Origin of the sequence: Duganella sp. OV510, from assembly GCF_900100205.1 — a bacterium.
Classification (GTDB): Bacteria; Pseudomonadota; Gammaproteobacteria; order Burkholderiales; family Burkholderiaceae_D; genus Rugamonas.
Window position 1 is genome coordinate 172,024 of record NZ_FNEQ01000004.1, and the last position, 56,717, is coordinate 228,740.

Annotated in this window: 52 protein-coding genes, 1 pseudogene and 1 riboswitch (2 of these 54 only partly in view); of the genes and pseudogenes, 22 read left to right on the plus strand and 31 right to left on the minus strand. The window is 63.3% G+C overall.

Going from position 1 to position 56,717, the window contains the following annotated elements; genetic code table 11:
• A protein-coding gene (locus BLS51_RS13020; protein ID WP_090189259.1) for a class I SAM-dependent methyltransferase crosses the window boundary here: on the minus strand, positions 1 to 13 show its 5' end (the start). Its footprint begins 1,139 nt before the window's first position; the window shows 13 of its 1,152 coding nt (coding positions 1-13); it begins with the start codon at positions 11 to 13; its stop codon lies off the left edge, out of view.
• A 24-nt stretch (positions 14 to 37) separates the two neighbouring features.
• On the opposite strand from BLS51_RS13020, the gene BLS51_RS13025 reads away from it, so the two are divergent.
• The 6 genes and pseudogenes from BLS51_RS13025 (at position 38) to BLS51_RS13050 (ending at position 3,081) form a co-directional block, all read left to right on the plus strand.
• Entirely contained in the window at positions 38 to 817 is a 780-nt protein-coding gene (locus tag BLS51_RS13025; protein WP_090189257.1) for an SDR family oxidoreductase, read from the plus strand.
• A 22-nt stretch (positions 818 to 839) separates the two neighbouring features.
• Entirely contained in the window at positions 840 to 1,238 is a 399-nt protein-coding gene (locus BLS51_RS13030; RefSeq protein ID WP_090189254.1) for a dihydroneopterin aldolase, read from the plus strand.
• Positions 1,235 to 2,152, plus strand: a complete 918-nt coding sequence (ttcA, locus tag BLS51_RS13035) for a tRNA 2-thiocytidine(32) synthetase TtcA (RefSeq protein WP_090189252.1) — start codon at positions 1,235 to 1,237, stop codon at positions 2,150 to 2,152. The genes BLS51_RS13030 and ttcA overlap by 4 nt, the downstream gene beginning before the upstream one ends.
• Positions 2,153 to 2,174: 22 nt before the next feature.
• On the plus strand, positions 2,175 to 2,414 hold the full coding sequence (locus BLS51_RS13040; RefSeq protein ID WP_090189250.1) for a CopG family ribbon-helix-helix protein: 240 nt from the start codon (positions 2,175 to 2,177) through the stop codon (positions 2,412 to 2,414).
• A 123-nt stretch (positions 2,415 to 2,537) separates the two neighbouring features.
• Positions 2,538 to 2,681 (plus strand): annotated as a pseudogene (locus BLS51_RS30625) (type II toxin-antitoxin system RelE/ParE family toxin); the annotation flags it as partial.
• A gap of 61 nt (positions 2,682 to 2,742) precedes the next feature.
• Complete coding sequence (locus tag BLS51_RS13050; RefSeq protein WP_090189245.1) at positions 2,743 to 3,081, plus strand: hypothetical protein; 339 nt, start codon at positions 2,743 to 2,745, stop codon at positions 3,079 to 3,081.
• Here the strand turns inward: BLS51_RS13050 and BLS51_RS13055 are convergent.
• The 3 genes from BLS51_RS13055 to BLS51_RS13070 all read right to left on the minus strand — a co-directional run bounded on the left by BLS51_RS13055 (position 3,078) and on the right by BLS51_RS13070 (position 7,462).
• Positions 3,078 to 4,847 (minus strand): M14 family metallopeptidase, encoded by a 1,770-nt coding sequence (locus BLS51_RS13055; protein ID WP_090189243.1) that lies wholly within the window; start codon positions 4,845 to 4,847, stop codon positions 3,078 to 3,080. The two genes, BLS51_RS13050 and BLS51_RS13055, sit on opposite strands and share 4 nt — an antisense overlap.
• Before the next feature lie 50 nt (positions 4,848 to 4,897).
• Positions 4,898 to 6,253 carry a S41 family peptidase gene (locus tag BLS51_RS13060; protein WP_090189241.1) on the minus strand — a complete coding sequence of 452 codons (1,356 nt, stop codon included), beginning with the start codon at positions 6,251 to 6,253 and terminating at the stop codon, positions 4,898 to 4,900.
• 291 nt (positions 6,254 to 6,544) lie between these two features.
• Complete coding sequence (locus tag BLS51_RS13070; protein ID WP_090189236.1) at positions 6,545 to 7,462, minus strand: LysR family transcriptional regulator; 918 nt, start codon at positions 7,460 to 7,462, stop codon at positions 6,545 to 6,547.
• A 103-nt stretch (positions 7,463 to 7,565) separates the two neighbouring features.
• Between BLS51_RS13070 and BLS51_RS13075 the strand changes: the two genes are divergently transcribed.
• Positions 7,566 to 8,765 carry an MFS transporter gene (locus tag BLS51_RS13075; protein WP_090189234.1) on the plus strand — a complete coding sequence of 400 codons (1,200 nt, stop codon included), beginning with the start codon at positions 7,566 to 7,568 and terminating at the stop codon, positions 8,763 to 8,765.
• On the opposite strand, the gene BLS51_RS13080 is transcribed toward BLS51_RS13075, so the two are convergent.
• The 3 genes from BLS51_RS13080 to hppD all read right to left on the minus strand — a co-directional run bounded on the left by BLS51_RS13080 (position 8,762) and on the right by hppD (position 16,419).
• Complete coding sequence (locus BLS51_RS13080; protein WP_090189232.1) at positions 8,762 to 11,461, minus strand: TonB-dependent receptor plug domain-containing protein; 2,700 nt, start codon at positions 11,459 to 11,461, stop codon at positions 8,762 to 8,764. The two genes, BLS51_RS13075 and BLS51_RS13080, sit on opposite strands and share 4 nt — an antisense overlap.
• 154 nt (positions 11,462 to 11,615) lie before the next feature.
• A complete protein-coding gene (locus BLS51_RS13085; protein WP_090189230.1) occupies positions 11,616 to 15,182 on the minus strand; it encodes an indolepyruvate ferredoxin oxidoreductase family protein in 3,567 nt (1,188 codons plus the stop codon).
• Positions 15,183 to 15,297: 115 nt separating this feature from the next.
• A complete protein-coding gene (gene hppD, locus BLS51_RS13090; protein ID WP_090189228.1) occupies positions 15,298 to 16,419 on the minus strand; it encodes a 4-hydroxyphenylpyruvate dioxygenase in 1,122 nt (373 codons plus the stop codon).
• Positions 16,420 to 16,545: 126 nt separating this feature from the next.
• Between hppD and BLS51_RS13095 the strand changes: the two genes are divergently transcribed.
• Positions 16,546 to 17,070: an Lrp/AsnC family transcriptional regulator gene (locus BLS51_RS13095; protein ID WP_090189226.1), complete on the plus strand. Its 525-nt coding sequence runs from the start codon at positions 16,546 to 16,548 to the stop codon at positions 17,068 to 17,070.
• A 3-nt stretch (positions 17,071 to 17,073) separates the two neighbouring features.
• Here BLS51_RS13095 and BLS51_RS13100 read toward each other — a convergent pair whose 3' ends face one another.
• From BLS51_RS13100 to BLS51_RS13120, 5 genes are all read right to left on the minus strand, one after another.
• Complete coding sequence (locus BLS51_RS13100) at positions 17,074 to 18,264, minus strand: S1C family serine protease (RefSeq protein WP_139168700.1); 1,191 nt, start codon at positions 18,262 to 18,264, stop codon at positions 17,074 to 17,076.
• Positions 18,265 to 18,380: 116 nt separating this feature from the next.
• Positions 18,381 to 19,046, minus strand: coding sequence for a GNAT family N-acetyltransferase (locus BLS51_RS13105; protein ID WP_090189222.1), 666 nt, complete (start codon positions 19,044 to 19,046; stop codon positions 18,381 to 18,383).
• Positions 19,043 to 20,284 carry a multifunctional CCA addition/repair protein gene (locus tag BLS51_RS13110; RefSeq protein WP_090189313.1) on the minus strand — a complete coding sequence of 414 codons (1,242 nt, stop codon included), beginning with the start codon at positions 20,282 to 20,284 and terminating at the stop codon, positions 19,043 to 19,045. The genes BLS51_RS13105 and BLS51_RS13110 overlap by 4 nt, the downstream gene beginning before the upstream one ends.
• Positions 20,284 to 21,006, minus strand: a complete 723-nt coding sequence (locus BLS51_RS13115) for a glutathione S-transferase family protein (RefSeq protein ID WP_090189220.1) — start codon at positions 21,004 to 21,006, stop codon at positions 20,284 to 20,286. The genes BLS51_RS13110 and BLS51_RS13115 overlap by 1 nt, the downstream gene beginning before the upstream one ends.
• Before the next feature lie 23 nt (positions 21,007 to 21,029).
• The gene (locus BLS51_RS13120) at positions 21,030 to 23,003 is read right to left on the minus strand and encodes a lytic transglycosylase domain-containing protein (protein WP_090189218.1); all 1,974 of its coding nucleotides are present in this window, start codon (positions 23,001 to 23,003) and stop codon (positions 21,030 to 21,032) included.
• Positions 23,004 to 23,033: 30 nt separating this feature from the next.
• Between BLS51_RS13120 and BLS51_RS13125 the strand changes: the two genes are divergently transcribed.
• Positions 23,034 to 23,615 (plus strand): 5-formyltetrahydrofolate cyclo-ligase, encoded by a 582-nt coding sequence (locus tag BLS51_RS13125; RefSeq protein WP_090189216.1) that lies wholly within the window; start codon positions 23,034 to 23,036, stop codon positions 23,613 to 23,615.
• Here BLS51_RS13125 and metF read toward each other — a convergent pair whose 3' ends face one another.
• The 3 genes from metF to ahcY are packed head-to-tail and all read right to left on the minus strand — an operon-like array spanning position 23,616 to position 26,265.
• Positions 23,616 to 24,443: a methylenetetrahydrofolate reductase [NAD(P)H] gene (metF, locus tag BLS51_RS13130; protein WP_090189213.1), complete on the minus strand. Its 828-nt coding sequence runs from the start codon at positions 24,441 to 24,443 to the stop codon at positions 23,616 to 23,618.
• Entirely contained in the window at positions 24,436 to 24,786 is a 351-nt protein-coding gene (locus BLS51_RS13135; RefSeq protein WP_090189211.1) for a phage holin family protein, read from the minus strand. The genes metF and BLS51_RS13135 overlap by 8 nt, the downstream gene beginning before the upstream one ends.
• 51 nt (positions 24,787 to 24,837) lie before the next feature.
• Positions 24,838 to 26,265 (minus strand): adenosylhomocysteinase, encoded by a 1,428-nt coding sequence (ahcY, locus tag BLS51_RS13140; RefSeq protein ID WP_090189209.1) that lies wholly within the window; start codon positions 26,263 to 26,265, stop codon positions 24,838 to 24,840.
• A 29-nt stretch (positions 26,266 to 26,294) separates the two neighbouring features.
• Positions 26,295 to 26,363: riboswitch (S-adenosyl-L-homocysteine riboswitch) on the minus strand.
• A gap of 114 nt (positions 26,364 to 26,477) precedes the next feature.
• Here ahcY and BLS51_RS13145 point away from each other — a divergent pair.
• Complete coding sequence (locus tag BLS51_RS13145; RefSeq protein WP_090189206.1) at positions 26,478 to 26,921, plus strand: hypothetical protein; 444 nt, start codon at positions 26,478 to 26,480, stop codon at positions 26,919 to 26,921.
• 222 nt (positions 26,922 to 27,143) lie between these two features.
• On the opposite strand, the gene metK is transcribed toward BLS51_RS13145, so the two are convergent.
• Positions 27,144 to 28,310 carry a methionine adenosyltransferase gene (gene metK, locus BLS51_RS13150; RefSeq protein ID WP_090189204.1) on the minus strand — a complete coding sequence of 389 codons (1,167 nt, stop codon included), beginning with the start codon at positions 28,308 to 28,310 and terminating at the stop codon, positions 27,144 to 27,146.
• A 146-nt stretch (positions 28,311 to 28,456) separates the two neighbouring features.
• On the opposite strand from metK, the gene BLS51_RS13155 reads away from it, so the two are divergent.
• The 3 genes from BLS51_RS13155 to dapF are packed head-to-tail and all read left to right on the plus strand — an operon-like array spanning position 28,457 to position 31,090.
• A complete protein-coding gene (locus BLS51_RS13155; protein ID WP_255369064.1) occupies positions 28,457 to 29,344 on the plus strand; it encodes a lysophospholipid acyltransferase family protein in 888 nt (295 codons plus the stop codon).
• Positions 29,341 to 30,219 (plus strand): LpxL/LpxP family acyltransferase, encoded by an 879-nt coding sequence (locus tag BLS51_RS13160; RefSeq protein ID WP_090189200.1) that lies wholly within the window; start codon positions 29,341 to 29,343, stop codon positions 30,217 to 30,219. The genes BLS51_RS13155 and BLS51_RS13160 overlap by 4 nt, the downstream gene beginning before the upstream one ends.
• Positions 30,220 to 30,226: 7 nt before the next feature.
• The gene (gene dapF, locus BLS51_RS13165) at positions 30,227 to 31,090 is read left to right on the plus strand and encodes a diaminopimelate epimerase (protein ID WP_090189198.1); all 864 of its coding nucleotides are present in this window, start codon (positions 30,227 to 30,229) and stop codon (positions 31,088 to 31,090) included.
• Here dapF and BLS51_RS13170 read toward each other — a convergent pair.
• Positions 31,087 to 32,415, minus strand: a complete 1,329-nt coding sequence (locus BLS51_RS13170; RefSeq protein WP_090189196.1) for a tetratricopeptide repeat protein — start codon at positions 32,413 to 32,415, stop codon at positions 31,087 to 31,089. The two genes, dapF and BLS51_RS13170, sit on opposite strands and share 4 nt — an antisense overlap.
• Before the next feature lie 363 nt (positions 32,416 to 32,778).
• On the opposite strand from BLS51_RS13170, the gene BLS51_RS13175 reads away from it, so the two are divergent.
• The 8 genes from BLS51_RS13175 to hslU all read left to right on the plus strand — a co-directional run bounded on the left by BLS51_RS13175 (position 32,779) and on the right by hslU (position 40,652).
• Entirely contained in the window at positions 32,779 to 33,831 is a 1,053-nt protein-coding gene (locus tag BLS51_RS13175) for a porin (RefSeq protein WP_090189194.1), read from the plus strand.
• Positions 33,832 to 33,946: 115 nt separating this feature from the next.
• Positions 33,947 to 34,615 carry a DUF484 family protein gene (locus BLS51_RS13180; protein ID WP_090189193.1) on the plus strand — a complete coding sequence of 223 codons (669 nt, stop codon included), beginning with the start codon at positions 33,947 to 33,949 and terminating at the stop codon, positions 34,613 to 34,615.
• Positions 34,616 to 34,627: 12 nt separating this feature from the next.
• Entirely contained in the window at positions 34,628 to 35,563 is a 936-nt protein-coding gene (locus BLS51_RS13185) for a tyrosine recombinase XerC (RefSeq protein ID WP_090189191.1), read from the plus strand.
• A gap of 105 nt (positions 35,564 to 35,668) precedes the next feature.
• Positions 35,669 to 36,724, plus strand: coding sequence for a CobW family GTP-binding protein (locus tag BLS51_RS13190; RefSeq protein WP_090189311.1), 1,056 nt, complete (start codon positions 35,669 to 35,671; stop codon positions 36,722 to 36,724).
• Positions 36,725 to 36,814: 90 nt separating this feature from the next.
• The gene (gene dksA / locus BLS51_RS13195; protein WP_090189188.1) at positions 36,815 to 37,261 is read left to right on the plus strand and encodes an RNA polymerase-binding protein DksA; all 447 of its coding nucleotides are present in this window, start codon (positions 36,815 to 36,817) and stop codon (positions 37,259 to 37,261) included.
• A gap of 112 nt (positions 37,262 to 37,373) precedes the next feature.
• Complete coding sequence (locus BLS51_RS13200; RefSeq protein ID WP_229207696.1) at positions 37,374 to 38,684, plus strand: STAS domain-containing protein; 1,311 nt, start codon at positions 37,374 to 37,376, stop codon at positions 38,682 to 38,684.
• Between the two features lie 94 nt (positions 38,685 to 38,778).
• On the plus strand, positions 38,779 to 39,321 hold the full coding sequence (gene hslV, locus BLS51_RS13205) for an ATP-dependent protease subunit HslV (RefSeq protein ID WP_090189186.1): 543 nt from the start codon (positions 38,779 to 38,781) through the stop codon (positions 39,319 to 39,321).
• On the plus strand, positions 39,318 to 40,652 hold the full coding sequence (hslU, locus tag BLS51_RS13210) for an ATP-dependent protease ATPase subunit HslU (protein WP_090189184.1): 1,335 nt from the start codon (positions 39,318 to 39,320) through the stop codon (positions 40,650 to 40,652). The genes hslV and hslU overlap by 4 nt, the downstream gene beginning before the upstream one ends.
• Before the next feature lie 57 nt (positions 40,653 to 40,709).
• Here hslU and BLS51_RS13215 read toward each other — a convergent pair whose 3' ends face one another.
• Entirely contained in the window at positions 40,710 to 41,240 is a 531-nt protein-coding gene (locus BLS51_RS13215) for an outer membrane protein (RefSeq protein WP_090189182.1), read from the minus strand.
• A 141-nt stretch (positions 41,241 to 41,381) separates the two neighbouring features.
• On the opposite strand from BLS51_RS13215, the gene BLS51_RS13220 reads away from it, so the two are divergent.
• Entirely contained in the window at positions 41,382 to 42,116 is a 735-nt protein-coding gene (locus tag BLS51_RS13220) for a helix-turn-helix domain-containing protein (RefSeq protein WP_090189180.1), read from the plus strand.
• Here BLS51_RS13220 and BLS51_RS13225 read toward each other — a convergent pair.
• The 13 genes from BLS51_RS13225 to BLS51_RS13285 form a co-directional block, all read right to left on the minus strand.
• Complete coding sequence (locus BLS51_RS13225) at positions 42,094 to 42,882, minus strand: alpha/beta fold hydrolase (RefSeq protein WP_090189178.1); 789 nt, start codon at positions 42,880 to 42,882, stop codon at positions 42,094 to 42,096. The genes BLS51_RS13220 and BLS51_RS13225 overlap by 23 nt on opposite strands.
• 100 nt (positions 42,883 to 42,982) lie before the next feature.
• Positions 42,983 to 43,723 carry a LytR/AlgR family response regulator transcription factor gene (locus BLS51_RS13230; protein WP_090189176.1) on the minus strand — a complete coding sequence of 247 codons (741 nt, stop codon included), beginning with the start codon at positions 43,721 to 43,723 and terminating at the stop codon, positions 42,983 to 42,985.
• Positions 43,720 to 44,844, minus strand: a complete 1,125-nt coding sequence (locus BLS51_RS13235; protein ID WP_090189174.1) for a sensor histidine kinase — start codon at positions 44,842 to 44,844, stop codon at positions 43,720 to 43,722. The genes BLS51_RS13230 and BLS51_RS13235 overlap by 4 nt, the downstream gene beginning before the upstream one ends.
• A gap of 8 nt (positions 44,845 to 44,852) precedes the next feature.
• Complete coding sequence (locus BLS51_RS13240; RefSeq protein WP_090189172.1) at positions 44,853 to 47,096, minus strand: patatin-like phospholipase family protein; 2,244 nt, start codon at positions 47,094 to 47,096, stop codon at positions 44,853 to 44,855.
• 8 nt (positions 47,097 to 47,104) lie between these two features.
• The gene (locus BLS51_RS13245) at positions 47,105 to 47,683 is read right to left on the minus strand and encodes a type II secretion system protein N (protein WP_090189170.1); all 579 of its coding nucleotides are present in this window, start codon (positions 47,681 to 47,683) and stop codon (positions 47,105 to 47,107) included.
• A 25-nt stretch (positions 47,684 to 47,708) separates the two neighbouring features.
• Positions 47,709 to 48,929, minus strand: coding sequence for a type II secretion system inner membrane protein GspF (gene gspF, locus BLS51_RS13250; RefSeq protein WP_090189168.1), 1,221 nt, complete (start codon positions 48,927 to 48,929; stop codon positions 47,709 to 47,711).
• Between the two features lie 10 nt (positions 48,930 to 48,939).
• A complete protein-coding gene (gene gspE / locus BLS51_RS13255; RefSeq protein WP_090189166.1) occupies positions 48,940 to 50,361 on the minus strand; it encodes a type II secretion system ATPase GspE in 1,422 nt (473 codons plus the stop codon).
• A gap of 1 nt (position 50,362) precedes the next feature.
• Positions 50,363 to 52,597, minus strand: a complete 2,235-nt coding sequence (gspD, locus tag BLS51_RS13260) for a type II secretion system secretin GspD (RefSeq protein ID WP_090189164.1) — start codon at positions 52,595 to 52,597, stop codon at positions 50,363 to 50,365.
• A gap of 16 nt (positions 52,598 to 52,613) precedes the next feature.
• Positions 52,614 to 53,387 carry a type II secretion system protein N gene (locus BLS51_RS13265; RefSeq protein WP_090189162.1) on the minus strand — a complete coding sequence of 258 codons (774 nt, stop codon included), beginning with the start codon at positions 53,385 to 53,387 and terminating at the stop codon, positions 52,614 to 52,616.
• Positions 53,384 to 53,893: a type II secretion system protein GspM gene (gene gspM / locus BLS51_RS13270; RefSeq protein ID WP_090189160.1), complete on the minus strand. Its 510-nt coding sequence runs from the start codon at positions 53,891 to 53,893 to the stop codon at positions 53,384 to 53,386. Before gspM ends, BLS51_RS13265 begins: the two co-directional genes overlap by 4 nt.
• A complete protein-coding gene (gspL, locus tag BLS51_RS13275; protein WP_090189158.1) occupies positions 53,890 to 55,125 on the minus strand; it encodes a type II secretion system protein GspL in 1,236 nt (411 codons plus the stop codon). Before gspL ends, gspM begins: the two co-directional genes overlap by 4 nt.
• 27 nt (positions 55,126 to 55,152) lie before the next feature.
• Positions 55,153 to 56,097 (minus strand): type II secretion system minor pseudopilin GspK, encoded by a 945-nt coding sequence (gene gspK, locus BLS51_RS13280; RefSeq protein WP_090189157.1) that lies wholly within the window; start codon positions 56,095 to 56,097, stop codon positions 55,153 to 55,155.
• Positions 56,094 to 56,717, minus strand: the 3' portion of a protein-coding gene (locus BLS51_RS13285; RefSeq protein ID WP_090189154.1) for a PulJ/GspJ family protein. Its footprint extends 30 nt past the window's final position; 624 of the gene's 654 nt are visible here — the last part of the coding sequence; the start codon falls outside the window, past its right edge; its stop codon occupies positions 56,094 to 56,096. Before BLS51_RS13285 ends, gspK begins: the two co-directional genes overlap by 4 nt.

Here is a 56,717-nt window from a genome sequence, read left to right on the forward strand (position 1 = left end):
CGGGTAAGGACATCCCGGCATTATATCCAGTTCAAACATGATGACAGCACAGGACAATCCGGCCGCTCGCGTGGCCCTCGTTACCGGCGCCGGACGCCGCATCGGCCGCGCCATCGCGCTCGGCCTGGCGCGCGCCGGCTGGGACGTGGTGGTGCACTACCGCGCCTCCGCCGCCGAAGCGGGCGACGTGGCCAATGACATCATCGCGCTGGGCCGCCGCGCGGTCGCGCTGCAATGCGACCTGGCCGACGAAGCCGCGGTGCGCGAGCTGCTGCCGCGCGCGGTGGCGGCGCTGGGCGCCGTACATTGCGTGGTCAACAACGCTTCGCTGTTCGACTACGACAGCGCCACCGACTTCAGCCCGGCGCTGCTGGATGCGCACATGCGCGCCAACGTCACCGCGCCGATCCTGCTGGCACAGGCGCTGCACGCCGCCACGCCGGACGGCCAGCAGGCCGCCGTCATCAATCTGCTGGACCAGAAGCTGTACAATCTCAATCCTGATTTTTTGTCGTACACCCTGTCCAAGGCAGCGCTGCACACCGCCACCACCATGCTGGCGCAGCAACTGGCGCCGAAACTGCGCGTGGTCGGCGTCGCGCCCGGCATCACCATGGCGTCCGGCGACCAGACCGACGCCGGTTTCGCCAACGCGCACCAGCAAACGCCGCTGGGCCGTTCCAGCACACCTGAAGACATTGCCGACGCCGTCGCCTACGCCGCCTCGGCGCGCGCCTTGACCGGCACCACGCTGCTGGTCGATGGCGGCCAGCACTTGCTGCCGCTGCCGCGCGATGTGATGTTTTTAGCCAAATAATTTAATCTCTAGAAGGTAATCCATGCTGTCCGCCCTGATCCACCCGCAACTGAACGACTGCCGCCGCCTGTTCCTGCGCAATTACGAAGTCATGATTAACATCGGCGTCTACGAGTTCGAGAAAAAAGGCGAGCAGCGTCTGCTGATCAACGTCGACCTGTACATCCCGCTGTCGGTATCGTCGCCGCAGCACGACCAGCTGGAAGAAGTGGTGGATTACGACTTCATGCGCAACACCATTGCCCAGCGCATGGCGCGCGGCCACGTGCAGCTGCAGGAAACCCTGTGCGACGACATCGTCCGCGAAATGCTGGCCCACCCGAGCGTGCGCGCGGCGCGCGTCTCCACCATGAAGCCTGACGTCTATCCGGATTGCGAAGGCGTCGGCGTCGAAGTATTCAAGATCAAGGAACAAGCATGAACGCAGTCATCGACAATCTAGGCGCCAAGGCGGCCGACAAGATCGCCCACGAAAACAACAAGCTGCACAAGCGTTTGTGCCGCCTGGTCGGCCAGGCTATCGGCGACTTCAACATGATAGAAGACGGCGACAAGGTCATGGTCTGCCTGTCCGGCGGCAAGGACTCGTACGCGCTGCTGGACATCCTGATGACGCTGCGCGAACGCGCGCCGATCCACTTCGACATCGTCGCGGTGAACCTGGACCAGAAGCAGCCGAACTTCCCGGCCGACATCCTGCCAGCCTACCTGGACAAGCTGGACATCCCCTACCACATCGAAAACCAGGATACCTACAGCATCGTCAAGCGCCTGATCCCGGAGGGTAAAACCACCTGCTCGCTGTGCTCGCGCCTGCGCCGGGGCATCCTGTACCGCGTGGCCGATGAACTGGGCTGCAACAAGATCGCGCTGGGCCACCACCGCGACGACATCCTGGAAACCTTCTTCCTGAATATGTTCTTCGGCGGGAAAATCAAAGGCATGCCAGCCAAGCTGGTTTCCGACGACGGCAAGCACATGGTGATCCGCCCGCTGGCCTATGTGAAGGAAGCAGACACCGAGCGCTACGCCGAAGTGAAGAACTTCCCGATCATCCCGTGCGACCTGTGCGGCTCGCAGGAAAACCTGCAGCGCAAGCAGATCAAGAACATGCTGCGCGAATGGGAGAAAAAGCACCCAGGCCGCGTGGAGAACATCTTCTCGTCGCTGTCGACGGTGGTGCCATCGCACCTGATGGACCGCGACCTGTTCGGCTTCAAGGACATCAAGGCTGACGGCATCGCCAACCCGCTGGGCGACATCGCCTTCGACGAAGAGCCATGTTCGACCCCCGCCCCGGTTGCGGGTATCATCTCCCTGCAGCGCGAAGACTGAACACATTCAAGGGAGTGCAGCGATGACTGATAGCTTGCTGATCGAAGTTCCAGTGACACCCGAGCTGAAAAGAGCGGTAGATCAAATCGCGGCGCTATCGGGCCAGCCGCCACCTGAAATTGCACAGGAAGCATTGCAACACTATGTGAGCTGGCGCGCCGCACAACTCGCGGATCTGCAACATGCCATTGCCGCAGCAGACCGCGATGAGTTTGCCACAGAGGACGAAGTGACAGCCCTGTTCACTCGTCATGGCGCCTGACCGCCAGCTCCGCTGGACCAAGCGCGCCCTCGCTAATCTGGACGACATTGTTCAATTCATCTCGACAGACAAACCACAAGCAGCGCATAAACTCGCGCAAGTAATTCGGCGAAGACGGGAGCGCTACAGATAGCGCCAAGTCTCGGCCGTGAACTCTTGCCTGGCATCCGCGAATTGATAGTGCATCGCCACTATCTCATCACCTATCGCGTAAAATCTGATCGTATAGAAATTCTTCAGGTATGGCACACTGCACGTCAGCGTTGACACCTTCTTCCTTTGCCCTCGGCTAGGAAGCGGGACCAATCACCCAGGGTAAGGAGAACACATGAAGATCGAATCGAAAGCGCTGAGCGATTCATTGCTGGCGAATTTTGCACCGAAGAAGAATGGCGACGGCACAGCGGATTTCGGCGCGCTGCTCAAGCACGCTGAAACCAAGCAGTCGGAAGGCGCGGCGGAGCTGGAGAAATACCTGAAAATGACGCCGGCCGAACGCATGACCAAGGCCATGCTGAACAAGCTGGGCATCAGCCAGGCGGATTTCGATGCCATGACGCCGGAGCAGCAGGCCGCTATCACCGCCAAGATCACCCAGATGATACGCGAAGAGATGGAGCAGAAGATGGCGCAGAAACCCGGCGCCACCTCCGCCAACGCCATTTAATACTTCTGCGCGGTACGCATCACCGGATACAGCTTGTAGCGCTCATCCCACGATGCGTGCCGTTTGGCGAAGAACTCCAGCCGCTTGGCCGGGCTCTTGTTGAACTCCGCGTCGGTGTCCAGCTTCTTCTGGAACTCGGCGCGCAGTGCCGGATCGGCGGCCAGCTGATCGCGCGCCACCTCTTCCGCCACATAGTCCTCCATATACTCCTTGCGCTCGAAGGCGTTATTGAACTCGCCCCAGGCCAGCAGGCCGTCGGCGCCACGTGGTTCCAGCAACGTCATCACCAGGCGCGCCTTCGGCTGTGCGATCGGCACAAACAGCGCGCCCTTGCTTAACGCGCGGCGTTCGCGGCTCCAGTCGCCGTCCACCGCCAGCGTCTGATGGCCTTCGAAGGACTGCGTGCCCAGCGTGGCCTTGGTGGCACGGAAGGTTTCCACTTCAGCCGACATCTGGTCATCCTTCAGCACCTTGAATTCGACGCCATGCTGTTTCAGCTTGGCGCCCACCCAGGCGGCGTGCGCCAGCGGCACGATGTAGCCGCCCAGCGGCGCTGCCACACGCAGGTCCGGCACGATCTCGTCGCGCAGCGGCACAGTCCACACCTGCGGCTTGTTTTCGTCGTAGCGGGTCCACAGGCCGCCGGAAATCTCCGAATGCTCGCGCACATATTGATAGCCAGGGAACTGGATGGTCTTGGTATTGAAGGTGGTGCGGTAGCTGAGCGGCACATCGCTGCCGGCCAGCGCCAGCGCGCGCGCATCGGCCTCCCTGGTCAGTTTCTGCCATTCCTTGCCATGCTGCGCCACCTGCGACATCAGCGAGACGATGGTGTTGTAGGTGATGCGCACGCGGGTCGGGTAGTCCTTCCACGAATGCGTTTCGACCAGCATGGCGAAGCGGTTACGCAGCAGGAAGTAGCCAGTCGAGAAGCGCGGCGTCGACATGGTGTCGACAAAGCCGGACATCGGATCGTCTTCCTTGGCAAACGAGATGTAGTACGGCTTCGGGTCCGAGCCCTTGGCCTTCAGGTCCGCCATCACATTGGCTTGCAGCGCGGCGCCGGCCACTTTCAGCGCTTCGTCGCCGCCGTGCACCGGCTCCACCTGGATCGACACGTCCGGCTGGAACTTGGCGCCGTCGGTGACGTGCAGGTCGACATAGGCCAGCGGGTCCCAGGCGTTGACCAGTGCCAGCATGGCCTGCATCTCCGGCGCATCGGCCTTCACGTAATCGCGGTTCAGATTGTAGTTCTGCGCCGTGGTGCGCCAGCCCATTTCCACCGGGCCGCGCTGGTTCGGGCGGTTGTTCTTGCCGAAGCGTTCATGGCCGTCGACGTTGAACACCGGGACGAACAGCAGCACCTGCTTGTCCAGCGCGCCCGGCGCGGTCTTGCCTTCCAGCGCTTCGCGCAGCGCCAGGAAACCGGCGTCCTTGCCGTCGATTTCACCGGCGTGGATGCCGCCCTGGATCAGCAGCACCGGCACGCCCTTCTTCTTCGCCTGCTCCGCCGTCAGCGCACCGCTGCGGCTGACGGCCAGCGCCAGCATCGGCCGGCCTTCCGACGTGCGGCCGAATTCAACGCAGCGCACCTGCTTCGGATAGGCTTTCTGGAACTGCGCGCACAGCGCCACCACTTCATCGTAACGGCCGGTGGCCTGGAAGCCGGAGCGTTCCGAAACGGTGGTCAGCGGTGCGCCAACGGGCGCGGCGTGGCCCAGCGTGGAGGTGGCGGCAAAGGCAAGCAGTAAGGCGGAACGTATCATGGGCAGGCTTCCAGCAAAGGTTGATCGATTAGTATAGTCAGGTTTTCACATCAGCGCGGACGCAAGGCGATTTCCTTGCCCACCGGTCGCAGCAGCTGCAACGGACCGGTGCTGCTCGAACTACGCGCGCGCAGCGGCGTTGCCGGGCAGACGCCGTTGGCGCGGTAGCTCAGTGCGGTCGCCAGCAGACGTTCGCTGCTGTCACCCAGCGCATGGTCGAGATCATCATCCGCCTTGCAGGTGGCCTGGAAGCCATCGGCATAATCGCCAAAACCTTTGTTGTTCGCGCCCTGCATCTGGATGGCGAAGTATGTGGTGCCGCAATTCTCTTGCGGGACAAAGGCATACGGCTTGCCGCAGGTTTCACCGCCAATCAGGTTCACCTCAACATCAATGCCACGCAAGCTATTGATCACCGACTCGCTGGCCGAGCAGGTACCCGCAGTGGTCAGCACCGTCACCCGCTTCAGCCCCAGGTAAGGCAGCGTGACGCCTGCTTTCAGCGACGTCGGCGCCAGGCCGTAGGAGACGGTCCGGAACATTTGCGGCGCCTGCGGTGGGCGCTTGTCATTCAGCTGCAGCCGCTCGAACACTTTGCCATCCGTGGCGGCCGGGCCGGCGATCATATAGGCCAATTCGGAAGCCACCAGCAGATAACCGCCGCCGTTGTAGCGCATGTCCAGCACCAGGTCGGACACATTCGCCGCTTTCAGCGTGGTGAAGGCATCCAGCAGCTGACGCTCGGCAATCGCATTGTGATCGTTGAACTGCAGGTAGCCCACGGCGCCGGTCGAGGTACTGATAACGCGGGTGTTCTGTACCGCCGCTTCCGTCACCTTCTGCGACGTCAGCGAGAACGTCTGCGTGCTTTCTCCGCGTTTCAGCGCAAAGGCATGCGTTTGACCGGCGGCGGTCGGCGACAGCGCAGCCAACGCCGTGCTGGTAGTGGCATCAGCGCCGTCGACCGACACCAGCGTGTCGCCACGCAGCACACCGGCCTTGCTGGCCGGCGAATCCGGCTCCACCATTGTCACCACGTACACACGCGGCGTGGCGCCGGTACTGCGCGACCAGGTGATGCCATAACCCAGCGTGACGCCGGCGCCGCTCATCGCCTCCCACACCTCGCTTGGGTAGGTGAAGTGGAAGCGGTCCTTGGGCTGGCCGGACGCAGTGATCAGCGGCGTCTTGAGCACCGCGAAATAATCGAGGACGGTCTTGTAATCGGCCATGTTCAGATTGGCCGGCACTTCCTTGTACCAGAGATAACCCTCGTCGATAAAGGAACGCAGCCAGCGCATCTCCTCGGTCAGCGTACCCTGCCCATCATAGTACGGCAAGCCATTGGGCTGCGTGCCTTGACGCGGATTGGCGCAGTGGTTGGCCAGGGTCAGGAAATCCGGCAAGGTCGGCGTCGTTGGCGTAGTCGGTGTAGTCGGTGTAGTCGGTGTAGTCGGTGTAGTCGGTGTAGTCGGTGTAGTCGGTGTAGTCGGCGTTTCTGGCGTAGTGGGAGTCGTTGGAGTCGTTGGTGTAGTTGGCGTCTCAGGCACCGTGGGCGGCGTAGCCGTACTGCCACTCCCGCCACCGCCACAGGCAGCGAGCAAACTAAGAAGGGTGACGGCAATCAGATGGGGCGTATATTTCATTAAGGAATTATATCCGCGCTTTGCCCCTGGATGCCAAACCGGCAAGCTGTCTTACAATTTAGCTTGCAGATCAGCATCCCGCCGCAGCAGTTGCGCCAGCCAGTCGGCAAACACGCGCAGGCGCGGCGACGACATGCGCCCCTGCGGATACAGCAGCGACAGCGGCATCGGCGTCGGCGGCGTCGACGCCAGCACTTCGACCAGCGCGCCGCTGGCCAGATGCGGCCGCACCTGATAGCGCGCCAGCTGCGCCAGCCCCAGTCCCTGCAAGGCGCAGCTGGCGCTGGCCTCGGCGTCGTTGACGGCGATGGCGCTGCGCACCTCGGTGGTCACCACGCTGCCGTCCACGATGAAGTCCCAGTCGAACGGGCGGCCGGTGCGGCCGGAGAAGTGCGCCACGCAACGGTGTTCGCGCAGCTCGGTCCACGCCTGCGGCACGCCATGCTGTTGCAGGTAGGCCGGCGCCGCGCAGGTGACGAAGCGCATGCTGCCCAGCGGCCGCCCGATCATCGCCGAATCCTGCAAGGCGCCCACGCGTAGCGCGCAATCGGCGCCCTCCTCGGTCAGGTCGCGCACGCGGTCGCTGAGGCTGACCACCAGGTCGATATCCGGATAAGCGCGGCAGAAGTCGCCGATATGCGGCAGCACCACATTGCGGCCGAAAGTGCCGGGCAGTTCCACCCGCAGCTTGCCGCGCGGCTGGCCAGCGCCCTGGCTGCGGTAGATGCTCTCGGCATCCTCGACCGCCTGCAGGATCTGCTGGCACTTGCGGTAGTAGTCGGCGCCGTCCGGCGTCAGCGACAGCCGGCGCGTAGTCCGCTGCAGCAGCTGCGTGCCGAGGAAGGCTTCCAGCTTCTTGATGGTGGCCGTCAGCGCGGCGCGCGGCAGGTCCAGCGTCTCGGCGGCCTTGGTAAAGCTATTGGCCTCGACGATGCGCACAAACGTCTGCATGGCTTTGAGTCTGTCCATGATTGTTCACATAATGTGAAAAGTATAGGTGCATTATGCCCTAATTATCTTTGCCCGGCTTTTGCCTAAAATCTGCTCATCAACTTCTTACTGGAGCACCATCATGAGCAACAAAGACATAAGCCCCGGCATGGTCACGCTGCTGGCCACCGCCACCGGCCTGATCGTCGCCAGCCTGTACTACGCACAAACCCTGGTCGGCCCGATCAGCGCCTCCACCGGTCTGTCGCCGGAAGCGGCCGGCCTGGTCGTCACGCTGACGCAGATCGGCTACACCATCGGCCTGCTGTTCATCGTGCCGCTGGGCGACCTGCTGGAAAACCGCCGCCTGATCTTCACCGGCCTGCTGTTCACCTCGGCGATGCTGGTGCTGGCCGCCGTCAGCAGCAGCGCCTGGATGTTCCTGACCGCCGCGCTGGGCATCGGCCTCGGTTCGGTGGCGGCGCAAATCATCGTGCCGTTTGCCGCCCACCTGTCGCAGGAAGCCACGCGCGGCGCCACCGTCGGCAAAGTGGTTAGCGGCCTGCTGCTGGGCATCATGCTATCGCGTCCCGCCGCCAGCCTGGTGGCAGACGCCACCAACTGGCACGTGGTATTTGCCGGCGCCGCCGTGCTGGTGCTGATCGTCGCCTTCGTGCTGCGTGCCAAGCTGCCGCTGCGCGCACCGAATCACCACATCAGCTATCCAAAGCTGATGGGCTCGCTGTGGCAGTTGTTCCTGCAAACGCCGGTGCTGCGCCGCCGCGCCGCTTATCACGCCGGCCTGTTTGGTTCGTTCAGCCTGTTCTGGACCGTGACCCCGATGATGCTGTCCGGCCCCGAGTTCCACCTGTCGCAGACCGGCATCGCCATCTTTGCGCTGGTCGGCATGGCCGGTGCGATGGCGTCGCCGATCGCCGGCAAGCTGGCCGACAAAGGCCACACGCTGATGGCCACCGCCGCTGCACTGGCGCTGGGTGTGATCGGGTTTGCCTTGCCGCTGCTGGTGCCAGGTTCGCGCGATGTGGCGCTGGCGGTGCTGGTGATCGCGTCGATCGTGCTGGATATGGGGGTGGCGGCGAATCTGGTGCTGGGCCAGCGCGCCATCTTCTCGCTTGGCGCGGAAGTGCGCAGCCGCCTGAATGGTGTGTACTTCGCGCTGTTCTTCGCCGGTGGCGCGCTGGGTTCGGCGCTGGGCGGCTGGATGTATGCCACCCACGGCTGGCATGGCGCGCTGCTGACCGGCATGGCCTTCAACGGCGCCGCGCTGCTGTACTGGGTGACCGAGTACCTCGGCCACGCCAGCCAGCGCAAGGCTGCTTAAGAACCGAAGTGGTAGTTCAGCTCGACCCAGGCCTGACGGCCTACCGGGCTGTAACTGCCAACCGGATAGTACGGCCAGCCGCCGCTGGTATCGGTCTTGACCTTGTTGAACAGGTTGTTCACCGCCACCGACAAGGTGGCGCTTTCGTTCAGGCGGTACACCACGCTGCCGTTGACCAGCGTGGTCGGGGTCAGGTAGCCGTCGCCGGCACCGTTCGGGATTTTGCTGTAACGCTGCAGGAACAGGGTATTCGACCATTTGCCGATGTTCCAGGTGACGCTGGCGTTCAGCTTGTCGCGCCAGTCGGCGTTGGTCAGGTCGTGCAGGTCGTCGTTCAGCGGATCACCGTCAAACTGGCGCGAATGCTTGTTCAGCGTCTTGGAGTAGTTGCCCTTGGTGATGATGTTGCCGAAGTTCCCGGTACGGAACACATACTTGGCAGCGATATCGATCCCATCCACACTGGTCGATGCGGCATTGATCGGATTGACCAGGATCTGGCGGATCTCACCCGGACGGTTCAGCGCATTGTCCGGGAAGCGCACCACGCGGGCGATGGTGTCGGCGCAGGTAGGCGAGGTCAGGTCACCACGGACGCGGCAATCGGCTTCGTCACGCAGCAACTGGTCGGCGCTCAGGTTGGTGACCAGGTCGCTGATCTTGATGTTCCAGTAGTCCAGCGACACATCGAAATCGGCGCTCGGCGACCATACGATGCCCAGGCCGGTCGAACGGCCGCGCTCCGAACGCAGGTCCTTGCTGCCGGTCTGCACATAGTCGGCGCCCGGCGAGTAGTTGGCGTAATCGCAGTCAGCGACCGGCTGGCCGGCCTTGGCGCAGCGGTAGTAGTCGGTGGTCGACGAATAGTAACCGGTGCCGCGCGCCTTATAGATGTAGTTCATGTCCGGTGCACGGAAGCTGGTGGCATAGGTGCCGCGCACCAGCAACTGCTGCAGCGGACGCCATTCGAGGCCGCCGTTGTAGGTGAACTTGCCGTCGTTGCGGCCGGCAAAGCTGTAGCGGTCATAGCGGCCGGCCAGCGTGGCGTTGATCGAGGCGATCACCGGGATATTGGTTTCAACGCCAACCGCGTAGCGCTTGCGGGTGCCGGCGGTGACGTCGGCGCCGGTGGCGGCGTTGAAGTAGCCCTGGTTGATACGGCCATCCGGCGTATTCGAGAAGCCCTGCTTGCCGACTTCACCCACCAGCGCCACCTTGACCGGGCCGGCCGGCAGCGTGAAGGCTTCGCCGTTGGCGGTCAGGCTCAGGGTGTTGGTCCACGACTTGTCGTCGCTGATCGAGTTGTCGGTGATGCTGTTGAATTCCGCTGGCGTCAGACGCTGCGTCAGGCGCGCCGGATCGGGCGCGTAGATCGCTACGCCATTCTTGTCGACGCCCAGCTGCGGGCCGAGGAAGAAGCTGTCGATATTCGCCAGCGCGCGTGGACGGTGGTCCTGGCTCTTGTACAGCGAGGCGGTGTAGCCGGCTTCATAGTTCCAGCTGGTGCCCGGAATGACGCCGCGCGCGCCGAGCGACAGCGAGCTGGCCTGGTCATCCCAGTAGCGGTTGTAGCGCTCCACGCCGCCCATTTCTTCCGGCGAGATGTAACGGCTCCAGGCCTCATAGGCGCTGGTGTTCTGGTTCCAGAAATAGGAGTCGGTCAGCGAGCGCGACGTCCACGACGGGCCACGCGTGTTATTGGTGCTGCGGTTCTGGCCGAACAGCGCTTCCGCGTACAGCGTGGTGGTTGGCGACAGCTCATAGTTGGCGCTGCCGAAGACGTTCTGGCTGCTGTTCTTGGTCACCGTGGTCCAGTAGGTCGGGCCGACCGTCGGGCTGGCGCAATAGCTGCCGGTACGTGCGGTGTACTTGACGGTGGTGCCGCCGAACATATCGGCGTTGTTGGCGCAGGTGTTGCCCAGGTCGACGTATTGGCCGGTGCTGACATTGCGGCGCGCCAGGACCGAGGTCGGCGCCACGCCGGTGCGGGTGGCCATGAAGTCGCGGTCGGCGCTCCACAGCGGATCGCGTTCCAGCAGCTCAATGCTGAACAGTGTATTCAACTTGTCGAAGCTCTTCCCGCCGGTGAACTGCAGGCGCTTGTCGTTGGCGCCGCCGCGCGAGGTGCCGCCGGCCTTCACATTGATATCGTAACCGTCGTACTGGCGCTTCAGGATGATGTTGACCACGCCCGCCACCGCGTCCGAGCCGTAGACGGCCGACGCGCCACCGCTCAGGATCTCCACGCGGTCCACGACGCTTGATGGAATATTCGCCAGGTTGGTGAAGTTGACCGTGCCTTCATAGGCGACCGGGAAGTCCGCCATGCGGCGGCCATTCAGCAGCACCAGCGTGTGATTTGGTCCCAGGCCGCGCAGGCTGATGGCGTTGGCCGATGGGGTAAAGGTATTGCCGAAGTCGGCGCCCTGCACGAAACCGCTGTTCTGGGTCTGGTTGGTCAGCGCGTCGAAGACATTGCGGTAGCCCTGCTTCTCGATATCGTCGCCGGTAATCACGGTGACGGCCGACGGGCCTTCGGTGCCGGCGCGTGGAATGCGCGAACCGGTAATGACTACAGCTGGCGGCGTGGTTGCCGCCGCAGTCTCCTGGGCCAGCGCCACGTCAGGGCTGACAACGCCGCACGACAGCGCGATTGCGCCTGCCGCCAGCGGGTTCAACTTAAATTTTGTTTGCATTGAAATATTCCCGCGAAGAAAAGGTGCCACCTTATCAATTGCGAGGATATAACTGAACGAATGTTTTCTTCCTAGCTTATTCAGAAATGCACTATTTCAGTGCAAAACAAAAAGCCGGGGAATTACCCCCGGCTCAGTCAACTATGCCCAAAAATCAGGCAGCGTGCGTGACTGCTGGTTGAGGCGCTTGGACCGGCACTGGCTTGCCAAAGTCGGCCAGCAATTTGGCTTCTTTCTGCTTGGCTGCCAGCAGGTGGCGTTCCTTGACGTGGCCGTAGCCGCGGATGTCTTCGGGGATGCTGGCGATAGCGACGGCTTGCGCCAGGTTATCTGCCGTCAGCTTGGGCAGCAAGGCGGAGACGGTGTCGCGGTACTCGGCGATCAGCGCACGTTCCATCTTGCGTTCCGCCGTGTGGCCGAACGGATCCAGCGCCGTGCCGCGCAGGCCTTTGAATTTGGCCAGCACGCCGAAGGCTTTCATCATCCATGGTCCGAATTCCTTTTTGACCAGGTGCCCCTGGGCGTCGGTCTTGGCGAAGATCGGTGGCGCCAGGTGGAATTTCAGCTTGATGTCGCCGTCGAACATGCCGGCCACTTTCTGCTGGAAGGCGCCGTCGGTGTACAGGCGCGCGACTTCGTATTCGTCCTTGTAGGCCATCAGCTTGTAGTAGTAGCGCGCCACAGCTTCAGCCAGGCGGCTGCCCTTGCCCAGCTTGGCTTCTTCCGCGCGGACCTGGTCGACAAACGATTTATACTGTTTGGCATAATCGCTATTCTGGTAGGCGGTCAGCAGCTCGACGCGCCTGGCGATGATGTCGTCCAGCGTCTGAGTGCGTTTGAACTCGATCACCTTGGCCGGCGTGGTCAGCTTGGTCACCGACGCCAGGTCGTGCGCGGCGGTGCGGCCCCAGTGGAAAGCGGCCTTGTTGAAGCCTACCGATACGCCGTTCAGTTCAATCGCCTTGATCAGCGCGGCCTCGCTCAGCGGGACCTGGCCTTTCTGGAAGGCGTAGCCCAGCATGAACATATTGGTGGCGATCGAGTCGCCCATCAAGGCGGTGGCGATCTGGCCGGCATCGACAAAATCAACGTTGTCGTTGCCGCAGGCGCGGATGATTTCACTGCGCGAGCCGGCGTCGGGGAACTGCCAGTCCGGATTCTTGACGAAAGCAGCGGTGGACGAGCCGGTCGAATTGATCATCGCGTGCGTGCGGCCTTCGCCCATGCGTGACAAGGCATCGCGCGAAGCGGTGACGATCAGGTCGCAGCCGATCACCAGGTCGGCGCTGCCGGTGCCCACGCGGGTTGAGTGCAGGTCGCTCTGGTGGTCCGCCAGCCGCACATGCGACATCACCGGGCCGCCCTTCTGCGCCAGGCCACTCATGTCCAGCACAATCGCACCCTTGTTCTCGACGTGTGCCGCCATGGCCAGGATCTGGCCGACCGTCACCACGCCGGTGCCGCCGATGCCGGTGATCAGGATGCCGAACGGCGTCTCGGTCGATGGCAGCACAGGCATCGGCAGCACGGCTTGCGGCGCCTCGCCGGTGGCGGCTTTCTTCGGCTTCTTCAGCGCTCCACCTTCCACCGTCACAAAGCTCGGGCAGAAGCCGGTGGTGCACGAGAAGTCCTTGTTGCACGAGGACTGGTTGATCTGGCGCTTGCGGCCCAGGTCCGTTTCCAGCGGCTCCACCGACAGACAGTTGGACTGCACCGAGCAGTCGCCGCAGCCTTCGCACACCGCTTCGTTGATGACCGCGCGCTTGGCCGGATCAGGATACTCGTTGCGTTTGCGGCGGCGGCGTTTTTCGGACGCACAGGTCTGGTCGTAAATCATTGCCGACACGCCTGGCTGGTCGCGCAGTTCGCGCTGCACGTCCATCAAATCGCTGCGATGGCGCACGGTGACGCCTGGCGCCCAGTTGTAATCGGACGGATATTTTTCCGGCTCGTCGGTCACAACGATAATCGGCGATACACCTTCCGCCGCGATCTGGCGCGAGATCATGCCAGGATCAAGCGGGCCGTCGAACTGCTGGCCGCCGGTCATCGCGACCGCATCGTTGAACAGGATCTTGTAGGTGATGTTGACCTTGGCCGCCACGGCCGCACGTATCGCCAATATGCCCGAGTGGAAGTAGGTGCCATCGCCGAGATTGGTGAACACGTGCTTCTCGTTGGTGAACGGCGCCTGTCCCACCCACGTCACGCCTTCCGCGCCCATGTGGGTGAAGGTCGATGTCTCGCGGTCCATCCACAGCACCATGTAATGGCAGCCGATGCCGGCCAGCGCGCGCGAACCTTCCGGCACCTTGGTTGACGAGTTGTGCGGGCAGCCGGAACAGAAATACGGCGTGCGGTCGGTCTGTGGATTGGCTTTCACCGGCAGCGTTTTCAGCGCCAGCTCTTTCGCTTCCAGATACGCCACGCGCTCCTGCACACGCTTGGCCACCGGATGGTCCTTGCAGTAGTGGGCGATGCGCGAGGCGATGGCGCGGGCGATCTGCGCCGGATTCAGTTCATAGGTGGCCGGCAGCAGCCAGTCGCCGTGGCCGGTCTTGCCGTGGTTGCTCCACTCGCCGGTGTCATCGAACTTGCCGACCACGCGCGGGCGTTGGCCGTCCGGCAGGTTGTACAGTTCTTCCTTCAGCGCGTATTCGAGGATCTGGCGCTTCTCTTCCACCACCAGGATCTCATCCAGGCCCTTGGCGAATTCCTGCACGCCTTCCGCTTCCAGCGGCCAGGTCATGCCGATCTTGTACAGGCGGATGCCGATGTCGGCAGCAGCTTGCTCATCGATGCCCAGGTCGGCCAGCGCCTGGCGCGTATCGAGATACGATTTGCCGGCGGTGATGATGCCGATCTTCGGCTTCGGCGAATCCCAGATGATCTTGTTCAGCTTATTCGCGCGGCAGTAGGCCAGCGCGGCGTACCACTTGTAGCTGTTCATGCGGACTTCCATGTCCAGCACGGTGTCCGGCCAGCGGATATTCAGGCCGCCTTCCGGCAGGTCGAAGTCGGTCGGCAATGCGATCTGCACGCGGTCCGGATCGAAGTCCACCACGGCGCCGGATTCGATGATGTCGGTCACGCACTTCATCGACACCCACAGGCCGGTGTAGCGGCTCATCGCCCATGCGTGCAGGCCGTAGTCGATGTATTCCTGCACCGACGCTGGATACAGCACCGGGATGCCGCAGGCGTTGAGGATGTGATCCGACTGGTGCGCGGTCGAAGACGACTTGGCCGCGTGGTCGTCGCCGGCCAGTACCAGCACGCCGCCATGCCTGGCGCTCCCCGCATTATTCGCGTGTTTGAAGACGTCGCCGCAGCGGTCCACGCCTGGGCCTTTGCCATACCACATCGAGAACACGCCATCGTACTTGGCGTCTTTGAACAGATTGGTTTGCTGGGTGCCCCAGACGGCGGTGGCCGCGAGGTCTTCATTCATCCCCGGATGGAATTTGACGTGATGTTCGTCGAGGTACTTCTTGGCCTTCATCGCCGTCATGTCGACGCTGGTGACGGGCGAACCGCGATAGCCGGTGATGTAGCCTGCGGTGTTCAGGCCGGCCTTCAGATCGCGCTCGCGCTGCATCATCGGCAGGCGTATCAGCGCCTGGGTGCCGGTCATGAAGGCGCGGCCGCGTTCCAGCGTCCATTTATCGTCCAGCGTGATGTCGGCCGGGTCCAATAGCAAACCCTTTTGAGGTGCATTCATTGTTTTTGTCTCCAAATTTTTAGATACGCAGCGCGGCAAGGCCGGATAGGCTTTGCCGCGTGGCGCCGGTGCTCTGTCTATGTGCTTTGCTACCGGCCTGCTATTACTCTACTCTTTATGCGGGAGTCTTGCTGGTGTCCTGCAAAACACCGCGCTTGATCTGATCCAGCTCGATCGATTCGAACAGCGCGCGGAAGTTACCTTCGCCGAAGCCCTGGTCGCCCTTGCGCTGGATGATCTCGAAGAAGATCGGGCCGATCACGTTCTGCGTGAAGATCTGCAGCAGCAGCTCGCGTTCCTGTTCGTTGCTCTGGCCATCGATCAGGATGCGCAGGCGGCGCAGGTCGTCCAGGCGCTCGCCGTGATTCGGCAGGCGGCGGTTCACCAGTTCGTAGTAAGTCTCGATCGTGTCCTGGAAAGCGATGCCTTCCTTCTTCATGCCTTCGATCGAGGTGTAGATATCGTCGGTGCCCAGCGCGATGTGCTGGATGCCTTCGCCGTGGTACTCGTCCAGGTACTCGGCGATCTGCGATTTGTCGTCCGACGATTCGTTGATCGGAATCCGCACCTTGCCGCATGGCGAAGTCATGGCTTTCGATTTCAGGCCGGTCAGCTTGCCCTCGATGTCGAAGTAGCGCACTTCGCGGAAGTTGAACATCTTCTCGTAGAAGTCTGCCCATTCCTTCATGCGGCCACGGTGAACGTTGTTGGTCAGGTGGTCGATATAGGTCAGGCCATGGCCGACCGGATTCGCTTGCGCGCCAGGGATCGCCACGAAGTCGACGTCGTAGATACTGATGTCGCCGATCGCGCCTTGCTGCGCATCGCCGTTCTTGCCGCGCCAGCGGTCCACCAGATAGATCAGCGAATCGCCGACGCCTTTGATCGCCGGGATGTTCAGTTCCATCGGGCCGGTCTTGTTATCGAAACCCCAGGCGCCCTTCTCCAGCATGGATTTGTAGGCGAACGCGGAGTCCTGCACGCGGATGCCGATCGCACATACGGACGGACCGTGCTGGCGGGCGAAACGCTGGGCGAAGGAATCCTTCTCGGCGTTGATGATGAAGTTGATGTCGCCCTGGCGGTACAGGGTCACGTCCTTGTGGCGGTGGCGGGCGATGGCGGTAAAGCCCATGCTCTCGAACAGCGCGCCGAGGGCTTTAGGATCGGGTGCCGCGTACTCGACGAACTCAAAACCGTCGGTCCCCATCGGGTTGTCCCATGGCTGGAATTGCATGCGTGTCTCCTTATTCGAATAGCGCACAGTATAGATCCGCTCCGACAGCAGTAAATTGCAAACAATTCCCACGCCCAGCCATTTTGAGCAATAATATTGCCTTAATTGAGAATTTCCGAGGTATTTATGACCAAAATTGCGCTAGACAAAACCGATCGTAAGATTCTGTCCATATTGCAATCCGACGGCCGCCTGTCGAACCAGGACGTGGCCGAACTGGTGGCGCTGTCTCCTTCCCCCTGCCTGCGCCGCATCAAGCGCCTGGAAGAAGCAGGCGTGATCCGCCAATACGTCGCGCTGCTGGACCCGGACAAGATCGGCCTGGGCTTGCTGGCGTATGTGAACGTGCGGCTGGAGAAGCACAGCGAAGCGGCGGCGCACAGCAACGCGCGCGCACTGGGCGCCGCCAACGCGCCGCCATCGCCGCGCGCCGACTTCGCCGAATCGGTGGCGCAATGGCCGGAAGTGGTGGCCTGCTACGCCATGACCGGCGAAATGGACTACCTGCTGCGCGTGCACGTGGAAGACATGGACCACTTCTCGCGCTTCATGATGGCGACGCTGCTGCGCCACCCGGCCGTGCTGGACGTGAAGTCCTCGTTCGCCCTGCAACGCATCAAGGACACCACCGCACTGCCGCTGGCCGATTAAGATTTACTGCAGGCCGAGGCCCAGTTTATCCAGCGCCTCGCCAATCGGAATGAACAGGCCAATACCGGCGGCGTCGGCGCCCTTGGCTTTGGCCTTGGCGATGCCGATCAGGCCACCGTCGGCGTCCACCAGCGGGCCGCCGCTGTTGCCGGGGTTAAGCGGCACATCGCTCTGGATATAGACCTGTTCATCGAACTTGCGCACGCCGCTGAACACGCCGCGCGTGACGGTGCTGGCCAGCGCGGCGCCAAACGGCGAACCGATCGCATACACGTCGTCGCCGGGCTTGGCGACCTCCAGGCGCACATACACCGGCACCGGCGGTTCGATATCGGTCTTGATCAGCGCCACGTCGCGTGCGGCGTCGCGGCGCACCACCTCGCCCGGCACCGAATAGCCGCCCTGCATCCGCACCCGCACATATCTGGCGTCGCCCACCACGTGCTGGTTCGAAATCACATAGCCATCGCGGCCGATGAAGAAGCCGGAACCGCTGGCACCGGCGTTTTCCACCGTAACCACGGCGCTGATGATCGCCTTGGCACTGGTCTTCACGCTTTCCTTCGGCCGCGCGCCATTCTTCACCGTCAGCAGATCCGGCGTGGCGGCGACCGGCGCTGCGGGCTTGTCGCGAAAGGCGTTGACATAGGCCGGATCGGCAAACAGCTGGTTGAGTACATTGGCCATCAGCTTGTCGTGGAAGTCCGCCTCCTTGATCCGGCTGTCCGAAGTAAAGCTGCCTTCGATCACGCGCGAGTACACCACTTTCTGCTGCTGGTTGGAGAACAGTTCAGCTTTCACCGTCATCTGCATGGTGCCGCTCATCTCCGGCGCCGCGATACAGACCGTGCTCTTCATCGCCGTCAGCGACAGACCGATGCGGAAATCAGCGCCGTTGCTGGCACCTGGACTGGCAAAGGCCGAGTTATCGGCCTCGTACTTGGGATAACCCAGCGCCGCCGAGCGCTCGTTGAAGACGATCAGCATCCGGCGCGACACGTACTGGTCGTAGGTCTTGCTGTAGATGAAATCGGCGGAGTTGGTGCAGAACAGGCCGCGCGACACGGTGCCGATTTTTTGCGGCTGCTCGATGCTCACGCGCCAGTTCTTCAGTTGCGCGGTCTTGCTCAGGCCCTCGCCGGCAACGTTGATCGGCTGGCCGCCATCGGCGAACGCCGGGGTTGCGGAGGCCATGAACAAGGCGATGCTACACAAGCTGACTAGCGACTTCACACTCAGACCCTTTGATAATATTAAAGTACAGCAATATTATCACGTTGATATGTCTAGAGAATTGCGAATCGGTAATTTTATTTCTTGCCGATCAGGCGCCCGATCCACTTGGCGGCGATGCGCTTGTTGGCCTTGTAGGTGTAGTCGAGCACCGCGAATTGTTCGTGCAGCGCCTCTTGCAGCATGCTGGACGGATCGGCCGGCAGCAGCTTCAGGTAGGCATCGGCCTCGCCATAGTCGCGATGGATTTCCATGCCGGCCTTCTTGGCGATGTGCATCATGGTCTTGTTGGTCGACAGGCAGTGCATGTACAGCGTGTCGACATCGTTGTTGCGGCAATGGATGGCGGCGCGCTCGAACAGCCTGGAGCCGACGCCCATGCCGCGCGCCGAACGGCTGACCGAGACGCCGAATTCCGCCACCCGCTCCTTTTCCGTCACCGTGCTGGATTCATCGCGCGGCGCGAACGCCAGATGGCCGACCGCCACCAGCCGGAACACGCGGTTGTACACGCCAAACACCATGTCGCGCGAGAAGTCGATGCGATTGACGTAGTTGCTCACCTGCTCGTCCGGCAGCACGGAGCCGAAGCGCAGCAGGCGGTCGCTGTCTTCCAGTTCCATGAAGTGCCGCAGCATGCGGCGCCGGTCGCGTTCACGCAGTTCCTTCACCAGCACCGTCGGACGCTTGCCGTCCTTGTTTCTCAACCGGCGCAATGGGTTCTGGAACAGGTCGGCGCTCATTCCTCGTCTTCTTCTTTCAGCGCGGCCTTGACAGCGCGCACCCGCGCCGCGTGCACGCGCTCAGGGATGCGTTGCGGGTTATCGGCGCAGCCTTGCGCGATTTCGCCGGCGTTGACGCCGCGCGCCGCCGCCAGCGCTGCCTCCAGATGCGCCAGTTGCGGGAACGGCGTCTCCGCATAGCTGGCCTCAGGGCCGATGCGGCCACGTGCATCGCATTCAGTCGCCAGCAGCATCTGCGTGAAACGTGCCGGCTTGCGGAAAGCGTCGCAACGCTCGAACAGGGTGACGATGGTGTTGGCGCGCAGTTGCAGCGCGCGGCCGACGTTGCCGTGTTCGCGTGTCGTCATCACTGCCAGGTCGCGGCATTCGGTTGGCACGCGCAGGCGCTTGCACACCTGTTCCACCAGCTTGACGCCCAGGCCTTCGTGGCCGTGATGCGCCGGCCAGTTGTCGGACGGCGTCACACCCTTGCCCAGGTCATGCATCAGGCAGGCGACGCGCACCGGCAGTTCGCGCTCCAGTTTTGCGGCACAATCGATCACCTGCATCACGTGGACGCCGGTGTCGATCTCCGGATGCCATTTCTCTGGTTGCGGCACGCCCCACAGCGCGTCCAGTTCCGGCAGGATGCGCACCAGCGCGCCGCAGTCGCGCAGCACGGCGAACATGCGCGATGGCTTGTGCTCCATCAGGCCGCGCGCCAGTTCCTGCCATACGCGTTCGGCCACCAGCGCATCAACTTCGCCCTCAGCCACCATCCGCTTCATCAGTTCATTGGTTTCCGGCGCCACGGTGAAGTCGCTGAAACGCGCGGCAAAGCGCGCCAGCCGCAGAATGCGCACCGGGTCTTCGGCAAAGGCATCGGAGACGTGACGGAAGATGCGCTGTTCGATATCGCGCTGGCCGCCATACGGATCGGTAATGCTGCCGTCATCGGCGCGCGCCATGGCGTTGATGGTCAGGTCGCGCCGCACCAGGTCTTCCTCCAGCGTGACATCGGCCGAGGTGTGGAATACAAAGCCCTTGTAGCCCGGTGCGGTCTTGCGCTCGGTGCGCGCCAGTGCGTATTCCTCTTGCGTCTGCGGGTGCAGGAATACCGGGAAGTCCTTGCCCACCGGGCGGAAGCCCTTGGCGAGCATATCGTCCGGCGTGGCGCCCACCACCACATGGTCATGATCCTTGACCGGCAGGCCAAGCAGCGCATCTCGTACCGCGCCGCCTACAACATAGGTTTGCATCATTTGTCCGGCATCTCGGCGTCGTGCCTGGACGCCGTTTCGGTTTCCGCCAGCGCTTCGCTGACCCAGCGCGCCACCGCCGGATGCGACAGCACGCGCTGGCAGTAAGCGTCCAGCGCTGGCGCCAGCGACACGCCATAGGTACGGAAGCGCATCACCACCGGCGCGTAATAGGCGTCCGCAATCGAGAATTCGCCGAACAGGAACTGGTGATGGCCGAAACGCGACAGGCACTCCTCCCAGATTTCGCTGATGCGGCCGATGTCGGCCTGCGTGCCCGGCGTGCGGCCCTTGCCCGGATAGCTGGCGCGGATATTCATCGACATCGAGGTGCGCAGGTCGCTGAAGCCGGCATGCATCTCGGCGCACACCGAACGCGCCATGGCGCGCGCCGCCACGTCCTGCGGCCACAGATGCAGCTCGGGGAACTGCTCGGCCAGGTATTCGCAGATAGCCAGGCTGTCCCAGATGGTCATCTCTTCGCCGGCCAGCAGCACCGGCACGCGGCCGGAGGCCGAGTAGCTGCAAATGCGGTTGGCGGTGTCGTCCTGGTCCAGCAGCACGCGCACTTCCTGGAACGGGATGCCGAAAGCAACCATGGTCACCCATGGGCGCATCGACCATGACGAGTAGTTCTTGTTGCCGATGATGAGCGTGAGGCCTGGCTCGCGCGCCGCCGCAAGCGTCTGCGACAGGCTGGGATCGAGGTGGGTAGTCTGCATGGTGATACGTCCTGTTTTAAAAATCAGCGCGGGCCGAAACTGGTTTCCTGTTCCTCGGCCTGGGTGTAGCCTTTCGGGCCGACCGTGCCCAGGCGCGCCTTCAGCGATTGCGGCCGCCCTTCAAACAGCGCCGCGTAGTAAGTGGCATTCGACATCACGTTCTTGACGTAAGTACGCGTTTCGAAATACGGGATCGACTCGATGAACACGGTGGCGTCCATCGGCTTGCTCAGCGTGGCGCGCCAGGTGCGCAGGCGTCCAGGGCCGGCGTTGTAGGCGGCGGTGGCCAGCACCTCGTTGCCGTCCATATTCCCCAGCACCATGTTCAGATAGTTCGTACCCAGCATGATGTTGTAGCGCACATCGCTCAGCATCTCCTGCGCGAAGTCGGACAGGCCGATCTTCTTGGCGACCCAGCGGCCGGTGGATGGCATCACCTGCATCAGGCCCGAGGCGCCGACGTGCGATTGCGCGTCCATGATGAAGCGCGATTCCTGGCGGATCAGCCCATACACCCAGGCCTTGTCCAGGCCCAGCGTCTGCGTGGCCGGATGCATCACATCGTTGTGCGGCGACGGGAAGCGCTGCGAATAATCGACCTGGATGCGGGTGCGCTCGGAGGTGTTGACCATGCGGTCGAGGATATTGTTCTGGCGCGCATATTCGGCAGCGGCCAGGTGTTCGCGTTCGTTGAAGCCGCGTAGCGCCCAGTTCCATTCGCGCGTGCCTTCAAAGCGCAAGCGCATGCTGAAGAACTTCAGCGCGCGCTGGATGTTCGGGTTGGCGGCGATCGGCGCGATCTCGGCCTGCGAGATCGGCGCGCCCGGCGTTGGAATGGTAATCAGCTTGCCGGATTCCTCCAGCGCCAGCTGGCCATAATAATTCGACTGCTCCGAAATGCTGCGGAACAGCTGCAATGCCTCACCGTTTGGCTGGCTGCTGACGCCATCACGCGCCATCAGCGCGCGGCCCAGCCAGTACACCCAGGCCGGATCATTGCGCAGCGACTGCGGCATGGCGCGGATATTGTTCTCCACCTGGCGCCAGTCGCCGTTGCGCATGGCGATGCGGGTCTTCCATTGGATCTGGTCAATCGACAGCGGTGCGCCGCTGGAGCGCTTCCAGTAGTCGGTGGTTTCCGGCGACAGCGAATACGACGATTGCAGCGCGATCGCCGCCCACGCCTGCTGCTGCTCCTGCGACGACATCTTCGGCATCGCCTTGTTCAGGCCCAGCACCGCCAGCTTGGTGCTGGTCTTGGCCAGCCGGCCGAGTGCGACGATGAAGATCTGGTGTTCGACCTTGCCTGGACCGATGCCCTTGGCCACCGCCACGGTCGGCAGGTCGACTGCCTGCACGGCTTTCTTTTCCGGGCCATCGAGCAGCGCGACGATGCGGCGCGCCTGGCCGGTGGCGTTGAACTCACCTGACAGGCGCAGTTGCGCGTACAGGTCTTCAGTGTTGAACTGGCCGTTCTGATACAGCGTGGCGATCAGGTCCGCGCATGGCTGGCCGTACACCGATGGAGAGGTCAGCAAGGCGCGCGCTTCGTCGGCCACTTTCTGGCCTTTCAGCGCGCGCGAGATCAGCGCATAGCATTTGACCTGGGTGTCGTCGTTCAGCACAAACAGCGGATACTGTTCGTCGAAGGTGGCCCAGTCACGCTTGCGTCCCAGTTCCAGCAGCCAGTCGTTGCGCAGGCGGTCGACGATGGCCTGGCCCTGATAGCGCTTGAAGAAATCGCGGATATCGGCCTGCGTGGCATCCTTCAGGCGCGATTTCAGCCGATAATAATCAACGTAGGACGGAATGGAGTAGCTGGCCAGGCGGGCGGCGTAGAAATCCGCCTTGGTGGCGTCATCCTGGCGCACGGCATCGCGCAGCAGCAGGAAGGCATCGTCATCCCTGCGGCTATCTGCGCTGATATCGTCGGCGTGGGCAAGCGAGGTAAAGGCAACGACGACAGCGCCGGCAATCCATTTCGAAGCAGAAATCAATGTGCAACTCTCTAAAGTCTTGAACCAAATATGACCAGCGACCCTAGAATACCACGCAGCGCGACCGTCTCACCAGTAGAGAAGGCGGAATTGCGCAAGCAGCTGCTGACCGCGCGCCGTGCGCTTGATCCGGCCACGCGCGCGGCCTGGGACCGCGCCATCGGCGATCACGTGATCGCCTGGTGGAAGGCCGCGCGGCCGGCGGCGTTGGGCGTCTACTGGCCGCTGCGCGACGAGCCGGACCTGCATCCGGCCTACGCGGAACTGGCGCGCCTCGGCGCACGGCTGCTGTTGCCGGTGGTGGTGCAAAAAGATGCGGCGCTGGAGTTTGCCGAATGGCGCATCGGCGAGGTGATGGTGAAGGACCAGATGGGGGTGGCCGTGCCGGCCGATCTGCGCTTGCAGGCGGACTATCCGCCGGCGCTGCTGGTGCCTTGCTTGGGATTTAATCCACAAGGTTATCGATTGGGCTACGGCGGCGGTTTTTACGACCGCACGCTGGCGCGTCACACACCGCGTCCGCAGACACTGGGGATTGCCTACCAGTGTCTGCAGGTGCAGTTTGCCGGCGATCGTCATGATGTGGCGCTGGACCGCATCATCACCGAGTGATTACACCAGGCGTTGCCACAGCGCGGTGGTGGCCGCCGCCTGGTTCATGCTGTAGAAGTGCAGACCAGGCGCGCCGCCTTTCAGCAGACGCTCGCCCAGTGCCGACACCACATCCAGGCCAAACGCCTTGATCGAGGCGCTGTCGTCGCCGAAGCTGGCCAGCTTCAGCCGCACCCAGCGCGGAATCTCGGCGCCGCACATATCCGAGAAGCGCATCAGCTGCGTGTAGTTCAGGATCGGCATGATGCCCGGCACGATGGGCGCTTCGATGCCCAGTTTCTGCGCCTGCTCGACGAACTGGAAGTAGGCGTCAGCGTTGTAGAAATACTGGGTGATGGCGGAATTGGCGCCAGCCTTGATCTTGCGCTCGAACGCCAGCAGGTCATCCTGCGGCGAACGGGCCTGCGGGTGCACTTCCGGGTAGGCCGCCACTTCGATGTGGAAGTGATCGCCGGTCTCCTGGCGGATGAACTCCACCAGCTCATTCGCATAGCGGAATTCGCCACCGGCGCCGTAGCCGCTTGGCAGGTCGCCGCGCAGCGCGACGATGCGCTGGATGTTGTGCGATTTGTATTCGGCCAGAATGGCGCGGATCGACTCGCGCGTGCCGCCGACGCAGGACAGGTGCGGCGCGGCGTCTGCACCGGCAGCCATGATCTCGACCACGGTGTCCAGCGTACCCTGCTGCGTGGTGCCGCCAGCGCCGAACGTCACCGAGAAATATTTAGGTTTCAGCTCGGACAGCTTGGCGCGCGTGACGCGCAGCTTTTCCGCGCCTTCCGCCGTTTTTGGCGGAAAGAATTCGATACTGAAATTCGGATTATCCATCTGAGTTCTTCAAAAATAAGGTAGAAAGAGCCCAGGAAATAATGCTGTACAACACGGCGCCACCGACGGCGGACAGATAGCTGTCGACATGGAAACCATCAACCCATTGCGCCACCAGCCAGAACATGAAGCCGTTGACCAGGAAGATGAACAGGCCCAGCGACAGCACAGTCACCGGCAAGGTCAGCAGCAGCAACACCGGTCGTATCAGCGTATTGACCAGGCCCAGTACAAGAGCCGCGACGAGGGCTGCGCCTATGCTTGTGACATCGACGGAATGCATCAGGTAAGGCACTGCCAGCAAGGCAAGGGCATTGATTAACCAGGTAAGGACCAAACGCATAATGAAAGTTCTCGCTGCAAAAAAACGGGGCCCGGAGGCCCCGCCTTTGGATTAGTAACGGTAGTGATCTGGCTTGTACGGACCTTCTTGCGTCACGCCGATGTAGGCCGCTTGCTCTTCGGTCAGCACGGTCAGTTGCGCATTCAGTTTTTTCAGCTGCAGGCGCGCGACTTTTTCATCCAGGTGCTTCGGCAGCACGTACACGCCGACCGGGTATTTGTCGGTGTTGGCGTACAGTTCGATCTGGGCGATGGTCTGATTGGCGAACGACGACGACATCACATACGATGGGTGGCCCGTGCCGCAACCCAGGTTGACCAGGCGGCCTTCGGCCAGCAGAATGATGCGCTTGCCCGATGGGAAGATCACGTGATCCACTTGCGGCTTGATGTTTTCCCAGGTGTACTTCTTCAGCGCCGCAACGTCGATCTCGTTGTCGAAGTGGCCGATGTTGCAGACGATGGCCTGGTCCTTCATCTTCAGGATGTGTGCTTCGGTCAGGATGTGATAGTTGCCGGTGCAGGTGACGAAGATGTCGCCGTGTTCAGCAGCGTAGTCCATGGTCACGACGCGGTAGCCTTCCATCGCCGCCTGCAGCGCGCAGATCGGATCGATTTCAGTGACCCACACTTGCGCCGACAGCGCGCGCATCGCTTGCGCCGAGCCCTTGCCGACGTCACCGTAACCGGCGATGACAGCGATCTTGCCCGCGATCATTACGTCGGTGGCGCGCTTGATGCCGTCCACCAGCGATTCGCGGCAGCCGTACAGGTTGTCGAACTTCGACTTGGTCACCGAGTCGTTGACGTTGATCGCCGGGAAGGCCAGCTTGCCCTCTTTGTGCATCTGGTACAGGCGGTGCACGCCGGTGGTGGTCTCTTCGGTCACACCCAGGATGTGCGGCAGGCGCTTCGAGTACCAGGCTGGATCGATCGCCAGGTGGGTCTTGATGGCGTTGAACAGGCAGATTTCTTCTTCCGAGCCAGGTGCGGCCAGTACCGAGCTATCTTTCTCAGCGCGCGCGCCCAGGTGCAGCAGCAGCGTGGCGTCGCCGCCGTCGTCCAGGATCATGTTCGAGTAGACCGGATTGCCCGATGCGTCCGCTGGCCACTCGAAGATGCGGTGGGTGTAGTCCCAGTATTCGTCCAGGGTTTCGCCCTTGATCGCGAACACCGGCGTGCCGTTGGCGGCGATGGCGGCGGCGGCGTGGTCCTGGGTCGAGTAGATATTGCACGAGGCCCAGCGCACGTCGGCGCCCAGCGCTTCCAGCGTCTGGATCAGCACGGCGGTCTGGATGGTCATGTGCAGCGAACCGGTGATGCGTGCGCCTTTCAGCGGCTGGGCGGCAGCGAATTCCTCGCGGATCGCCATCAGGCCAGGCATTTCGGTTTCGGCAATCTTGATTTCTTTGTTACCCCATGGTGCCAGCGAGATATCGGCAACCAGGTAGTCTTGAGCGGATTTGAGTACGGCGTTCATCACGCCCTCCTTTCATGTGTTTGAAAAAAGTAACGTGAGCGCGGTTGGGGATCTCCGAGCCTGGCGAAAGCTGGTTCGTCGCAGCGCTCCTCGGAACGTGCATTCTAGCATCGTTATGCTCGCATGGCGATAACAATCCGCCCGTTTGCGCCAGCGCAGACAGCTGTCTGCCATGGGCGCCTATATTAGAATTTTTTGAACGTGAGCCTGTCATGCCTATCGATCCTCGCGACGCTATCTGGAATGAAGCCAACGATCTGCTGTACCGCGCCACCTATGCTGAAGCCCTCAAGACATCCCTGCTGGCACGCTGGGTATGGCTGGACAGCGTTACCAAAATAGCGGTCGCCATATCGTCTGGCGGCGCCGCACTCGCCGGTCTCGTATTCTGGAAGAATAGCGACTATACTTTTCTCTGGCCGATGTTTACGTCCGCGAGCGCCTTGCTGGCCATCCTGTCCAGGCAACTGGACGTCGCAGAGAAACTGAAGGCGCACGCGACATCAGCCGTCAGCCTCACAATGCTCGCCATAGATATTGGTTCCCTGATTGTCCGCATGAAAATCAATTCTGGTTTTTCCATCGCCGAGTTTGAAAAAAAGGTGCTGGGATTCAGGGGGAGGTATGGCATGGAGGTCATGCAAATTCCCTTTTGACTTGCTGCTGACAGAGACGCTAAGAATCAAAACACAAGCAGCTGTTACCCGGACACTCGGGGCGTAATAAAGGAGGAATCATGATGTTTAAAGATGACCCACGGCGCAGATACGAGCCGCCCAATCCCATACCGCCGCCGCCCAAGCGTCCCGTATAAGCAGCAGATGCAACAACGCCCCGGAATCCGGGGCGTTGTGGTTTTACACTACGGTCGAGACTGCTTACTTCAGGCCGGCGGCGGCGCGCAGGATGGCGGCCTTGTCGGTGCGCTCCCACGAGAACTCCGGCTCTTCGCGGCCGAAGTGGCCGTAGGCGGCGGTCTTGGTGTAGATCGGACGCAGCAGGTCCAGCATCTGCACGATGCCTTTCGGGCGCAGGTCGAAATGTTCCTGTACCAGCTCGGCGATTTTCTCGTCCGGGATCACGCCGGTGCCTTCGGTGTAGACGGTGATGTTGATCGGACGCGCGACGCCAATGGCGTACGACACCTGCACCTGGCACTGGCGCGCCAGGCCGGCAGCCACCACGTTCTTGGCCACGTAGCGGGCAGCGTAAGCGGCCGAACGGTCAACCTTCGATGGGTCCTTGCCGGAGAACGCGCCACCGCCGTGCGGCGATGCGCCGCCGTAGGTGTCGACGATGATCTTGCGGCCGGTCAGGCCGCAGTCGCCCTGCGGGCCGCCGATGACGAAACGGCCGGTCGGGTTGACCAGGTATTTGGTGTCCTGCAGCCACTCTTTCGGCAGCACCGGCTTGATGATTTCCTCAATCACCGCTTCTTCGATCTGCTTGTGCAGCATTTCCGGCGCGTGCTGGGTCGACAGCACCACGGTGTCGACCGCCACCGGGCGGCCATTGACGTAACGCAGCGTGACTTGCGACTTGGCATCCGGACGCAGCCATGGCAGGCGGCCATCCTTGCGCAGTTGCGACTGGCGCTCGACCAGGCGGTGCGCGTAGTGGATCGCGGCTGGCATCAGCTCGGCGGTTTCATCGCAGGCGTAGCCGAACATCAGGCCCTGGTCGCCAGCACCCTGGTCCAGATCCAGGCCGGCGCCTTCGTCCACGCCCTGGGCGATGTCCGGCGATTGCTTGTCGTAAGCCACCAGCACCGCGCAGCCACGGTAGTCGATACCGTAGTCGGTATTGTCGTAGCCGATGCGCTTGATGGTTTCACGCGCGACTTGAATATAATCAACGTTGGCGTGGGTGGTGATTTCACCTGCCAGCACCACCAGGCCGGTATTGCACAGCGTTTCAGCGGCTACACGGGCTTTAGGGTCCTGCGCCAGAATGGCGTCGAGAATGGCGTCGGAAATCTGGTCAGCAACCTTGTCTGGGTGACCTTCCGAAACGGATTCCGAGGTGAAAAGATAATCATTAGACATCGCAAGCTCCTGATATGGTGTGAATAATACGGTCGCATACCAACACGGCTTGCGACGCTTTAGCGATATTTGTATCCCGCATCGCAAGTTGTCATTAACTCAGCGGCTACTGCTTATCGTGGTATTTTACGCTTTTTTAAAAAAGCTTGCTTCCTAACACAGGCTATTTATACATGCTGGTTTCCATTTTCCGTTTTTTATCGATCCTTCCCCTTTCCTGGCTGCACGCGGCCGGTGCCGCGCTGGGCTGGCTGGTGTATGGCGCTTCGCCGTCCTACCGCCGCCGCATGCGCGACAATATGCGCCAGGCCGGCTATAGCCAGTACCTGAACGCCGCCATCGGCGAGGCTGGCAAGAGCATGTTTGAACTGCCCTTCATCTGGTGCGCCGACCCGGCGCGCGTGTCGCGCCACGCCACGCTGGAGAACTGGCAGCTGGTGCAGAACGAACTGGATGCCGGACGCGGCATTGTGTTCATGACGCCACACCTGGGCTGTTTTGAAATCGTCGCGCAGGAAATCGCGCTGCGCAACGAGCTGATGGTGATGTACCGCCCGCCTAAAAAAGAGGCGCTCAAGCCATTGATCGAAGGCGCCCGTGCGCGCCACAACCTGCTGCTGGCGCCGGCCAATATGTCCGGCGTGCGCATGCTGGCCAAGTTCCTCAAGAAAGGCCAGCCGGTCGGCGTGCTGCCCGACCAGGTGCCGCAGGAAGGCGAAGGCGTGTGGGCGAAATTCTTCGGCCGCGATGCCTACACCATGACCTTGCCAGCCAAGCTGGCCCTGCTGGGCGACGCCACCATCATCATCACCTACGCCGAGCGCCTGCCAGGCGGCAAAGGCTATGTGGTACGCTTCGTGCCCTTTGACGGGTCGCTGGACGGCGACAGCGCCTCGCAGGCGCAGGCCATCAACGACGCCATGGAGCGCCTGATCACCCGCAATCCGTCACAATATTACTGGAGCTATAACCGCTACAAGGTGCCAAACGGTATCGACTTACCGTCAGCCACCTCGGCGGGAGAAAACGCATGAAATTATTATTGGGATTGATGTGGCTGCTGCACTGGCTGCCATTGCCGGTGCTGGGCCGCTTTGGCGACGCCGTCGGCACCCTGTTGTTTGCCGCGTTGCGCTCGCGCCGCCATATCGCGCTGACCAACCTCCGCCTGACCATGCCGGAACTGACGGAAGCCGAACGGGTCGGCATCGCGCGGCGCCACTTCCAGTCCTACTCGCGCAGCGTGTGGGAACGCTCGATCCTGTGGTGGGCGCCGGAGTCGCGCCTGAAGCGCCTGATCAAGCTGGAGCCGAACGGCGTGATCCCGGTGGCGGAAATGACCGGGAAGCCAACCATCCTGCTGTGCCCGCATTTCGTCTGCCTCGACGTGGCCGGCGCTGCGATCGCCATGGAAGCCAGCGCCTCGTCGATGTACGTGACGCAAAAGAACGCCGCCTTCGACCAGGTGCTGCGCGCCGGCCGCGCCCGCTTCAAGCCAGTCAAGCTGTTCACCCGCCAGGACGGCATCAAGCCTATCCTGCGCGCACTGCGCGACAAGCTGCCCTACTTCATGCTGCCGGACATGGACTTCGGCGAAAAGGATGCCGAATTCGTGCCCTTCTTCGGCGTCCAGGCCGCCACGCTGACCGCCACCGCGCGCATCGCCGCCACCACCGGCGCGCAGGTGATGCCGGTGATCGCCACCTTCCTGCCCAATTACCAGGGATACCGTGTGAAATTCTACCCGGTGTGGGACAATTATCCGGGAGACGATATGGTGGCCGCCACCCGCCGCATGAACGAGTTCATCGAAGAACGCGTGCGCGAGGCGCCGGCCGAATATTTCTGGACCCACAAACGCTTCAAGACGCGCCCGGAGGGCGAGCCTTCGCTGTACAGCAAACACTAAACTGCCCATGAAACTCAAATTCACCAAAATGCACGGCGCCGGCAACGACTTCGTCGTCATCGACGGCGTCACCCAGCAGATCGACTTCACGCCGGCGCAATGGAAGCTGCTGGGCGACCGCCGTTTCGGCGTTGGCGCCGACCAGATCCTGCTGGTGGAAAAACCGACCGAGGCCGGCTGCGATTTCCGCTATCGCATCTTCAATGCCGACGGCGGCGAAGTGGAACAGTGCGGCAACGGCTCGCGCGCCTTCGTCAAGTTCGTCTCGGAAAAAGGCCTGACCGACAAGCAGTCGATCACCGTGCAGACCAAGGCCGGCGTCATCGCACCACGGCTGGAAGCCAACGGCAGCATCACGGTCGACATGGGCGCGCCGATACTGGAACCGGGCCGGGTGCCGTTTGACGCCGATGGCCTGCATGGCGAGCAGCAAGGCAATGACACGCTGTGGCCGCTGGTGCTGGAGTTGGGCGGCGCGCGTGAAAGCGTGCTGATTTCGGCGGTGTCGATGGGCAATCCGCACGCGGTGCAGGTGGTCGACGATGTCGACAGCGCGCCGGTCGAGCTGACCGGGCCGCTGATCGAGCATCACGCCCGCTTCCCCAACCGCGTCAACGCCGGCTTCATGCAGATCGTCAACCGCCAGCATGTGAAGCTGCGCGTGTTCGAGCGCGGCGTCGGCGAAACGCTGGCCTGCGGCACCGGCGCCTGCGCGGCGGCGGTGGCCGGCATCCGCCGTGGCATGCTGGACAGCCCGGTACGCGTTGATGCGCGTGGCGGCCAGCTGTCGATCAGCTGGGCGGGCGAAGGCCAGCCAGTGCTGCTGACCGGCCCCGCCGTCACCGTGTTTGAAGGCGAAATCGACATCTAGGCGGCCAGCAAGTCATCCGGCAGCCAGGTCTTGAGACGGTACAGGCGCTGGCGATAATTGCCTTCCAGCCCATCCGGCCCGCTGTCGATGGCCTCGAACAGGCGCACGATGCGGTCCAGCGCCTGCCGTTCGCGCGCCGTGCGCAGCAGTACCAGGCGGCGCTTGCTGCGCCCGTAACTGGCGCGGATATCCACCACCAGGCAATGGCCGTGATCGGCCTGCTTGACATCCAGCAGCAGCGCTTCCGCCCGGCTCAGGCCAAATAGTGCGGCCAGCTCCAGCCGCGCCGCCAGCAAGGGCTGGCTTTCCAATAATTCCCGCGTCAGGCAAGTGACCAGGCTGGCCATCCAGCTGGACTCGGTGGGCGTGGCCGCGACCCTGGCCAGCGCCGTTTCCGCCTCGGCGCAGCCTTGCGCGGCGGCCTTCTGCAGCCAGTAGGCGGCGCGCACATCGCTGTGCTCGTCGGTGCGGCGGTTGCGCCAGGCGTACATGCCACACTCCAGCTGCGCCGCGCAATGGCCCATTTCCGCCGCCCGTTCCAGGTAGCTTTGCGCCTCGGCTACACAGCGCTGCGAGAATTCCGGTTTCAGGTAGATGCGCGACAGCGCGTACCAGGCGTCGGCCAGGCCCTGTTCGCCGGCCTGCGTCAGCCAGCGGATGGCTTTCTTGAAGTTGGCGGCAGCGATGCCATGGTTCTGGCGCTTGCCATCGCCGTCCATGCGCGCGAACCATAGCCCCAGCGCCAGCTGGGCGTTGCGGTCGCCGCTCACGGCGGCCAGCTCGCGGCACTGGTGCAGACCGGGATCGGCCTCCTCTGCTTGTAGCCGCAACAGCATGCGCGCCTGCCGCACGAAGGCGGCGTGGTCCTGCCGCCACAACTGTTCCAGGCCGGCGTATTGCTCCGGCGTCAGGCTGTGGTCGCCGCACGGGGCCGCCGCCTGGCAAGCCGGTAGGCGCTGTTCGTCGCCGCTGGTGTCGGCGAGGAGGCGCGCCGGCGCGGCTGGCGGTGGTGGCGCGTGCAACTGCGTCAGCTGCGCCAGCACTTGCGCGGCCGGCGCCACGCCGGCCTGGCTGGCCAGCTGATACCAACGCAGCACCTCGGGCAGCGCGTGGCGCGCGACGTCAAACGGGATATGGCTGCCGATCAGGCGCCACGCTTCCTCGCGCTCCTGGCGCGCGGCGCGGCCCAGCCAATGCAGCGCGGTCGGCAGGTTGAGCGGCAGGCCGGCGCCACCGAACAAGTACAACTTGCCCAGCGCCAGTTGGCAGTCCGCGTCTCCGGCGCGGGCGCCCCTGATGATCCCTAACTCTTCTCGATTGGCCATGGTCTCTGTGTGCATGTCGTCGAAGCGGGGTGGGCCGCTGTGCAGTCCGCGGCGCCATTTGTGTCGTAGTGTAGCGTGCGATCCGCGCCACACACCAAACATATATGCGTGCAGGCTTGATCTGCCACAAGCGCCGCCCCCCTGCCCAGCTTGTACGCTAGAGCTGTTGTGCTGCCCGAATGAAAGCAAAACAGGCCTGCATGACGCGGCTGACAAGCGTTTCAAAAATACAACAAGAAGCCGGGGTTCCACGGCTTTCGACCAAAACAAGCCGTCACAATCGACCATTCCAGCGCAATTGCCACACCGAGCAATTAAGGTTGAGCAACAGGGATGCGAATCACACTTAAAAAGGAAGAACAAATGAAAAAAACTTTGGTGGCTCTGGCACTCACCGGCGTGTTCTCCGGCGCCTACGCGCAGTCGTCCGTAACCATCTACGGCACGCTGGATGCAGGCATGTCGCGCCGCACCGACACCGATGTCACGGCAGTCGGCAAGCGCGATAACAACAAGCTGGGCTTCCGCGGCGTCGAAGACCTGGGCAACGGCCTGAAAGCGCTGTTCCAGCTGGAAATCCGCTACGAGCCGGACACCGGCGTCATCGAAAGCACGGTGCGTCCGCTGTTCCAGGGCCAGAGCCGGGTCGGCCTGCAGGGTGATTTCGGCACGCTGCGCCTGGGGCGCGGCCTGACCGCCTTCCAGGAAACCAGCACCGCGTTTGAGCCCTGGTCCGGCATGCCTGCCGTGGCCGGCTACCAGACCGACCTGCAAGTGGCCGGCTATACCAGCGATCCGATGAGCGTGGCCGGCAACTCGCTGAACCGCTTCTCCAACGCAGTGTTCTACAACACGCCGGTGATCGGCGGCATCTTCCAGCTGAACGTCACGGTGGCGTCGCGCGAAGCCAACAACAACCCGGTCATCATCGGCCGCGGCACGGCGGCGGCGCCGCAATTCGCCGCCAACAGCCGCGCGGCGGTGTACCCGTATTCGGTCAGCGCCACCGCCACCAAGGGGCCTTTTGCGGCTTACGCGGCGGTCGAGCGCAACGCGGTGGACACCAAGCTGTGGTCGGTCGGCGCCTCGTTCAAGCCGATTCCCGACCTCAAGCTGATGGGCTCCTACCAGCATCAGGACCAGGACTTCATCGCACCAATCAACCCGGTCACCAAGGCCTGGCTGATCGGCGCCAACTACACCGTCGGTGCCGGCCTGGTGCGCGCCGGCTTCGGCCACAAGACGCCAGACAATGCGCTCAACGTGCCGACCATCGCCAAGACCAGGCAGTTTTCGCTCGGCTACGACTACAACCTGTCGCCGCGCACCTATCTGTACATCGATGGCACACGCCGCAAAGCGACCGCCACCACCACCTTTAATTTCTATAGCGTCGGCATCCACCACAACTTTTAAGGTTGAGCAGTCGGCAGAACTGCCAGCGTGAGTTGGGGAATGACGGGCATGGCTCACCCCATGTCCGTTTTTTTTCGTTTAGAATTGCACACCAACCTCGCAACCAAAGTACCTCATGACCGCCCCACTGGATTCCACACTCGTCGCCCAATTCCTGTCCGATAACCCGCACTTCTTCGAAGAGCATGCTGACTTGCTGGGTGAAATCAAACTGGCCAGCCCGCTGACCGGCCGCGCCGTCTCGCTGCAGGAACGCCAGATGGAAGTGTTGCGCGACAAATACAAAACGCTGGAACTGCGCATGAGCAACCTGATGCGCCTGGCCTCGGAAAACGAAGCCATCGCCAACAAGTTCCACCGCTGGACCCAGATCCTGCTGCAATCGGAAGACATCGGCTCGTTGCCGCACGCTGTCACCAACGGCCTGAAAACCGCTTTCGACGTGCCGCAAGTGACGGTGCGCCTCTGGAACACCGCGCCGGATTACCAGGACGAATGGTTCGTCAAGGGCGTGTCGGACGACGCGCGCATCTTCGCCAACAGCCTGCTGTCGCCGTATTGCGGCAGCAACAAGGACTTCGAAGCGGTGCGCTGGCTGGATAATCCGGCAGAAGTGGTGTCCACCGTCATCATCCCGCTGCGCAAGCCGGGCGACAAGCAAGCCTTCGGCCTGCTGATCCTCGGTTCGCAGGACGCCAACCGCTTCACTTCGCTGATGGCGACCGACTTCCTGGTCCACATCGGCGAAACCTCCAGCACTGCGCTGGCCTGGCTGCTGGCCTAAGCACTGAATGCCATGAGCGACGCTCCAGACAGCAAGCTGGCCTGGATCGACGCCTACCTCGCCCACCTGACGGGCGTGCGCCAGCTGTCGAAGCACACCACCGCCGCCTACGCCCGCGATCTGCTGGAGCTAGCGGCGCTGTCCGGCGAGCAGGCATGGACCGCGCTCGACCACCACGCGGTGCGACGCCTGACCGCCAAACTGCACGCGCAGCAACTCGATCCCCGTTCGATCGCCCGCAAGCTGTCCAGCTGGCGCGGCTTTTTCAACTGGCTGGGCGAACAGACGCCGCTGGCCGCCAACCCGGTTCAGGGCGTGCGTGCGCCCAAGCAGGCGAAGACGCTGCCGCGCGCGCTGTCGGTGGACGATGCGGTGCAGCTGGTGGCGCCATCGCGCCCGGCCGCCGGCAGCGGCGGCGAGCCGGCCGAGCTGTGCAACCGCGCCATGTTCGAGCTGCTGTATTCCAGCGGCCTGCGTGTGTCCGAACTCGCCGGGCTGGACCTGACACCCGGCAAGAGCAGCCTCGGCTGGGTGGAAATTGGCAACCGCGAGGTCATCGTCACCGGCAAGGGCAACAAGCGGCGCGTGGTGCCGGTCGGTTCGGCCGCCATGGACGCGCTGCAAGCCTGGCTGGCGGTGCGCCCGGCGCCGGCCGATGGCAGCGACGCGCTGTTCCTCAGCAGCCGCGCCACCCGCGTATCGCCGCGCGTGATCCAGCAGCGGCTGCACAGCCACGGCATCGCCCACGGCGCGCCGGTGCACGTCCATCCGCACATGCTGCGCCATTCGTTTGCCTCGCACGTGCTGCAATCATCGGGCGACTTGCGGGCGGTGCAGGAAATGCTGGGCCACGCCAGCATCAGTTCCACCCAGGTCTACACGGCGCTGGATTTCCAGCATCTGGCCGAGGTCTATGACAAGGCCCATCCACGCGCCAAAGTGAAATAGCGCACCGGCGCTGACCTTGCTCAATTGGACGAATTGCTGGCGTCCGAGAAATTCCGGCATAATCAGCCGATTGCATTTCTGCATTTTGACCTTTATACAACCACCATGGCTATGATTCCCACCACCATCCTGACCGGCTTCCTCGGCGCCGGCAAGACCACGCTGCTGAACCGCATCCTGCAGGAAGAGCATGGCATGCGCATCGCCGTGATTGAAAACGAGTTCGGCCAGGAAAACATCGACAACGAAATCCTGGTCCAGGACACGGGCGAGCAGATCGTTGAAATGAATAACGGCTGCATCTGCTGCACCGTGCGCGGCGACCTGATCATCGCGCTGGGCAGCCTGGCGCAGAAGCGCGAAGCCGGCGAAATCCAGTTCGACCGCGTGGTCATCGAGACCACCGGACTGGCCAATCCAGGCCCGGTGGCGCAAACTTTCTTCGTTGACGACGAAGTGGGCGCTCACTACATGCTTGACGCCGTGGTCACCGTGGTGGATGCCCGCCACGCGATGGCGCAGCTGGACCAGCACGAGGAAGCGCAGCGCCAGGTCGGCTTTGCCGACAAGATCCTGCTGTCCAAGACCGACCTGGTCAGCGAAGAGCAGCTGGCGGCGCTGACCGCCCGCCTGGGCCGCATCAACCCGCGCGCGCCGATCAGCAAATCCGACTTTGGCCGCGCACCGATCGCGGAAGTGCTGGACCTGAAAGGCTTCAACCTGAACGACAAGCTGGAACTCGATCCCGACTTCCTGCTGACCGACCAGACCCACGAAGACGGCCACGTGCACGATGAGCACTGCGGCCACGAGCACCATGATCACCATGCGCATGGCCATGAGCACCACCACAGCCACCACACGGACGATATCGCTGCTTTCGTGTTCAAAAGCAACCGTCCGTTTGATACCGCCAAGCTGGATGAGTTCCTTGGCGGCCTGGTCAATGTCTACGGTCCTCGCATGCTGCGCTACAAAGGCGTATTGTTCATGCAGGACGCTGACCGCAAGGTAGTATTCCAGGGCGTGCACCAGATTATGGGCAGCGACCTGGGCGCCAAATGGGGAGAAAACGACGTTCGTGGCAGCAAAATGGTGTTTATCGGTAAAAATCTGCCCAAAGACATCTTTATTAGCGGTTTAGAACAATGTCTGGTATAAACTATCCCGGTTTTGTGGGGATGGCTAAAGAGCCACAAAATCTGGGCTGATTAATTTGAAAACTCTGTCGTATCGAAGGTAAGCGAAGTTATGACCAAAACTAATAAATCGACCCCTGCAGCCGCCGAGCGCGTCCTGACCGAAGAAGAAATTCTGAAGATGGATGACAAGGACTACATGAATCCAGCGCAAATGGCGTTCTTCAAGGCCAAGCTGCAAGCCCTGGAAAAAGAGCTGCTGAAAAACGCCGGCGAAACCACTGAGCACCTGCGCGAAACCGTGCTTGTGCCGGACCCTGCGGACCGCGCCACCATCGAAGAAGAGCACGCGCTCGAACTGCGTACCCGCGACCGCGAACGCAAGCTGCTGAAAAAAGTGCAGCAGTCGATCGTTGCCATCGATAACAACGACTACGGCTGGTGCGAGGAAACCGGTGAGCCGATCGGCATTCCACGCCTGATCGCCCGCCCGACCGCCACCCTGTCGCTGGAAGCCCAGCAACGCCGTGAACTGAAGCAAAAGCTGTACGGCGATTAATCGGTTCCACGCCACCAAAAAGCACGCGCCTGATCCCGCGTGCTTTTTTTACGTAAATTTGCATTTCCCATCTGATAGGTAATGCGGCAAGCCTCGTGCTTGCAGCTACACTATGGACATGGGACTGTTCTCACTCTTCAGGAAGGCCGAGCCACTGCCACCGTTGACCGACGATGAGCAGGCGCGGCTGGCCGCCAACAGCGAGGCGCAGCGCCACAGCCAGGCGGTGCGCCAGCGCGAGATCGCCCGCGCCACGGCGATGAAGATCGACGCCATCGAGTCGGCCATGGAAGCCGACATCTTCAGCCAGGACGAACCGGCCTGGGGCAGCCAGCGCCCTGCCCGCACGCCACGCGCCGCCGACACGGAAGCCGGACCGGACGATATCGCCACCACCTTGCTGCTGATCGAAGAGCTGCCCCTGGCCGCCGCCGACGCCAGCGCGCCGGCAGTGGAAGAAATCGCCATCCTGTACGCCAACGGCCAGGCCGCCGCCGCCCAGCAGTTATTGCTAGGGGCCGTGGCCGAAGCGCAAGGCCTGAACAGCGAGCGCAGCGCCTGGTGGATGCTGTTCGACCTGTACCAGGCCAGCGGCCAGCAGGACGCCTTCGACAACCTGTCGATCGACTACGCCAGCACCTTTGAAACCTCGCCGCCGCAATGGATCGCGCCAGCGGCGCTGGCGGCCGCCTCACCGGCATGGGCAGGCCTGACGCCGACTGCCGCGCTGGCCGGCGTGCTGGACCAGCACATCGCGCCGCAGCTGGAACGCCTGGGCCAGCAAGCCGAAGCCAGCCCGGTACTGCGGCTGGAATTCACCCGCGTGACGGCGGTAACTGCCGATGGCTGCGCACTGCTGCTGGAGACACTGCGCCGCTTGCAAACACGGCAATGCGAACTGATCCTGGTCGGCGCGCCGGCACTGGCGGCGCGGCTGCGCGACGGCATCATGGTCGGCCGCCGCGACGATGGCGAGGCGCCGTGGCTGCTGTTGCTGGAACTGCTACAGCTGCAACAGCGCGAAAAGGAATACGAGCAGGCAGCCATGGACTACTGCGTCACCTTCGAGGTATCGCCGCCATCGTTCACGCCGCCGCACAAGGTGGCGATGGCGCCGGCGCAACACCTGTCCGCCTCGCCCGACCGCTTCATGCTGCCACCGGTCATCGAACATCAACTTGGCCCTTTACTGCCGGCGATACAGCAGTATGCTGAAGCGTATCCGGCGCTGGTGTTCGACTGCGCGCGCCTGACGCGCATCGACTACGCCAGCGCAATCCAGCTGCACAGCGTGCTGCAACAGCTGGCCGACGCCACGCCGGGCCGCAAGATCGCCTTCCGCGACGTCAACCATCTGGTGACGGCGTTGCTGCGGCTGCTCGGCTTTGCCAATCTGGCAAGGATGTATCCACACAAGTATTAGCTCACTGCAAACAGCGTACTGCAAACTTGCAATTCCCGTTTCCAGCCCCACTTTTCAGTCTTGAGGCAGTCTGCATCTTTACTTTGAGGTCACTATGGAACAATTTCACGGCACCACCATCTTGTGTGTGCGCCGCGGCAAGGAAGTCGCGCTGGGCGGCGACGGCCAGGTCACGCTGGGCAATATCGTCATGAAGGGCACGGCCCGCAAGGTGCGCAAGGTCTACCAGGGCAAAGTGCTGGTCGGCTTCGCCGGCGGCACCGCCGACGCCTTCACGCTGCTCGACCGCTTTGAAGGCAAGCTGGAAAAACACCAGGGCAACCTGCTGCGTGCCTCGGTCGAGCTGGCCAAGGACTGGCGCACCGACCGCGTGCTGCGCCGCCTGGAAGCGATGCTGCTGGTAGCCGACAGCGAATCGACGCTGGTCATCACCGGCAATGGCGACGTGCTGGAACCGGAAGACGGCGTGGGCGCCATCGGCTCTGGCGGCACCTATGCGCAGTCGGCTGCCAAGGCCCTGGTCGAGAACACGGAACTGTCGCCGGCGGAAGTCGTCAAAAAATCACTGACCATCGCCGGTGAACTGTGCATCTACACCAATCTGAACCACATCATCGAAACACTGGACCCAGCATGAACATGACTCCGCAGGAAATCGTCGGCGAGCTCGACAAACACGTGGTGGGCCAGGGCAAGGCCAAGAAAGCGGTCGCCATCGCGCTGCGCAACCGCTGGCGCCGCCAGCAGGTGGAAGAACCGCTGCGCCATGAGATCACGCCGAAAAACATTCTGATGATCGGCCCTACCGGCGTCGGCAAGACCGAGATCGCGCGCCGCCTGGCCAAGCTGGCCGACGCGCCCTTCATCAAGATCGAAGCCACCAAGTTCACCGAGGTGGGCTATGTCGGCCGCGATGTCGACACCATCATCCGCGACCTGATCGATATCGGCGTCAAGCAGACCCGCCAGGCCGAGATGGCCAAGGTACGCGTGCGCGCCGAAGACGCCGCTGAAGACCGCGTGCTGGACATCCTGCTGCCGCCGGCGCGCGACTTCGGCTTCACGCCGTCGGGCGCCGAGCCACCGAAGGATGACGCCACCCGCCAGACCTTCCGCAAGCGCCTGCGCCAGGGTGAGCTGGACGACAAGGAGATCGAGATCGAACTGGCCGACGCCGGCCCGCAGATGGAAATCATGGCGCCACCAGGCATGGAGGAAATGACCGAGCAGATCAAGTCGATGTTCTCCGGCATCGGCGCGCAGCGCAAGAAGGCACGCAAGGTCAAGATCAAGGAAGCGATGAAGTTCCTGATCGACGAGGAAGCCGCCAAGCTGGTCAACGAAGACGAGATGAAGCAGAAAGCCATCCAGAACGTTGAGCAGAACGGCATTGTCTTCCTCGACGAGATCGACAAGATCGCCTCGCGGTCGGAAGTGGGCGGCGCCGATGTGTCGCGCGCCGGCGTGCAGCGCGACCTGCTGCCGCTGGTCGAAGGCACGACCGTCAACACCAAGTACGGCATGATCAAGACCGACCACATCCTGTTCATCGCTTCGGGTGCCTTCCATCTGGCCAAGCCATCGGACCTGATCCCGGAGCTGCAAGGCCGCTTCCCGATCCGCGTGGAACTGGAATCGCTGTCGATCGCCGATTTCGAACGCATCCTGACCAGTACCGACGCCTGCCTGACCAAGCAGTACGAAGCGCTGCTGGCCACCGAGGACGTCACGCTTGAGTTCGCACAGGAAGGCATCACCCGCCTGGCGGAGATTGCCTACTCGGTCAACGAGCGTACGGAAAACATCGGCGCCCGCCGGCTGTACACGGTGATGGAGAAACTGCTGGAAGAGCTGTCCTTCACGGCCAGCGAAGATAGCGGCAAGACCATCGTGGTCGATGCGGCGTATGTGAATGCGCGCCTGGATGCGCTGGCGGTCAACGAAGACCTGTCGCGCTACGTGCTGTAAACATTGATGTGGTAACCGTCAGCGGGCGCCGGGCATGGCGCCCGCTCTCAGGTTATCTTAGAAGCCGTAGCGCAGGCCGATGGTCACAGTCGGCGTCTTCGACTTGATGCGCTCGGTCACGTGCAGCGGCATATAGGTCGCATCGGTGGTAATCAGAATGCGTGGCGTCAGCTGGTACGCCACGCCCACGCCGGCAAACACGCCCGGCTTCTCTTCCGTTTCACTCCACTGCGCGCTATGGCGGATGGTGGAGGTGGTGTAGTGCGCGCCCAGGCGGCCACTCACCGAAAAATTATCCGTCACCTTCAGCAGCGTCGCCCAGTTGATGGCGATGCTATTCGCACGCGCCTCCTGGCCGCGATCTTCCAGACCGCGTGTGAAGACCGCGACTTCCACCGACTGGCGTTGCTCCGGATCGCGCAGGCCGCTGCCCAGTTCATAGCCGACATACGCGCGGCCGCTCGGGCCATGGGCGCGGCTGGTCTGTGCGCCGACGTCGGCACCGACGTACCAGGGGGATTGCTCGGCGGCGCCGGCAACGCCGGCCACAGCGGCAAGGGAAATCAGGGCTGCATGTACTGCTTTCATATAACGCTCCACGAGGTGATACAACTCAAGTTTGCGGCACTCAGGCCAAATGTACTAATTATATATTCCAAGGCTAAGTTTTCACGCCGATGGGTATCATGTTACGATACCTTGATCTTTAAGCAAGGCACAAGGCAATCGATGAGCTCACCGGAATTACTGCTGCAAGTGCTGCGGACCCAGATGCGGGCCGCTGGCGTCACCTACAAAATGCTGGCTGAGCGGATCGCGATGAGCGAATCCAGCGTCAAGCGCATGTTTGGCCAACAGGATATGTCGCTGACGCGGCTGGCGCAGATCTGCAAGGCAGCCGGCGTGCCGATGGAGGACGTGCTGCGCGGCGCCGCCGACGCCACGCCGCAGTCCGATTGCCTGACGCTGCCACAGGAAAAATCGCTGCTGGCCAATCCCAACCTGCTGCTGATGGCAATCTGCTGCCTCGGCCACTGGACGCTGGAACAGGTGCTGGAAACCTACAACCTGACCGAGCCGGAATGCATCGTCCTGCTGGCCGAACTGGACCGGCTGGGCCTGATCGAACTGAAGCCGCTGAACCGCTACCGCCTACGCGTGTCGAACGCTTTCCGCTGGCTGCCGGACGGCCCGGTGCAGCAATTCTTCCGCGAGCATGCGGTGGACGATTACTTCAGCGGCAGCTTCAACGGCGCCGGCGAAACGCTGCTGTGCCTGCCGGCGCGGCTGTCGCAGGCCAGCGCGCAGGAACTGGCCGGACGCATCCAGCAACTGGCCGGCGAGCTGGCGCGGCTGCACCAGGGCGACCGCAAGCTGGCGCCGCATGAGCGTGACGGCTTCACGCTGCTGGTCGGCTTCCGTTCGTGGGAGTTTGCCGCGTTTACCGCGCTGCGCCACAAATAAACGGCTGGATCGCCGCCACCACGACGTCCGGCGAGGTGAGCGGCATCTGGTGGCTGGAATCAACCACCACCGTCTTCGCCTTCGGATACAGCGCCTTGACCGCCGCACGCGTTGCCTCATCCATCCGGAACGCGCCAAAGTCGACCGCGATGGCGGTGCTGGACTGCGGCTGGTTGATCAGCCGCACAACCGGCTTGTCGTCGATGCCGGGCAGTTTCAGCACCATCTCGCCGGTGTCGTCGATCTGTTCGATCTCGCGCCATACCGGCCGCGAAAACGCCAGCTGGCCGGCGAGGCGCGTGGTCCATGGAAAATCCTGCGCCTTCTTCACCATGCCGGGATACAGCGAGTCGATCAGCACCAGCGCCTTCACCTCTTCCGGATACGTCCGGGCAAACAGCTGCATATACAGACCACCGAGCGAATGGCCGACCAGCACATACGGCGGCCGTAGTCCTTTGACGCGTAATGCGCCGCGCAATTCCTCGACGATGGTGCGGCCATCGCGCGGCGTGACGGCCGCCTCGCTATTGCCGTAGCCAGGCCGGTTATATACGAACACGCTGGCATCGGCCGCCAGCCGCTCCGGCACCTCGCCCCATTTGTCGATCGTGCCGCGCGAGCCGCCTTCCATCACCACCACGTCCTGCGAGGTGGCATGGCGCAGGGTCAGCGACTCCAGCTGGCGTCCATTGATGGTTTCAATGACCGGCGCGGCAAAGGCCGGCGCGGCAAGCACGAACAACAGCATGAATGATTTGAGCATCGACGTCTCCAGAAAAGAAAACGCCAGCATCGCTGCCGGCAGCCGTCTTCGCACGGCCCATGCGACGAATCGACAGACGGTGCGATGAATCGACAGCCGGCTACATCGCCCGGAACAGGTGGACGAAAGCCCGGCTCACCGGCAGCTCGCGGTCATGGCCGCGCATGCGCACGAACAGCCGGCTGGCCTCATCGCGGCGCGTGCCTTCCAGCCAGGCCAGGTTGATCAGCGTAGCGCGATGCACCTGCCAGAATTGCTGCGGGTCGAGCTGCGCAATCAGGTCGGTGATTGTGGTACGTATCAAGAACTCGCCCTGGGTTGTATCGACCACCGTGTACTTGTCGTCAGCATGGAAGAAGCGCACGTGGGCGATGTCGATGTGATGCGTACGCTCTCCCTGCGAGGCCAGGATGTAGCGCAGCCTCGGTTGCGCCGGCGTGGCGAGCAGCTGCTGCAAGGCTTGCGACATGCCATGATCAGCTGGCGATGGCGCCGCGCGCAGGCGCGCCACCGTGCGCGCCAGGCGTTCCGTGCTGACCGGCTTGAGCACATAGTCCAGCGCCGCATGCTCAAATGCCTGCAACGCAAACTGGTCAAAGGCGGTGACAAACACCACCCGCGTGTGGCCCTCGATCCCCTGCGCCACTTCCAGGCCGCTCAATCCCGGCATCTGGATATCGAGGAACGCAATATCCGGTTCCAGCTCGGCGATGCGGGCAGCGGCGTCAACGCCATTGCGCGACAAATGGAGGATGTCCAGCTCCGGCCACAGTGCCAGCAACTGGTCGCGCAGATAGTGGGCCAGGTGCGGCTCATCATCCGCAATCAGCGCGCGCGTCACGCCGCGCTCCCGGCAATGCGCTGGTAAGGCAGCTCCAGCACGGCCTCGGCGCCCTGCGCGCGCTCGTGCAGCGTCAGGCTGGCGTTGTCGCCGAACTGCGTGTGCAGCCGCGAACGCAAGTTGGCAATCGCCATCCCGGCGCCAGCCTGCAATGGCCTGCCTGGCGCGGCGAGGCCGACGCCGTCATCGGTCACGCACACATGCAAACGACCCGCGCGCACCTCGGCCTGCACCACCACGCTGCCGCCATCCAGCTTGGGCGCCAGTCCATGATGGATGGCGTTTTCGACCAGCGGCTGCAACATCAAGGTTGGCATGCGCGCCTGGCGTGCCTCCTCGCTGGCGTCGATGCGGAAGCGCAACCGGTCATCCATGCGGATCTGTAGCAGCGCGAGGTAGTTGCTGGCCATATCGAGTTCGGCATCCAGCGTGCTGTCAGTACTGCGCAGCTGCGACAGGCTGACGCGCAAATAGCCGGAAAACGTCTCCAGCATGTGCTTGGCGCGCGGCGGGTCGTAATCCATCAGGCTCTGGATATTCGCCAGCGTGTTGAATAACAGGTGCGGCTCGATCTGTCCCTGCAACAGCCGCAGCCGCGCTTCCGTCGCGTCCCGCTGCAACTGCTGCTGGCGCAGGCGTGCACGCCACCAGGCCCAATTGAGTGCCATCACAAACAGGATGAACACGGCGAACTTGGTCAGCGCGGCCGGCAGCGAAACGAACATGCCCCAGACATTGAAGCCGACCAGTATCGGCACGATGGTGAAGCCGATGGTCATGCCCAGGATGATGCCGCCCAGCGCCAGTGCGCTCAAGGCCATGCCGGCGCGGATGTCGCGCACATTGGCCATGCGCTCGGCCAACGGCGCCGGCAGCCAGCGGCCAGCCAGCCACAGCACGCCGAACAGCGTATGCACGATGCACAGGCAGATGCCGATGTTCGGCAGCAGCGAAGCCCACCACCAGCCCGGCCGGTCGATCCGCCCGAATACCGCCACAAACGACATCAGCCCGAGCGCCAGCGCAACCGCGAGCAGCGACGCCACCAGCAGGCGCTGGAGCGGGCCGACCTCGCGTCGCGGATGTAGCTCCCACAGTGAACGCCACGCCTCAAGCAACATCGCTTCTCCTACCAGATCGGGCCGAGGAACAGGTAGCCGCTACCCTTGCCCTCCTTGGTGGCGCCGGCGCCAAAGTACAGCGGGCCGAAACGCGTATCCACCGAGATGAAGGCGCTACCCGCCTGCTTCAACTTGCCCCAACTGAGCGGATCGGACGGACTGTAGGCGGCGCCTGCTTCCAGCGAGAAGCCCAGCCGCACATCGCCGCCCAGCGCGGCCGGCATGGCGCCAATGCTGCGCGCTATCACCACCCGCCCCAGCACCGTGCGGCTGCCCACCACAGAATTGGGCTCGGTGCCTGACAGGCGCAGGAAGCCGCCGAGATTATTGTCATTGGCACCACCCAGGCTGCGCGCCCATTCGCCATACACGTGACCGGCCCAGCGGCCGACGTGGAAGGCTTCCATGCCTTTCAACTCCTGCCGCGCCGGCACTGGCTCGCTGGTGTCGCTCTTGTTGCGCTTCAGCGCGCGCTGCCAGTTCAGGCTGACCAGCGTGCCGCGCGTCGGGAAGGCGATGGTGTCCAGCGTGTCGACATTGAAGCTCAGCTGCTGGACGGTCTGGAAGGCACGATGGTTGGTCGCGTCTTCCGGCACGCTCAGGTGACGGTTGCTGACCTGGCGCGCGACCGTGTAACGCAAGTCACCCCAGCGGCCCAGCTGGCGCCCCAGTGCCATTGTCACAGCGGTGTAGTCATAGGCATAGCGCGCCTGGCGGAAGCCGGTGGAATTGAAGATGTCGCTGGCGCCGGCACCGTACTCCAACGATGGCGCTGCATACCACTGCGATCCTACGCCGAGCGGCTGCCAGAACTGCGTGCCCAGAATACGGTCGGTGCCAACGCTGGCGATGCTGCGCAATTCGCCGCCCCAGTCGTTCAGCGACGACATCACATGCATGGCCTTCAGCTGGAACGCGCTGTTGTCGCTGAAGTCGCTGTTCAGTTCTATGCCGACGCGCAGGCGGCTGTGCGCCCAGTCGGCCTCGGTCGGCTTGATCAGGACGCTGCGGCCATTCTCATCGTCGCGCACCTCGGTTTCCACGCGTGCCAGGTCGCCACGGCCGAACAGATGGTTGCCGGCGCTGGTCGCCTGCTCGCTGGTGACCATCTGGCCGATCTTCAGGCCGGTCTGCACTTCCAGTTCCTTGGGATTGATGCGGCCACTTGGCGCTACTTCCAGCTTGGTCAATTGCACCGGCTGGTCAATCGCCACCGGCGCCGACAGGCGTTTCACTTCATATGCCGCGTACTGCGTTTCCGGCAACGCCAATTTGACCAGCTTTTCGCTCATCGCCCGTACTGCCGCCTCACCTTCCTTCATGGCGCGCTCATGACGGCCGAAGTCGAGGAAGCCGATGCCGCCCAGGTCCGGTTGCAGCAGGATGTCATTGGGCCGCAGCTCCTTCAGCGAGCGCTGGACGTTCTGTTCGGTGAGGATCTGCAGCATCTGCTGCGCCACGCTGACCGCGCTGACCAGTTCCTTCTCCTGCGCCAACGGCGTGCCGACGTTGACCGCGATGATGATGTCGGCGCCCATTTCGCGCGCCACGTCCACCGGCAGGTTGCGCACCAGGCCACCGTCGACCAGCAGGCGCTGGTTGATACGCACCGGCGCGAACACGCCCGGCACCGCCAGCGAGGCGCGCATCGCCAGGAACAACGGCGTGTCGTTCAGCTCCACCAGTTCTCCGGTCACCAGGTCGGAGGCGACCGATCGGAATGGCAGTTGCAGCAGGTTGGCCGGCTTGTCGCGCGCGCCCGGTGGCAGCACGCGCGTCAGCGCCAGTTCCAGCGCCTCGTTGCCGGCGGCGGCCGGCGGCAGCGAGACGCCATCCGTATGCGCACCGAATTCGATCCGCGACGGCAGCAGCAGGTCTTCTTCGCGGCGCCGATAGACCAGTTCATCGCGCGGAGGTCGGTCCGCCACCACGGCGTTCCAGTCGGTGCGGCGCACCAGCTGTTCCAGCTGATCGACCGAGCTGCCGGCGGCATAAGCGCCGCCCACCACGCTGCCCATGCTGGTGCCGACCACAAAGTCGACCGGCACGCGCAACTCCTGCAACGCGCGCAGCACGCCGATGTGGGCGAAGCCGCGCGCGCCGCCGCCGGACAGCACCAGCGCCACCTTGGGACGCGGCTTGAGCGTCGCATCCGGAGCGATTGAGATGGCATTCGGCTGGTCGGCAGCCTGCGCGACAGATATGAAAAGGCCGCAGCATAAAGCTGCGGCCAGCATGCGGATATAAGCCATGGAGTAGCCTATTGTTTGTTTTGCGGCGGATTGGTCGGGATGGGCGCAATGCCCATCGGCGCGATCGGCGCCGGGTTCGGCGTCTGCTGCTGCGGCGATGCCACGGTTGGCGGCGGCGCCGGCATCACGGTCGGCGCGGGCTGCGGCTGCTGCACCGGCAGACCCGGCATCACCGCCGGCACGCTGCTCACGCCGGCGTCGCTGGGCAGGTCGAGGCGCTTGTTGACGCCTCCCTCGGAGATGATGACGTGGCGGGCATGGACTTCCTTCACCGTCACGCCCGGCACCACTTCCTTGCCGATGGCGATGGCCAGCGCCGGCTGGGTATCGACCGAAATGATGGCGGCGCTGTCGTTGCCTCGCGCGGCAACCACGCCTTTCAGCTGGTAATTGCTGACCACCGCCACCGTCACCTGGCCGCCGAACAGGCTCTTGGCCGCATCCAGGTTGACGCCCATCGGCGGTGGCGGCGGTGGCGCGGTAATCGCGCGCTGCGGCGGCTTGAACAACTGCAGTCCCCAATAGGCCAGCGATGCGGACAGCAGCACCACGGCGAGAACAGTAACGATTAAGGGCAAACGCTTCATGGTGTCCTTGTTGTATTCCTGACGATCAGCGTACCAGCTGATTGATTTCGATAATAGGCATCAGCACCGCCAGCACGATCAGCAGCACCACCACGCCCATGGCCAGGATCAGCGCCGGTTCCAGCAGGCCGGCGATGGTCAGCGTGCGGCGTTCCAGATCGGCTTCCTGCGCGGCGGCGGCGCGGTCCAGCATGGCCGGCAGCTCGCCGGTGATTTCGCCGGCGCGTATCATATGGACCAACATTGGCGGGAAGTGCTTCTGCGCCGACAGCGCGCGCGCCAGGCTGACGCCTTCACGCACGCCGTCGCTGGCCTCTTCCACCAGTTCCTGCATGGCGACGTTGTTCAGCGTATCGCGGCTGGTTTCCAGCGCGCGCAGTATCGGCACGCCGGAGCCGGTAGTGATCGCCAGCGTGCTGGCGAAACGCGCGGTATTCAGGCTGCGCTCGAATTTGCCGTAGATCGGCGCGGTCAGCAGCCAGGTATGCCAGCGCCGCTTCAGTGCTGGATTCTGCAAGGCGCGCCGCCACGCCACCCAGGCGCCGATCAGCGCGATGCCGACCACGATGCCGTAGTGGCGCACGAAGTCCGACACCGCCAGCATGACGATGGTGAGGAACGGCAGCTTCTGCTTGGTGTTGGCGAACACCGAGACGATCTGCGGCACCACATACGTCAGCAGGAAAATCACGATGGCAAACGCCACCACCGTGACAATGGCCGGATAGGTGAATGCCAGCTTCACCTTCTGTATCAGCGCATTGCGGCGCTCGATGTAGTCGGCAAGGCGCGACAGCACGCGCGACAGCTGGCCGATCTGCTCGCCGGACGCCACCAGTGCGCGGTAGATCTCGGCGAAGTCGCGCGGATGGCGTCCCAGCACGGCGGACAGTGAATCGCCGCCGATCACTTCCGAGCGCACCGACGCGATCAGGTCGCGCAGGTAGGGACGCTCGGCCTGTTCCAGCAAGGCGGTGAATGCCTGCTCCAGCGGCAGCCCCGCTTCCAGCAGGCTGGCCAGCTGGCGCGTGAACAGCGCCAGCTCGGTGGACGACAGGCGCTCGCCAAAGCCACGACTCTTGGCGACGCCAGCAGCGTCAACCTGGGCAGCGATGGTGTCGACCTTGAGCGGCACCAGTCCTTGCGAACGCAGCTCGGCGCGCGCCGAACGCGCGCTGTCCGAATTGAGCACGCCTTTTTTGGTGGCGCCGCCGGCATCGACGGCTTCATAACGAAATGCGGGCATGGTGGTTGGCCTAGTCCTTGGTCACGCGCATCAACTCGGCCTGGGTGGTGACACCCTGCTCCAGCCAACGGTCGCCGTCATCGCGCATGGTCTGCATGCCATCGGCAACCGCCGTGGCCTTGATCTCGGCTTCCGAAGCGCGGTTGTGGATCTGCGCGCGGATCTGCTCCGTGGTCTCCAGAAATTCGTAGACGCCGACGCGCCCCTGGTAGCCGGTATGGCCGCAATGTTCGCAGCCAACCGCGTGCCACAGCTTGCCGTCGAAGGTCTTGCAGCTCGGGCACAGCTTGCGTACCAGGCGCTGCGCCAGCACGCCAAGCAGCGTCGACGACAGCAGGAACGGCTCGATGCCCATGTCCAGCAGACGGGTGACAGCAGCGGCGGCGTCGTTGGTGTGCAGCGTGGCCAGCACCAGGTGGCCGGTCAGCGAAGCCTGTACTGCGATCTGCGCGGTTTCCAGGTCGCGGATCTCACCGATCATAATGACGTCCGGGTCCTGCCGCAGAATTGCGCGCAGGGCCTTGGCGAAGGTCATGTCGATGCGGGTGTTGACCTGCGTCTGGCCAACGCCGGCCAGATCGTATTCGATCGGGTCTTCCACCGTCATGATGTTGGTGGTGCTGGCGTTCAGCAGCGCCAGCGCGGCGTACAGCGTGGTGGTTTTACCGGAGCCGGTCGGGCCGGTCACCAGCACGATGCCGTGCGGCTGGTTGATCGTGGTGCCGAAACGCGGCAGCATGGTGTCGCTCATGCCAAGGTGGTTCAGGTCCAGGCGGTTGGCTTCCTTGTCCAGCAGACGCAGCACAGCGCGTTCGCCGTGGCCTGTCGGCAGCGTCGAGACGCGCACGTCAACCGGCTTGCCGCCGATGCGCAAGGTGATGCGGCCGTCCTGCGGCAGGCGCTTCTCGGCGATGTCCAGTTGCGCCATGATCTTGATACGCGAGATCAGCGAACCGTGGATGGCCTTGCGCGGACGGACGATGTCGCGCAGCGTGCCGTCGACGCGGAAGCGCACCACCGAGGTCTGCTCGAATGGTTCGATGTGGATATCGGAGGCGCCGTCGCGCAACGCCTGCGTCAGCAGCGCGTTGATCATGCGGATCACCGGCGCGTCGTCGGACGATTCCAGCAAGTCCTCGATGGCCGGCACATCCTGCAGCAGCTTGGTCAGGTCCAGGTCGGCGTCGAATTCTTCCGCCACCATCGAGGCGTTGCCGCCCGAGCTGGCGTAGGCGGCGGCGATCGCGCTTTCCAGATCGGCGCGGCTCAGGTTCTTCAGCTGGATGCGGCCGAAACGGCGCGATACTTCCGCGATGGCGGCCGGCGCGGTGGCGCCGCACACCAGCACATCGACGGTGCTTTCGGCATCCTCGCTGTACTGGGCCAGCACCACGAAATCGCGGGCGAAGGCGTAGGGGAGCAGGTTACTCATATCACTGCTGCACTGGCTGTGCCGGCTGGATGTTCGAAGCGCCGCCCGGCAAACGCGTCGGCAGCGGCGCCGGCGGCACCGGTGCGGCGACCGCGCCGCCACTGATTGGCGCGCCGTTCTGCAACTGCGGCAGCATCGGCTGGCCAAGATCCTTGACCAGCGAGCTGTCCGGCGGCAGGATGGCCTGCTGCTGGCCGCGCATGTAGTCATAACGGTCGGTGGCCAGGCTGGTGCTCTGCTCCTTGCTGCGGATCACGACCGGGCGCAGGAACACCATCAGGTTGGTCTTCTTGCGGGTGCGCGACTGCGACTTGAACAGATTGCCCAGTACCGGGATGTTGCCCAGGCCTGGCACTTTATCGACGCCATCGCCTTCGGTGTCTTCAATCAGGCCGCCCAGCACGACGATCTGGCCGTCGTCGGCGATGACGTTGTTCTCGATCACGCGGTTGTTCAGCGTGATGCCGGAAGCGGCGGTCAGCGTCGATTTATCCACGCTGGAGGTCTCGTGGTAGATCGCCAGCTTGATGGTGCCGCCCTCGGAAATCTGCGGACGCACTTTCAGCGTCAGGCCAACGTCCTTGCGGTCGATGGTCTGGAACGGATTGCTGTTGGTGCCGGAGGTGGTGGTGAACTGGCCGGTCAGGATCGGCACGTTCTGGCCGACGCGGATAGTAGCCAGCTCGTTGTCCAGCGTGACCATGTTCGGCGTCGACAGGATGTTGGCATTGCCGTCCGATTCCAGCGCGCTTGCCACCGCGCCCAGCCCCAGCGCGCCGCCGACCTGCTTGAACAGGCCGACCGTCAAGCCGTTGCTTGGCAAAGTCTTGTTGGCATAGATCGACGTCAGCGCGCCATCAGTGCCGTTGGTGGTGAACGACTGCAAGGCGCCCAGCCGGTACTTGCTGGTATCGCTGCCGGTGGCGCCGACCCATTGCACGCCGAATTCCGACGCCTTGTCCGACGTGACTTCAACAATCAGCGATTCGATGTAGACCTGCGCGCGGCGCACGTCCAGCTGGTCGATTACGGCACGCAGGTTGCGATACACCGATTCCGGCGCGGTGATGATCAGCGTGTTGGTGGTGGCGTCGGCCTGGATGAAGCCACCGCCGCTGCCACCGCCGCTGTTCTGCGCATTGCCGGAGCCGCTCAGCAACGGATTGGTCGGGCCGGAGCCGCCACTGCCCGAGCTGCCGCTGCCGGAGCTGCTGTTGCTGTTGTTACTGCCCAGACTATTCGAGCCGTTGTTGTTCTGCGAATTGAGGCCACCGGTGCCGCTGGTGTTATTGCTGCCCTGGGTCGAGCTTTCACCCGACACTACCGAGCGCAGCGTCTGCGCCAGCTTGGTCGCTTCGGCATTCTTCAGGTAGACCACGTGCACATTGCCCAATTCCTGGGTCGGCTGATCCAGCTTGGCGATCAGCGACTTGGCCAGGTTGGAGCGTGCCGCAGACGGCGCGCGCAGGATCAGCGAATTGGTGCGCGGGTCAGCCAGCACGGTGACCTTGCCGGCATCGGCAGCGCCGCCGCCAGAGTCCATCAGCTTGTTGATCATCGTGGCCAGGTCGCTGGCGATGGCGTGGCGCACCGGGATCACATCCAGGTCGGTCACGGCCGGCGCATCCAGCGCGGCGACGATCTTGGCCAGGCGCTTGACGTTGTCGGCGTAGTCGGTGACCACCACGCTGTTGTTGCCCGGATTGGCGTTGATGGTGTTGTTCGGCGAGATCAACGGACGCAGCACCGCCACCACATTGTTGGCCGACTCGTAACTCAGGTGGAACACCTGGCTGACGATCTGGTCGCCCTTGGCCGAAGCCTGCGACGCGCCCACCTGGGTTGGCGTGGCCTGCAATTTGGCGTCCGCTTCCGGCACCACCTTGGCGTAGCCGTCGCCACTGACGACGGCAAAGCCGTTCATGCGCAGCGCGGAGGTCAGCAGCGCAAATGCCTGCGTCTTGGTCACCGGCTTTTCCGACACCACGGTCAGCGTGCCCTTGACGCGCGGATCGATGACGAAGGTGATGTTGGTGTAATGGCCGACGGCCTTGACCACCGATTCGAGGTCGGCGCCGACAAAGTTCAGCGCGGCGTCCTCCGTGGCGGCATGCGCCAGTGCTGGCAGCAGCAGCGCGGCGGTCGGCGCGGCGCTGATCGCGCAGCACAGCATCGCACCCGCGCTCAGGCGGCGCAGCACGGGGAGATTGGTTTTGCTAACGGACTGGTTTTTCATAGTCTGAACTTTATCTTTAATGGAACTCTAAAGCGATCACGTTACGGTCATTACCCGGCTTGCGCTGGCCCAGCAAACTAAGCAGGTTGGCCAGCGTGTCATCGTATCCTGGTGCTGCGGTGGCTTCGCCGGAAAACTGCAGGCGGCCGTTGGTCAGGTTGCCCTTGCCACTCAACAGCAGCGGGCCTTTGACCGAGTTAAGCGTCAACTGCGCCTGCTGCGCATGCCAGTCCAGCGCCAGCGCATAGCTGCCCAGCGGGCGGATCGGCGACAGGCGCGACGACATATCCGTCATCTCCAGCGTGGTGCGGCCGTTGACGCTGACCTGGCCCTGGGTCAGCGCCAGTTCCAGGCTGCTCCACGACAGCCGCATATTGCCGCTGGGCGCCATGGTGTTCAACGGCGCGCCCAGGCCGGACAAGCCTTCCGCCGGCAGCAGCAACGCCGAAGGGCTCAACTGCCATTGCGACCAGCTGCCGCGGAACGTCACCGGCTGCGCCAGCGCTTGCGGATTCTCCAGTTGCAGCTCGACCATGCCGAGCAGCGCCAGCGGCGAAATCTTCCAGCTGAAGCGCCCCGGCAGCAGCGGCGTGACCGGGCCGCTATCGCCTGCCGCACCGCCAACAAAGGCAGAGCCTCGCCACAGCGTACCTTGCGCGTCTCCCAGCGTCAAACGGCCGCCGGTGCGCTGCTCGACTATGGAACCCAGCCACGCTGCGGGAAAGAATACCAGCAAGGTGAGCACCATCGTCAGCGCGATGGTCAGCAGCCAGAACAAGGCGCGTTTCATCGGACTCCCTGGCGCAGCGTCAGTGTGGCGTTGACCACGCCCGGCGCCTCCTGCGCGGTAAAGCTGGCGTCCACCACATTGATGCGGCTTTCGGTGCGGATCGCGTCCAGCCACGCCACCACGCCGGCATACTGGGCGCCGGTGAAGGCCAGCTTGGCGTATTCGCCGGTGACGTTGAGCGACTGCGGAGTCAGGCCGCGTGCGGCCAGGCCGGCGTTCAGGCTGTCGCGCGTCATCGGCGTTGGTGCGATGCTGTTCTGGCCTTTCAACGCCTGCGCTTCGCGCGCCATCCCCTGCATCTCGGCGGCCTGCTGGTGTAGCTGCGGCAGTTCCTTGTGCAGTTGCTCGCGGCCGCTCAGTGCCGGATCGACCAGCAGGCTGTAAAACAGGCCGACGCCGACCACGATGCCGCCGATGCGCAGCAGCTTGCGTTCCTGCGCGGTGCGCACCTGCCAGAAGGCGTCGGCGCGCGCGCGCAGCGTTTGGATGGGATTCGGCTTGCTCATGATTTTGCTCCAGCGGCGACCGGCGCGATGCGCCATGCGCCCGGCGTCGGTTCCTGCATTTCCAGCTTGCGGCCGGCCAGCGCTTCGCGCAGCAGCTGCACCGCCGATGCATCGACGGTATTCGGCTTGACCTTGACCAGCAGCGCGTGGTCCTTGTATTCCAGGTTGGCGATGATGTCCTTGCGCGGCAGCACGCCCAGCGCTTCGCCGAAGGCGGCGCTCAGCGTGACGAATTCGTCGCCGCCGGCCTCGCCACTATTGGCCTTGGCCAGGCGGATATTGCGGCGCATCTGATCCTGCGGCGCCGCCACCAGCGGCTCGTTCGGATAGACCGACTTGAAGGTCTGCACCATCGACTGGCCGACAGCTTTGGCTTCGCCCTTGAGGCGGAACCACTCGATGTTCAGGCCCACTACATTGACCAGCAGCGCCAGCACGCCGATGCGCAATGGCCAGCGCCAGCGCTGCCACGCGCGCGCCGAGGCGTCGCTGTTGGCAATGCCGGACGCCAGATCCAGGCCGGCGCCGCGTGCGGCGGCGATCCAGTGCGCCCAGTGGTCTTCTTCCAGCGTCAGGTGCGGAATCTCGGCGGCCAGCGGCGCAAACTGCGTCTTCTGCGCGGCCGACACGTACAACGTCAGCGGCTGCTCGCCGGCCAGTGCACGCAGCGTTTGCAACGCCGTCTGTGGTTGCGCCGGCAGCGTCATGCCCAGGCCCTCGAACTGCGACTGGCGCATCACCACATCGTAGCCGGCGTCGCCCGGCACCAGCGCGGCCGACACGGCACCCGGCTGGAATGGCAGCGCCAGTTGCGACGGCACCGCCGATACCGCGTGCGCACCTTGCGCCACCAGCGCCTTGACCAGCACCTCCAGCCACGCGCGCTGCACCACCGCCACGGTGCGCATGCCTTCATCGTCGGCGGCGCTGGCAGCCAGCACGCAGTCGTCCGGATCGCCCAGCACGTGTTCTTCCACCAGCGCCGGCAATGCGGCCTTCAGCTTGGCGGAGGACAGCGGCGGTGCTTTCACCCGCAGCAGCGTGACGTCCGACGCCGCCAACAACAGCGTGACGCGGCGCGCCGAGGCCACCATGTCGCTCAGGTTACCCAGCGGGGACGTGCCCTGTTGCAGCAGGTTGCCGCCATCGCCCACCAGCGCGAACGGGCAAGCCTGGGCCGCACCGCTGTCGATGCTGGCCCTGGACGGATAGCGGATAAATAATGTAGTCAAAGGATCTCGCTTTCGTTCATCGCGGTTCTAGTATTCCCGTATCCATACCACTTTGGTGATCGCCAGTTTGCTCTGCCGCTCCAGCAGGGATTGCGTCTCCAGCGTGGCGCGGTCCAGCTTTACCCGGCTGTAGGCCAGGAAGTAATCGCTGCGCACATCCCATTTCGCCTTGATCTGCTTGCCGGAGATCTGCGGCAGGGCAAGGAAAGTACCGGTGTTCAGATAAAAACTGGTCTTGCGCGCGCTGACTATCGCCGCCGCATCCGACAGCGACAGGCCAGGCACGAGTGCCGACAACACTTCGGCCGGCGCCGTGTTCACATTCACCGCCACCAGGCCCGGCGCCGGCAGCACGATGACATAATCGCGCAGCTTGTCCACCGCAGCCGGCGTAAAGCCGCTCACCGCCAGCAGGTCCTCCGCCCGCACCAGTCCCATAGGCTCGGTGCCGCTGGACTGCTGCTGTTGCTGCGGCACCTGGGCCACATTCGACTGCGCCACCATATTCGCCACGCCCTGCGCCAGGCCGGAATCCAGATTCAGGTTGCTCAGCAGCCGCTGGAACACTTCCATCTCATCGGCATTCGGCGTTCTGCCGGTGGCCAGGTTGCCCAGATTGTAGCGCGACTGCGCATCGGTCATACGGCCCAATAGCGTGGCATTAAAGCTTTCACCCTGCAAGCGTTCGCGTTCAACATAATCATCCAGCCGCGTTTCCTCCAACGGCGTGGCCCACACGCCGTTGGGCTGCGTATAGTTGGGCGAGTGCGCGTAGTCCTCATTCAGCACCAGCCGGCTCAGGTCCAGCGCACCGCGCAAGATCCAGCGCGTTTGCAGTTGCAGACGCTGGTTTTCCATCGAGCGCACCTGCACCTGCTGCAACCAGAACAGGCTGGCGACGATGGTGACCGCCAGCGTACTCAACAGCAACGCCGTGATGATGGCCACACCCTTTTGTCGGCGCAGCTTCACAGTGCCCCCATCAGGAAGGCTTTCACCATCGGCACCGCCTGCCCTTGCAGCGACAGCGACACTTCCAGCCCGGTGACCTGGTTGGTCGGGCCGATGGTGCTGAAACCGGCGGCCTGGCGCCAGCCGCCAGCATTGGCGGCGTTCTGCGTGAAGCCCGGCGGCCCCGGCACCCACACCCGCATATTCATGCCCTGCACGCGGTCCTGCAGCGCCACCGTGCCGGTCGTGTCGGCATCGCTGAGCGAGGCTTGCCACAAGTTGTCCAGCTGCGCCAGTTCGCGCGTGGCGTTCGACTCGCGCCGCGTCAGCACGCCGTCGGCATTGACGCGGTAGGACACCACTTGCAGGCGCGTGGGCTGGTTGTCGGTCATCACCATGCGCACCAGCGTGATGCGGTTGTCCTCCGCCTGCAGGTAGGCGCGGTTGCGCAGCAGCGTGCTGTTGGCCAGGTTGGCGCAGTCGCTCTGCATTTGCGCGAACGCCAGTTGCAGGCCGCGCGTCTGGTCCATGTCGGCGGTCAGCGCGCTGCGCGAACGGACGATGCTGTCCAGCCCACGCCAGCCCAGCACCGCCATCATCGCCAGGATGGAGATGGCCAGCAGCAGTTCGATCAGCGTGAA

Coding starts and splice junctions, on each gene's coding strand:
- BLS51_RS13025 (WP_090189257.1), top strand. CDS start 38: ATGATGACAGCACAGGACAATCCGGCCGCTCGCGTGGCCCTCGTTACC.
- BLS51_RS13030 (WP_090189254.1), top strand. CDS start 840: ATGCTGTCCGCCCTGATCCACCCGCAACTGAACGACTGCCGCCGCCTG.
- ttcA (WP_090189252.1), top strand. CDS start 1,235: ATGAACGCAGTCATCGACAATCTAGGCGCCAAGGCGGCCGACAAGATC.
- BLS51_RS13040 (WP_090189250.1), top strand. CDS start 2,175: ATGACTGATAGCTTGCTGATCGAAGTTCCAGTGACACCCGAGCTGAAA.
- BLS51_RS13050 (WP_090189245.1), top strand. CDS start 2,743: ATGAAGATCGAATCGAAAGCGCTGAGCGATTCATTGCTGGCGAATTTT.
- BLS51_RS13055 (WP_090189243.1), bottom strand. CDS start 4,847: ATGATACGTTCCGCCTTACTGCTTGCCTTTGCCGCCACCTCCACGCTG.
- BLS51_RS13070 (WP_090189236.1), bottom strand. CDS start 7,462: ATGGACAGACTCAAAGCCATGCAGACGTTTGTGCGCATCGTCGAGGCC.
- BLS51_RS13075 (WP_090189234.1), top strand. CDS start 7,566: ATGAGCAACAAAGACATAAGCCCCGGCATGGTCACGCTGCTGGCCACC.
- BLS51_RS13080 (WP_090189232.1), bottom strand. CDS start 11,461: ATGCAAACAAAATTTAAGTTGAACCCGCTGGCGGCAGGCGCAATCGCG.
- BLS51_RS13085 (WP_090189230.1), bottom strand. CDS start 15,182: ATGAATGCACCTCAAAAGGGTTTGCTATTGGACCCGGCCGACATCACG.
- hppD (WP_090189228.1), bottom strand. CDS start 16,419: ATGCAATTCCAGCCATGGGACAACCCGATGGGGACCGACGGTTTTGAG.
- BLS51_RS13095 (WP_090189226.1), top strand. CDS start 16,546: ATGACCAAAATTGCGCTAGACAAAACCGATCGTAAGATTCTGTCCATA.
- BLS51_RS13100 (WP_139168700.1), bottom strand. CDS start 18,264: ATGGCCTCCGCAACCCCGGCGTTCGCCGATGGCGGCCAGCCGATCAAC.
- BLS51_RS13105 (WP_090189222.1), bottom strand. CDS start 19,046: ATGAGCGCCGACCTGTTCCAGAACCCATTGCGCCGGTTGAGAAACAAG.
- BLS51_RS13110 (WP_090189313.1), bottom strand. CDS start 20,284: ATGCAAACCTATGTTGTAGGCGGCGCGGTACGAGATGCGCTGCTTGGC.
- BLS51_RS13115 (WP_090189220.1), bottom strand. CDS start 21,006: ATGCAGACTACCCACCTCGATCCCAGCCTGTCGCAGACGCTTGCGGCG.
- BLS51_RS13125 (WP_090189216.1), top strand. CDS start 23,034: ATGACCAGCGACCCTAGAATACCACGCAGCGCGACCGTCTCACCAGTA.
- metF (WP_090189213.1), bottom strand. CDS start 24,443: ATGGATAATCCGAATTTCAGTATCGAATTCTTTCCGCCAAAAACGGCG.
- BLS51_RS13135 (WP_090189211.1), bottom strand. CDS start 24,786: ATGCGTTTGGTCCTTACCTGGTTAATCAATGCCCTTGCCTTGCTGGCA.
- ahcY (WP_090189209.1), bottom strand. CDS start 26,265: ATGAACGCCGTACTCAAATCCGCTCAAGACTACCTGGTTGCCGATATC.
- BLS51_RS13145 (WP_090189206.1), top strand. CDS start 26,478: ATGCCTATCGATCCTCGCGACGCTATCTGGAATGAAGCCAACGATCTG.
- metK (WP_090189204.1), bottom strand. CDS start 28,310: ATGTCTAATGATTATCTTTTCACCTCGGAATCCGTTTCGGAAGGTCAC.
- BLS51_RS13160 (WP_090189200.1), top strand. CDS start 29,341: ATGAAATTATTATTGGGATTGATGTGGCTGCTGCACTGGCTGCCATTG.
- dapF (WP_090189198.1), top strand. CDS start 30,227: ATGAAACTCAAATTCACCAAAATGCACGGCGCCGGCAACGACTTCGTC.
- BLS51_RS13170 (WP_090189196.1), bottom strand. CDS start 32,415: ATGGCCAATCGAGAAGAGTTAGGGATCATCAGGGGCGCCCGCGCCGGA.
- BLS51_RS13175 (WP_090189194.1), top strand. CDS start 32,779: ATGAAAAAAACTTTGGTGGCTCTGGCACTCACCGGCGTGTTCTCCGGC.
- BLS51_RS13180 (WP_090189193.1), top strand. CDS start 33,947: ATGACCGCCCCACTGGATTCCACACTCGTCGCCCAATTCCTGTCCGAT.
- BLS51_RS13185 (WP_090189191.1), top strand. CDS start 34,628: ATGAGCGACGCTCCAGACAGCAAGCTGGCCTGGATCGACGCCTACCTC.
- BLS51_RS13190 (WP_090189311.1), top strand. CDS start 35,669: ATGGCTATGATTCCCACCACCATCCTGACCGGCTTCCTCGGCGCCGGC.
- dksA (WP_090189188.1), top strand. CDS start 36,815: ATGACCAAAACTAATAAATCGACCCCTGCAGCCGCCGAGCGCGTCCTG.
- BLS51_RS13200 (WP_229207696.1), top strand. CDS start 37,374: ATGGACATGGGACTGTTCTCACTCTTCAGGAAGGCCGAGCCACTGCCA.
- hslV (WP_090189186.1), top strand. CDS start 38,779: ATGGAACAATTTCACGGCACCACCATCTTGTGTGTGCGCCGCGGCAAG.
- hslU (WP_090189184.1), top strand. CDS start 39,318: ATGAACATGACTCCGCAGGAAATCGTCGGCGAGCTCGACAAACACGTG.
- BLS51_RS13215 (WP_090189182.1), bottom strand. CDS start 41,240: ATGAAAGCAGTACATGCAGCCCTGATTTCCCTTGCCGCTGTGGCCGGC.
- BLS51_RS13220 (WP_090189180.1), top strand. CDS start 41,382: ATGAGCTCACCGGAATTACTGCTGCAAGTGCTGCGGACCCAGATGCGG.
- BLS51_RS13225 (WP_090189178.1), bottom strand. CDS start 42,882: ATGCTCAAATCATTCATGCTGTTGTTCGTGCTTGCCGCGCCGGCCTTT.
- BLS51_RS13235 (WP_090189174.1), bottom strand. CDS start 44,844: ATGTTGCTTGAGGCGTGGCGTTCACTGTGGGAGCTACATCCGCGACGC.
- BLS51_RS13240 (WP_090189172.1), bottom strand. CDS start 47,096: ATGGCTTATATCCGCATGCTGGCCGCAGCTTTATGCTGCGGCCTTTTC.
- BLS51_RS13245 (WP_090189170.1), bottom strand. CDS start 47,683: ATGAAGCGTTTGCCCTTAATCGTTACTGTTCTCGCCGTGGTGCTGCTG.
- gspF (WP_090189168.1), bottom strand. CDS start 48,929: ATGCCCGCATTTCGTTATGAAGCCGTCGATGCCGGCGGCGCCACCAAA.
- gspE (WP_090189166.1), bottom strand. CDS start 50,361: ATGAGTAACCTGCTCCCCTACGCCTTCGCCCGCGATTTCGTGGTGCTG.
- gspD (WP_090189164.1), bottom strand. CDS start 52,597: ATGAAAAACCAGTCCGTTAGCAAAACCAATCTCCCCGTGCTGCGCCGC.
- BLS51_RS13265 (WP_090189162.1), bottom strand. CDS start 53,387: ATGAAACGCGCCTTGTTCTGGCTGCTGACCATCGCGCTGACGATGGTG.
- gspM (WP_090189160.1), bottom strand. CDS start 53,893: ATGAGCAAGCCGAATCCCATCCAAACGCTGCGCGCGCGCGCCGACGCC.